The 49,662-nt window shown below is 36.8% G+C and carries 44 protein-coding genes; 13 read left to right on the top strand and 31 right to left on the bottom strand.

Annotated elements, in window-relative coordinates:
• Nucleotides 1-45 precede the first annotated feature (45 nt).
• The 3 genes from JIV24_RS14340 to JIV24_RS14330 form a co-directional block, all read right to left on the bottom strand.
• The gene (locus JIV24_RS14340; protein ID WP_200465746.1) at nucleotides 46-600 is read right to left on the bottom strand and encodes an AbiU2 domain-containing protein; all 555 of its coding nucleotides are present in this window, start codon (nucleotides 598-600) and stop codon (nucleotides 46-48) included.
• A gap of 729 nt (nucleotides 601-1,329) precedes the next feature.
• Nucleotides 1,330-2,073: a hypothetical protein gene (locus tag JIV24_RS14335; RefSeq protein WP_200465745.1), complete on the bottom strand. Its 744-nt coding sequence runs from the start codon at nucleotides 2,071-2,073 to the stop codon at nucleotides 1,330-1,332.
• A gap of 585 nt (nucleotides 2,074-2,658) precedes the next feature.
• Nucleotides 2,659-3,159 (bottom strand): metallophosphoesterase family protein, encoded by a 501-nt coding sequence (locus JIV24_RS14330; protein ID WP_200465744.1) that lies wholly within the window; start codon nucleotides 3,157-3,159, stop codon nucleotides 2,659-2,661.
• A gap of 77 nt (nucleotides 3,160-3,236) precedes the next feature.
• Here JIV24_RS14330 and ppk1 point away from each other — a divergent pair, with 77 nt between their 5' ends.
• Both ppk1 and JIV24_RS14320 read left to right on the top strand, forming a co-directional pair.
• Nucleotides 3,237-5,336, top strand: a complete 2,100-nt coding sequence (gene ppk1 / locus JIV24_RS14325; RefSeq protein ID WP_200465743.1) for a polyphosphate kinase 1 — start codon at nucleotides 3,237-3,239, stop codon at nucleotides 5,334-5,336.
• Between the two features lie 15 nt (nucleotides 5,337-5,351).
• Nucleotides 5,352-5,855 (top strand): SixA phosphatase family protein, encoded by a 504-nt coding sequence (locus JIV24_RS14320; RefSeq protein ID WP_200465742.1) that lies wholly within the window; start codon nucleotides 5,352-5,354, stop codon nucleotides 5,853-5,855.
• A 67-nt stretch (nucleotides 5,856-5,922) separates the two neighbouring features.
• Here the strand turns inward: JIV24_RS14320 and JIV24_RS14315 are convergent, their stop codons facing one another.
• The 7 genes from JIV24_RS14315 to surE all read right to left on the bottom strand — a co-directional run bounded on the left by JIV24_RS14315 (nucleotide 5,923) and on the right by surE (nucleotide 13,963).
• Entirely contained in the window at nucleotides 5,923-6,366 is a 444-nt protein-coding gene (locus tag JIV24_RS14315; RefSeq protein ID WP_234445839.1) for an alanyl-tRNA editing protein, read from the bottom strand.
• A gap of 12 nt (nucleotides 6,367-6,378) precedes the next feature.
• Nucleotides 6,379-7,581, bottom strand: coding sequence for a tRNA 2-thiouridine(34) synthase MnmA (gene mnmA / locus JIV24_RS14310; protein ID WP_200465741.1), 1,203 nt, complete (start codon nucleotides 7,579-7,581; stop codon nucleotides 6,379-6,381).
• A gap of 372 nt (nucleotides 7,582-7,953) precedes the next feature.
• On the bottom strand, nucleotides 7,954-9,081 hold the full coding sequence (dnaN, locus tag JIV24_RS14305) for a DNA polymerase III subunit beta (protein ID WP_200465740.1): 1,128 nt from the start codon (nucleotides 9,079-9,081) through the stop codon (nucleotides 7,954-7,956).
• Nucleotides 9,082-9,287: 206 nt separating this feature from the next.
• Entirely contained in the window at nucleotides 9,288-10,982 is a 1,695-nt protein-coding gene (gldG, locus tag JIV24_RS14300) for a gliding motility-associated ABC transporter substrate-binding protein GldG (RefSeq protein WP_200465739.1), read from the bottom strand.
• Between the two features lie 17 nt (nucleotides 10,983-10,999).
• Nucleotides 11,000-11,731 (bottom strand): gliding motility-associated ABC transporter permease subunit GldF, encoded by a 732-nt coding sequence (gene gldF, locus JIV24_RS14295; RefSeq protein ID WP_200465738.1) that lies wholly within the window; start codon nucleotides 11,729-11,731, stop codon nucleotides 11,000-11,002.
• A gap of 11 nt (nucleotides 11,732-11,742) precedes the next feature.
• Complete coding sequence (gene lpxB, locus JIV24_RS14290; protein WP_200465737.1) at nucleotides 11,743-12,882, bottom strand: lipid-A-disaccharide synthase; 1,140 nt, start codon at nucleotides 12,880-12,882, stop codon at nucleotides 11,743-11,745.
• 298 nt (nucleotides 12,883-13,180) lie between these two features.
• On the bottom strand, nucleotides 13,181-13,963 hold the full coding sequence (gene surE / locus JIV24_RS14285; RefSeq protein ID WP_200465736.1) for a 5'/3'-nucleotidase SurE: 783 nt from the start codon (nucleotides 13,961-13,963) through the stop codon (nucleotides 13,181-13,183).
• Nucleotides 13,964-14,199: 236 nt separating this feature from the next.
• On the opposite strand from surE, the gene pheT reads away from it, so the two are divergent.
• Complete coding sequence (gene pheT / locus JIV24_RS14280; protein ID WP_200465735.1) at nucleotides 14,200-16,653, top strand: phenylalanine--tRNA ligase subunit beta; 2,454 nt, start codon at nucleotides 14,200-14,202, stop codon at nucleotides 16,651-16,653.
• Nucleotides 16,654-16,729: 76 nt separating this feature from the next.
• Here pheT and JIV24_RS14275 read toward each other — a convergent pair whose 3' ends face one another.
• The 8 genes from JIV24_RS14275 to JIV24_RS14240 form a co-directional block, all read right to left on the bottom strand.
• Nucleotides 16,730-17,458, bottom strand: coding sequence for a hypothetical protein (locus JIV24_RS14275; protein WP_200465734.1), 729 nt, complete (start codon nucleotides 17,456-17,458; stop codon nucleotides 16,730-16,732).
• Nucleotides 17,459-18,007: 549 nt separating this feature from the next.
• Nucleotides 18,008-18,592, bottom strand: a complete 585-nt coding sequence (locus JIV24_RS14270) for a cysteine hydrolase family protein (protein WP_200465733.1) — start codon at nucleotides 18,590-18,592, stop codon at nucleotides 18,008-18,010.
• A 72-nt stretch (nucleotides 18,593-18,664) separates the two neighbouring features.
• Nucleotides 18,665-19,849: a C1 family peptidase gene (locus JIV24_RS14265; protein ID WP_200465732.1), complete on the bottom strand. Its 1,185-nt coding sequence runs from the start codon at nucleotides 19,847-19,849 to the stop codon at nucleotides 18,665-18,667.
• Nucleotides 19,850-20,062: 213 nt separating this feature from the next.
• Nucleotides 20,063-21,823, bottom strand: a complete 1,761-nt coding sequence (locus tag JIV24_RS14260; RefSeq protein ID WP_200465731.1) for a DUF4091 domain-containing protein — start codon at nucleotides 21,821-21,823, stop codon at nucleotides 20,063-20,065.
• Between the two features lie 57 nt (nucleotides 21,824-21,880).
• Nucleotides 21,881-22,954 (bottom strand): AMP-binding protein, encoded by a 1,074-nt coding sequence (locus tag JIV24_RS14255; protein WP_200465730.1) that lies wholly within the window; start codon nucleotides 22,952-22,954, stop codon nucleotides 21,881-21,883.
• Between the two features lie 2 nt (nucleotides 22,955-22,956).
• Complete coding sequence (locus JIV24_RS14250) at nucleotides 22,957-24,003, bottom strand: o-succinylbenzoate synthase (RefSeq protein ID WP_200465729.1); 1,047 nt, start codon at nucleotides 24,001-24,003, stop codon at nucleotides 22,957-22,959.
• Entirely contained in the window at nucleotides 23,996-24,910 is a 915-nt protein-coding gene (locus JIV24_RS14245; protein WP_200465728.1) for a 1,4-dihydroxy-2-naphthoate polyprenyltransferase, read from the bottom strand. Before JIV24_RS14245 ends, JIV24_RS14250 begins: the two co-directional genes overlap by 8 nt.
• 107 nt (nucleotides 24,911-25,017) lie before the next feature.
• Nucleotides 25,018-25,524: a hypothetical protein gene (locus tag JIV24_RS14240; RefSeq protein WP_200465727.1), complete on the bottom strand. Its 507-nt coding sequence runs from the start codon at nucleotides 25,522-25,524 to the stop codon at nucleotides 25,018-25,020.
• A 250-nt stretch (nucleotides 25,525-25,774) separates the two neighbouring features.
• Here JIV24_RS14240 and murB point away from each other — a divergent pair, with 250 nt between their 5' ends.
• From murB to JIV24_RS14210, 6 genes are all read left to right on the top strand, one after another.
• Nucleotides 25,775-26,788, top strand: a complete 1,014-nt coding sequence (murB, locus tag JIV24_RS14235) for a UDP-N-acetylmuramate dehydrogenase (RefSeq protein WP_200465726.1) — start codon at nucleotides 25,775-25,777, stop codon at nucleotides 26,786-26,788.
• Between the two features lie 37 nt (nucleotides 26,789-26,825).
• Nucleotides 26,826-27,893: an endolytic transglycosylase MltG gene (gene mltG / locus JIV24_RS14230; protein ID WP_200465725.1), complete on the top strand. Its 1,068-nt coding sequence runs from the start codon at nucleotides 26,826-26,828 to the stop codon at nucleotides 27,891-27,893.
• Nucleotides 27,894-27,999: 106 nt separating this feature from the next.
• Nucleotides 28,000-28,632 carry a hypothetical protein gene (locus JIV24_RS14225; protein ID WP_200465724.1) on the top strand — a complete coding sequence of 211 codons (633 nt, stop codon included), beginning with the start codon at nucleotides 28,000-28,002 and terminating at the stop codon, nucleotides 28,630-28,632.
• 20 nt (nucleotides 28,633-28,652) lie between these two features.
• Nucleotides 28,653-29,099, top strand: a complete 447-nt coding sequence (locus tag JIV24_RS14220) for an SPOR domain-containing protein (RefSeq protein ID WP_200465723.1) — start codon at nucleotides 28,653-28,655, stop codon at nucleotides 29,097-29,099.
• A 173-nt stretch (nucleotides 29,100-29,272) separates the two neighbouring features.
• Nucleotides 29,273-30,469 carry an FprA family A-type flavoprotein gene (locus JIV24_RS14215; RefSeq protein WP_200465722.1) on the top strand — a complete coding sequence of 399 codons (1,197 nt, stop codon included), beginning with the start codon at nucleotides 29,273-29,275 and terminating at the stop codon, nucleotides 30,467-30,469.
• 116 nt (nucleotides 30,470-30,585) lie between these two features.
• Complete coding sequence (locus tag JIV24_RS14210; protein WP_200465721.1) at nucleotides 30,586-30,741, top strand: hypothetical protein; 156 nt, start codon at nucleotides 30,586-30,588, stop codon at nucleotides 30,739-30,741.
• Between the two features lie 231 nt (nucleotides 30,742-30,972).
• Here JIV24_RS14210 and JIV24_RS14205 read toward each other — a convergent pair whose 3' ends face one another.
• Both JIV24_RS14205 and JIV24_RS22805 read right to left on the bottom strand, forming a co-directional pair.
• Nucleotides 30,973-32,955: a glucosamine-6-phosphate deaminase gene (locus JIV24_RS14205; protein WP_200465720.1), complete on the bottom strand. Its 1,983-nt coding sequence runs from the start codon at nucleotides 32,953-32,955 to the stop codon at nucleotides 30,973-30,975.
• Between the two features lie 150 nt (nucleotides 32,956-33,105).
• Nucleotides 33,106-35,598: a serine hydrolase domain-containing protein gene (locus tag JIV24_RS22805; RefSeq protein WP_200465719.1), complete on the bottom strand. Its 2,493-nt coding sequence runs from the start codon at nucleotides 35,596-35,598 to the stop codon at nucleotides 33,106-33,108.
• 270 nt (nucleotides 35,599-35,868) lie between these two features.
• Here JIV24_RS22805 and JIV24_RS14195 point away from each other — a divergent pair, with 270 nt between their 5' ends.
• Entirely contained in the window at nucleotides 35,869-36,270 is a 402-nt protein-coding gene (locus JIV24_RS14195; RefSeq protein ID WP_200465718.1) for a response regulator, read from the top strand.
• 26 nt (nucleotides 36,271-36,296) lie between these two features.
• Here the strand turns inward: JIV24_RS14195 and JIV24_RS14190 are convergent, their stop codons facing one another.
• Nucleotides 36,297-38,252, bottom strand: coding sequence for an OmpA family protein (locus tag JIV24_RS14190; protein WP_200465717.1), 1,956 nt, complete (start codon nucleotides 38,250-38,252; stop codon nucleotides 36,297-36,299).
• Nucleotides 38,253-38,294: 42 nt separating this feature from the next.
• Nucleotides 38,295-39,014: a lysophospholipid acyltransferase family protein gene (locus tag JIV24_RS14185; RefSeq protein ID WP_200465716.1), complete on the bottom strand. Its 720-nt coding sequence runs from the start codon at nucleotides 39,012-39,014 to the stop codon at nucleotides 38,295-38,297.
• A 226-nt stretch (nucleotides 39,015-39,240) separates the two neighbouring features.
• Here JIV24_RS14185 and JIV24_RS14180 point away from each other — a divergent pair, with 226 nt between their 5' ends.
• Complete coding sequence (locus JIV24_RS14180) at nucleotides 39,241-40,074, top strand: nitroreductase family protein (RefSeq protein WP_200465747.1); 834 nt, start codon at nucleotides 39,241-39,243, stop codon at nucleotides 40,072-40,074.
• Nucleotides 40,075-41,706: 1,632 nt separating this feature from the next.
• Entirely contained in the window at nucleotides 41,707-42,051 is a 345-nt protein-coding gene (locus JIV24_RS14175) for a hypothetical protein (protein WP_200465715.1), read from the top strand.
• Nucleotides 42,052-42,322: 271 nt separating this feature from the next.
• Here JIV24_RS14175 and JIV24_RS14170 read toward each other — a convergent pair whose 3' ends face one another.
• Nucleotides 42,323-42,973: a response regulator transcription factor gene (locus JIV24_RS14170; RefSeq protein WP_200465714.1), complete on the bottom strand. Its 651-nt coding sequence runs from the start codon at nucleotides 42,971-42,973 to the stop codon at nucleotides 42,323-42,325.
• A 700-nt stretch (nucleotides 42,974-43,673) separates the two neighbouring features.
• Between JIV24_RS14170 and JIV24_RS14165 the strand changes: the two genes are divergently transcribed.
• A complete protein-coding gene (locus tag JIV24_RS14165; protein ID WP_200465713.1) occupies nucleotides 43,674-44,156 on the top strand; it encodes a DNA N-6-adenine-methyltransferase in 483 nt (160 codons plus the stop codon).
• A 301-nt stretch (nucleotides 44,157-44,457) separates the two neighbouring features.
• Here JIV24_RS14165 and JIV24_RS14160 read toward each other — a convergent pair whose 3' ends face one another.
• From JIV24_RS14160 to JIV24_RS14125, 8 genes are all read right to left on the bottom strand, one after another.
• The gene (locus tag JIV24_RS14160) at nucleotides 44,458-44,856 is read right to left on the bottom strand and encodes a hypothetical protein (protein WP_200465712.1); all 399 of its coding nucleotides are present in this window, start codon (nucleotides 44,854-44,856) and stop codon (nucleotides 44,458-44,460) included.
• Between the two features lie 381 nt (nucleotides 44,857-45,237).
• A complete protein-coding gene (locus tag JIV24_RS14155; protein WP_200465711.1) occupies nucleotides 45,238-45,951 on the bottom strand; it encodes a hypothetical protein in 714 nt (237 codons plus the stop codon).
• A gap of 9 nt (nucleotides 45,952-45,960) precedes the next feature.
• The gene (locus JIV24_RS14150) at nucleotides 45,961-46,653 is read right to left on the bottom strand and encodes a hypothetical protein (RefSeq protein ID WP_200465710.1); all 693 of its coding nucleotides are present in this window, start codon (nucleotides 46,651-46,653) and stop codon (nucleotides 45,961-45,963) included.
• A gap of 52 nt (nucleotides 46,654-46,705) precedes the next feature.
• A complete protein-coding gene (locus JIV24_RS14145; RefSeq protein WP_200465709.1) occupies nucleotides 46,706-47,050 on the bottom strand; it encodes a hypothetical protein in 345 nt (114 codons plus the stop codon).
• Between the two features lie 111 nt (nucleotides 47,051-47,161).
• A complete protein-coding gene (locus JIV24_RS14140; RefSeq protein ID WP_200465708.1) occupies nucleotides 47,162-47,707 on the bottom strand; it encodes a hypothetical protein in 546 nt (181 codons plus the stop codon).
• A gap of 14 nt (nucleotides 47,708-47,721) precedes the next feature.
• Nucleotides 47,722-48,480 (bottom strand): hypothetical protein, encoded by a 759-nt coding sequence (locus JIV24_RS14135; RefSeq protein WP_200465707.1) that lies wholly within the window; start codon nucleotides 48,478-48,480, stop codon nucleotides 47,722-47,724.
• Between the two features lie 37 nt (nucleotides 48,481-48,517).
• Nucleotides 48,518-48,988: a DUF7713 domain-containing protein gene (locus tag JIV24_RS14130; protein ID WP_200465706.1), complete on the bottom strand. Its 471-nt coding sequence runs from the start codon at nucleotides 48,986-48,988 to the stop codon at nucleotides 48,518-48,520.
• A 15-nt stretch (nucleotides 48,989-49,003) separates the two neighbouring features.
• A partial coding sequence (locus JIV24_RS14125) for a GIY-YIG nuclease family protein (RefSeq protein ID WP_200465705.1) occupies nucleotides 49,004-49,662 on the bottom strand: 659 nt, incomplete at its 5' end.

Genomic DNA, 49,662 nt, shown 5'->3' with positions numbered 1-49,662 from the left:
TCTACACCTTAATGCAGCTAATAATAATGAAGCTGTTTGCTTAATCTAGAAGAATACAATAGTACGTGAGTAGTTACCATTTTCTAAATTTCTAGATTGTTTTTCTTTTTCCAAAATTCTTAATAACTCCTTTGCTCCACGATATCTGCCAGGGTACATTACTAAATTAGTTTTGGGATTCTCTCCTAATGCAATTAGTGTCCTATTAATTATATCGAGCATTGAATCCAAAAAAGCATGAACTTCATCAATGTGTGTTGATGAACCAAAATCTTTTGTCCCAGTTGTATAGTCTAAATCATAATGAGCTAGGCATTTTCGCCTATACGTAATTATGTCTTTATACTTTTCTTTAATATTATCCAACTGATTTTTGACGTCTTTAAATGTCTCTTTGTCTTTTTCCTTAAGAACCTCAACTAATGTAAATAAAGTTAAATTCAAATTTTGCCCTTGCTTATGATTGTCAAGAAGTCGAGCAATAGTTATTAGAAAATCTTCCCAGTAAAAGTCGTATAAGTCCAAGAAAAAGTCCGGAAGTAACTCATCTCTTAAATCCCGAATACTTTCATTATCATTGAAAAACACTTCAAACTCCATCACTTTTGTCTTAAAGTGAACCCAGTTATCGAATATTTTCCTAATCCTTATGTCCATAATTAGCGATCTGTATTAATTGTGCACAACCCTTCTGTATCTCTATGCACATTACCGATATATTTTCAATACCCACTATCAACATGCCAATACTTTTGTGCTTAGGGTTAAAGTTCTATCTAAAAATAACTCTCCTTACTACACCCTCCTGAGGATATTGTCATTTCCGCTTAAGCAATGCTAAAATTAAAATTATTTTCGAAATAGGCATCCTTATGTTGATAAATGATTGGCATCAAACAGGTATTAACCTCACTCAATACCACTCCTATATCACACGATATTTAGCCAACATCACAAGCCTACACCCCCATATCATTTCCAACTACCCTCACATCACAGGTGCTTAGGTCAACATCATTCCCTCTATCTTTAATATCACGCCAAAACAACCCGACATCACGCCAGATGACTTCCACATCACATCAAACCATATACACATCACGCACAAGTACCCTCATATCACGCGGAATCCCCTTCACATCACGCACTAATATGTCAATATCACGCCCTCAAAGTTCAATATCACACCCATGTAACACGATATCACGCCAAATGACTTCCATATCACATCAAACCAAAGGCCTATCACGCACAGCCCGGTAGTCATTCAATAAACCGGGTATACAAAAAAGGGTGCCGAAGCACCCTATTGATTCTGAGACGTCTCAATTACACTTGTTGTTCATTTTTTGAGCTACGATAAGCCTGGGCTCTGTCACGAACATACTTGCTCGAATAACCTTTTACATGCTCCGGATCGTTGCGGAAAACGAAGCGACCATAGTCACGTATTTCGTCCACCACTTCCTTAAGCAAGGTATAGGATTTGTCTCTTATCAATTTACCTTCATCGTCGCGGTAAAGGTAACCGTTAGCTGCCGACAGCACACCACTCATCTCACTTACCATGGCATCAGCCGTGTCAAACCTGGCTGCATCGTAGTTAATAGCCTGCACCAGCTCAGGGTTTTGTGCCCCCAATACCGCTAATCGTGCCAGATCTTCAATAGCATCGGCATGTGAGCTGCCTTCTTCAATATCGGCAATCTGCTCCATCAGGCGCTCATCTTTGCGAAAAGCAAAGGCGAGGTGCTCCAATATCTCCTTTCGTAATGCGTATAAGTGTGGCGATTTTTCTTTCCACAATGCCAATGCTTTTTCTCGTTCACTCTGTTGCTCCTGCCAGTTGACTTCGGCGGCAAACAAAGCATCGCGAAGTAAACCAAGACGCTGTTGCAACTCTGGTGGCATGCCCACTTCCAGTAGTTGGGCCATATCAAGGCTCACACGCTCGTTCAGGTTTCCTGCTTCCTGTACAAATACACTTATCGGGATATTACAGCTCTTAATATCCTCTTTGTTCACTGCCTTAATTTCAGGAAGCATCTCCTGAAGTACCTTGTCTTCATTCATAATAAATAGATTAGTTTGATTAATAATGAGTCGCTTAATGCGTTCTCATTAGTTAATTGCAGAAACAGGAAGACGTAACATGTTTTTGAGGGATAATTTTAGCTCATTGTGATAAACGGCATTATTTCTTACATAAGCAATTCAATATCATTGACGAATGGCTTGTAAATAATTCGAAATAACTAAACGTAATATATTTTAAGGAGTGTACTATTGGGCTATTTACCTTCTTAATGGGTTAATACCTTAATAAGAAGCGGATGATTGATAACTGATGGCAATTGAAGTAAAACATTCAGGCACGATGGGGACTTATGCACTATGCCAGGGCTATCGCCTTTAAAAATTTCATCGTACTTAACGTATTTCCTCAAGCCGGAATGGCTTCTACTTTTTGCCTCCAGCCCAAAAAGTAGACAAAAATGCCGTCGACTAAAGCATTCGCTTACCCATTACGTCATTGTTACGGGAAAAATTTAAAGATTCACAAATCATGCACCAAATTTTTCTTCCCTCCACATACGACAATGGGTCCCAAGCTACATTGCTTAGGTCAATATTTCTTAAAAGCGATTGCCCAGTGCACTACGCCTTTTTTGGCCCCAACTCAATCACATCCATATCCTTGATAAGCTCACCATCGATAGAAAAACGCAAGGCTGTACGCACAGCATGAAAACCGGATATACCACAAGCTCCCGGGTTCAAATGAAGCAGCTCTAATTTTTTATCATACATCACTTTTAAAATGTGCGAATGTCCTGTGATAAATAATTTTGGCGGATTGGTATAAATAGAATTCTTTACAAGATTATCGTACCTTCCGGGATAACCACCAATGTGCGTCATCCATACATCAACCTCTTCGCACATAAAACGCTCATGCGCCTTTAGCTCTTGTCTGATTTCCAATCCATCAATATTGCCAAACACTGCCCTAACCGGCTTAAAAGCACGTAATTTATCTAAAACACGAATATCACCTAAATCACCGGCATGCCATATTTCATCTACATCTTTAAATAATTCTGTAAACCGCTCATCCAGATAAGAATGGGTATCGGAAAGCAATCCTATTTTCGTCATACTCGTTTCGAAATGTTATAAATCATTGCCAAATCTACCCTATTTTTAATATTTTTAAGCAAGTAAGAGACTGAACTATGCCAATCGAACAACAATTTTTCAATCGTGATATCAGCTGGCTATCTTTCAACCACCGCGTATTGGAGGAAGCAAAAGATACAAGCCTTCCCCTATTCGAAAGGTTAAAGTTCTTAGCTATCTATTCGAGTAACCTTGATGAATTTTATAAGGTAAGGGTTGCTGAGTATCGCAATGCGACCCTTCATCCCGAAAGCTATCCGGATATTCCACGTGCGGAAAAAGTGCTTGAGCAAATAAATTCCATTGTCGGAAAGCACTGGATTGAATATAGTAAAATATTTAAAGGCGAAATCCTTCCACTAATGGAACAAAGTGGCATTAAGCTTCACCTGGAAGGCTACCCTAAAAAAAAGGAGCATAAGCAGTTTATTCACAACTTCTTTCATACTGAACTCATCCCCTATTGCCAACCGGTATTACTCAACAAAGGTACACGTAGTTTTATGCGTGACAATCGCTTATACCTGGCTGTTAAACTATATCGAAAAAGGAAAAAAGAAGATAAAAAGAATAAGAGCAGGCGAGCCAAATACGCCTTGATAAAAATGCCAACTAACGACCACAAGCGATTCATTAAGCTACCTCGCATTGACAATCAGTATCATTACATGTTTCTGGATGATGCGCTTCGCTACGGATTACCTGAATTGTTTCCGGGCTATGATGTCGTTGGAAGCTGGGGTGTAAAAATTGCCCGAAATGCCGATTTGGGAATTGATGATGAGTTTTGGGGCGATCTGGTTGAGAAGATCCGAAAAAATTTGGCTCTTAGAAAGACGGGAACCCCTGCCGGACTTTATCACGACCGGTCCATACCCGCTGATGTTTTGAAGTTTTTAATGCGATCATTCGACATTAAACCCATTGAACTGGTTGAAACAGGTAGTTATCAAAACCTGCATGACTTCTTTGCATTTCCAAACCCATTCGCACCCAAATTAGAATGGCAAACGCCAACACCCATCAAACCATTTGAGTTAGAAGAGGCTGGTTCAATGTTTGAAGCCATAAAACGAAAAGAACGTGTGCTTCATTACCCATACCACTCTTTTGACTATGTCATTCAGTTTTTACGCGAGGCAGCTACTGATAATAAGGTTGATGAAATAAAAGTAACCCAATATCGTGTGGCCAGTAACTCAGAAGTAGTTGGCGCATTAATATTTGCAGCTCACAACAAAAAGAAAGTAACCGTTTTTGTTGAAGTAAAAGCGCGTTTTGATGAAGCCAACAACCTGTATTTTGCTCGTCAGATGGAGAAAGCAGGTATTAAAATAATATACAGCATCCCTGGCTTGAAAGTACATGCAAAAATGGCTTTGGCAATTCGAAGGGCTAATGGTGTCAGAAAACGTTCATTTGCCTATTTAAGCACTGGCAATTTCAACGAGAAAACAGCTCGCTCATATGCCGACCATGGTTTCTTCACCTGTAACGATGCTTACCTCGATGACATGGAGTGCCTGTTCAAATACCTTGAGGATCAAAGCCGAAAGCCAAAACTTAACAAACTATTGATAACGCAAATCAATTTGCGAAAAGGCATTATGAACCGAATCAATAGAGAAATTGATTTGGCTAAGAGCGGTAAGGATGGATACATTTTACTCAAAATGAATGGCATCCAAAATAAAAACCTTATCTCTAAGCTATATGAGGCCAGCCAGGCTGGCGTAAAAGTTGATTTGATTGTCAGAGGCATCTGCTGCCTGGTTCCAAATCAAGAGTATAGTAAGAATATCAGAGTTCTGCGATTGGTAGATAGTTACCTGGAACATGCACGAATTTGGGTCTTTGGAAATGACAACAACACTGAAATGTTCCTGTCGTCAGCCGATTGGCTCAATCGAAATATAAATCGACGTATAGAAACAGCCTTTCCCATTGAACAGCCGGAGTTAAAAGCCGAAATACTGACCATGCTCGAAATGCAGCTGGAGGACAATACTAAAGTTCGATTAATTGATGAAAACCTCAATAATGTACCTATTAAGGGAAAGGGGAAAGCTTTAAGAGCACAACAAGCATCGTACAAGTACCTCTTGCAATTAGATAACATGGTTCGTGAAGAGAATATGCGAAATAAACTTTCATAAAATGCTTTTAAGAAGATGAAAACAATTGTACTAGTTCGTCACGCAAAAACAGAACAATTGGGTTATATGAGTTCAAAATCAGACTTCGAACGCGAACTAAAACCCAGAGGCTATGGTGATACAAAATTGGTGGCCAGCGATATGATTAAGCGAAATTTCAAGCCCGATTTACTAATCAGCAGCAAGGCTGTGCGAGCTAAGCAAACAGCTCTTTTATTGGCTGACAAATTGAGCATTGATGAAAGTAAAATTGTATTTGAACAATTTATTTACGATGGCTATACAACTTCTGAACTCCTAAATTACATTGCCCAAATTGGCGGCATGCACGACAGCATCATGATTGTAGGTCACAATCCAGAAATAGCAATGACAGCAATTAACCTGACAGACAGCGACTATTTACACTTCCCAACAACAGGAAGCATTGCTATTACATTTGATACCAACAATTGGGAAAATGTCAATGCACGCGAAGGAAAGATTGATTGGTTTATAAGTCCCAAAATGTTTAAATAAGCATTTTACTGAACCGACAAAACCACATATTCGGTCTCAATAAACGCTACACACCATGGATGGCGCTTTACTTCTGCGGTCTTTTTAACTTAAATCGTATCCTTAAAACGCCATTATCAAAACTTGTTGAACCCAATACAAATTCACCCACTTCCTTAGTGTTATTCACATGCGCTCCAATACAAGGGTAAGCATCATAATGCCCAACCCGCACGATACGTATTTCATCACCTGAAGCATCTGGCAATTTATCTAAGTCAAATTCTTTGGCTGCCTCATCTCTTAAAAGCGTTCTTTCTGTAACTTCTATATTTTGAGACAGCACTTGATTCACTCTTGTATTTATTTCTTCCGCTTCTGAATCCGTTAAAGCGCGATCAAAATGATAGTCACATTTCGATTTCTTACGCTCCAAATGGTTGGAAAATGAACGCTCACAAGCAAACATCTTAACCATTGTCTGATTCAAGACATGTTCTGCGGTGTGCATTTCAGGATTATAAGCTTTCATCTATAGGCAATTTTATGAGATAACACCTGAGCCAATCAATTCATCATTATCATACCACGAAGCAAACTGACCGGCAGTTATACCCCTTTGTGGCTCATCAAACACTATGAACATACCATTTTGGCGGCAATGAAGAATACCTTTCTGAAGTGGTTGTCGATACCTGATTCGAAGATTCAATCGACGGGATTCACCAATATTCATCGCTAAATCATGACGAACCCAATGAATTTCATCAGGCATTATTCGCAATACCTTTCGAAACAATCCGGGATGTTGTTTTCCCATACCAGCATATACCTGATTGTATTCAACATTAGTCCCTACAATAAATAAGGGCTCTGGAAAACCACCAATATTTAGTCCTTTTCGTTGCCCAATAGTATAAAAATGAGCCCCATTATGATCGCCTATCTTTTTACCATGTTTAGGATGAAAAGCATAAGGTTTTGATAAAACTTCTAATTCATCATCGCTTGGATGTTCCGCATCCGCCTGACTCCAATCTCGCACAAACAGCTCACTATCTTTATCAACAATAAAAACACGACCTTTTTTAGGTTCTAACTTCTGTTGCAGAAATACAGGCAAATCCACTTTTCCAACAAAGCAAATACCCTGAGAATCTTTTTTGTGAGCCGTAATTAAATTCAACTCATTGGCTATACGTCTTACTTCTGGCTTTACGATATCTCCAATCGGAAAAAGCGCTTTGGCTAATTGCTTCTGACTAAGCTGACACAAAAAGTAGCTTTGATCTTTATTATCATCACTTCCTGCCAGTAAGCGATGCACTTCTTTTCCTTCAACCTGAACTGTTTCCTTGCGGCAATAGTGCCCTGTGGCCACATAATCGGCACCTAACTCAAGTGCCTTATCCATAAAAACATCGAACTTAATTTCACGGTTGCACAACACATCCGGATTTGGCGTTCGACCTTTTTCATATTCGGCAAACATATAATCAACCACACGCTGACGATAGAAATCACTTAAGTCAACCGTATGAAAAGGAATATCTAACTTCATAGCAACAGCCTGCGCATCAAATTGATCATCCAACCATGGACAATCGGCTTTTAAAACACCAGTGGTATCATGCCAGTTTTTCATAAACAGGCCAATAACCTCATACCCTTGCTCTTTTAAAACATAGGCTGCTACACTTGAATCAACTCCACCAGACAGGCCAATTACAACTTTCTTTTTTTGCATGTTAAAATCTCCTTATTTGCCAAATAGCGCACAAAAATACGTTTTTTTATTGAGTTTAATCACTCCTCATAACAATAGGCAAATCGCTCTTATCCATTATAACCACCTCCCCACTTTATGGTACTCCTCCTTCAAAAGAAGGAGAGTGATGCAATCCCGTCCCCTTCCCGACAAAGTCGGGACAGGCTCTGAATTTTAGGAGGGTGACGACAGGCGGGGTGGTATATTTGCTTTTACAAGCGAATTTCCTGCTCCTAACAAGTCTGAATATAGCTTTTTCACTCGTTAACAATTATCGGACCACTCATACTTAAAATAAAAAAGGCCACTACTCAATAAAAGCAGTGGCCCAATATAAAAGTACAAACAATTTTATACGTTAATCATCATCGGCATCAGAAGCATTAGTTCTTCTTCATTTTCACCATTTTCAAATGGCAATAAAATACCTGCACGTGATGGATCTGATAATTCTAAAATTACATCAGTAGAATTTAAATTATCCAGAATATCAGCCAGGAAACCTGATTTGAATCCAATTTCCATTTCATCGCCTTCATACTGACAACTCAAGCGCTCGTGAGCAGAAATACTAAAATCGATATCCTGTGCAGAAACAACCATTTCACCCGATGTCATTTTTAGCTTCACCAGATTACTTGCCTGGTTTGAGAAGATTGACACACGACCCAAAGTATTGTGAAATTCACTTCTGTCAATGATTACTTTATAAGGATTATCCTGTGGGATAACTGCATTATAACTAGGATAATTTCCTTCAACCAAACGACAAACCAACTTGTAATTTGGTAATGTAAAAAAGGCATTCTTATCATCAAATTCGATGGCGACCTCACCACTTTCTTTTGGCAATACATTTTTAAGAAGTCCTGCAGGTTTCTTTGGTAAAATAAACGAAGCCGAGAATTCAGTTTTAGCATCTAATCGACGATAGCGCACCAACTTGTGAGAATCAGAAGCTACAAAGGTCATATTATCGGGTGATAATTCAACTAAGATCCCATTCATTACCGGTCGTAATTCATCGTCAGCAGTAGCAAAAAGAGTTTTATTAATACCAACCTCGAGTAAATCAATACCAATTTGTAAAGTTGAGCTCTTATCGGCATCCAACTGAGGTAGTTCAGGGAAATCAGCACCATTTTGTCCTACAATACTGAACTTACCTTTCTCAGTAACAATATTAACACCAAATGACTCCATGTTAATATCGAAATTTAAAGGCTGCTCAGGAAATTTTTTCAAAGTTTCCAATAGAATACGAGATGGTAAAGCAATAATCCCCTCTCCATCCGAATTATCTATTTCCAAAGAGGTAACCATCGTTACTTCAAGGTCAGAAGCCGTCAATACAAGTTTATTGTCTTTTAAATCGAATAAAAAGTTATCGAGAATTGGCAATGTACTTTTATTACTAATCACGCGACTGATGGCTTGTAGATGCGATAGTAATTCTGTACTGGAAACTACAAATTTCATAAATTCTTACAGTTATTAGTTTTTATCAAATATATCAAAAAAACAGCTAATTACGCGCTTTTACATTTTCTTTAATTAAGAACAAAAGCACATGTTGCAAGATACGAAAAAACGCGCCTTGACAAAATCGATAATACCCCTATTTATTACGAGTTACTAACATCTTATGCGACTCACTTAAAAACGAATAAATGAACGACCTTAAGCTATTTCCCAAATCTTCGGTATCGAATATAAATGAATAAGACACTCCCTAAACACACGAGTAGTATTGGCAAAACAACATTTAGCCATTTTAACCAGGATGTACCTTCAGAAAGTTTTTGTTTATCGAGCAGGCGCAGTGTTAAATGACGCCCTCGTAGTTGCATCCAACCATCTTCATCACATAAATAATTAACGGCATTAACAATAAAATCCTTGTTACCAAACATTTGCCCCGAACCCTCATCGTAGCCTAAGCGTTCAATTTTAGGATTACTTTGTTTAAAGCGTACATCATTACGAATAATGTCACCATCAGCTACCACCATCATTCGCGTCACACGACTTTCAGTTCTAATATCACCTACACCTGACAGTCCTTCAGGAATATTCCTGTTCTTAAAAACAGAAGGAAACTTACCTTCCTGAACAACTGCGACTGTTTGATAAGGCGCATTAAACTCTTGTTGTTTTGGCTGCTTATTAACGTCGGCCATACTTATAAACACAGGCGTTTTGTTAAGCTTTGTGTATTGTGACGAGCGCAATAATATATGACGTGAAATATTTAAATTATTGCCAACCGTATCGATGGTTCCGGCAAAGCCACCTCGCACCAAATTAATATTTCGTGTAATCGGATGATTCTGAGAAGCTCCCAAAAGTGGACTATACAACCAAGGAACTGGCACCAACTGTGTTTGCCCCTGCGGATTGGCATTCATTAAAATACGTCCGGCCTGAATATCTTCAATTAATACCGGATTAACACGCACACCATACCTGAAAAGTTGATCATCCAGGTTGACGTCATTGTACAAACCCAATGTTTGCGGCGATTGACGTAAACTATCTAAGGTCACATTAACAGCATCAATCAGGTACAATAAGCGACCGCCATTCATTAAATATTGATCCAAAACAAATTTATCCTTTTCAGAAAATGGCTTTGAAGGTTTAGCTATAATAATGGCTTTATAAGCATTCAAAACAGATGCATCATTCCCAATCTGCCCCCTATCAACCTGGTAATAGGCTGACAAAGCATCTGTTGCTTCAATCACATCCAATTCATCTAGCTCACCATGTCCTTCCAAAAACGCGATTTTGCTTTTTTCTTCTGAGATTAGCTTACGAAAAGCACTTGTAAATTTATACTCCAAACTTTCGATGGATGTATTCAGGTTTTCGGCACCACTTCGCGAAGGTAAATTATCCAGTAAATTCACCCCAACTATCCGTTCTTTGTAGTACACTAGAGCGTATGGAAAAACATATGATTGAATCTGTAGCCCATCTTCAGCATTCTCAAAAACACTTTGTGGTTCAAAACCAAACTCAGCTAACTCTTCAATTAAGCTTTTTTTGTCTTCTGATGATTGCTCCTCAAAATTTACAAACTCAAAATGCATCGATCGCCCGGCTTCGCTCTTGAATTCCTCAAGCATCTCTCGCGAAGCATTTGACAATCGCCTAAAACCGCTATTCAGCTCTCCTTCTAAATAAACTTTCACATACAGCTCTGACGACAAGTCATTCATAAATTCACGTGAGGTAGTGGTTAGTGTATATCTCTTCTCGCTCGTTAAATCAACGCGAAAAAAGACTCTTTGACTCAACCAGGCAAGAGCTATTAATCCGAGAATTACAACTGCCAGTTTTATAATTTTATTGGAATGTTTTAAACCTATACTCATGATATTCTGACTGATAATTATCGTTTATTGCGTTGCAAGACAAGCTTTGTAAGAAACAAAAAGAAAAACACCAATGAAGACAAATGAATAATATCTCGTGAATCTATTACACCACGACTTAATGAGCGGTAATGACTATCAATACCAATATAGGTGATACTCTCACGAAATGCTCCCAAACCAGGAATTTCAGCAATTGAATCAAATCCGGCAAAGAACATAAACGATACCAAAACAGCCAATACAAAAGCTACAATTTGATTATCAGTAAGCGATGAAGTAAAAACACCAATAGCAACATAGACGGCCGATAAGAATAACAACCCTAAATAAGACCCCCATGTTCCGCCCATATCGAGATTACCAACTGGATTGCCAAGCTGATAAACACTGTACACATAAATAAGCGTTGGCAACAAACTAATTAGTACGACCGCCAAACCAGCTAGGAATTTACCGGTAATGATTTGTAGTTCTGAAACGGGGCGTGTTAATAGAACATCAAGCGTTCCTAATCGCTTTTCATCGGCAAATAAACGCATAGTAACAGCAGGCACAAGAAATAAATACACCCAAGGGGCAATGTAAAAAAGCGATTCCAAGGTGGCATAACCTCCATATAAAATATTCAAATCATTGGGCACCACCCACAAAAACAAGCCGGTAAGCAATAGAAAAACCGAAACAACCAATGCCCCGGTTATCGAACTAAAAAATGAAGCTAATTCACGCTTAAAGATAGCGACCATAATTACTTAATTTATTTCATATCATTTTTTAAAGAATCCAACATTAGCTTTGCCGTGCGAGCACTTGACCCAGCACCTCCCATTCGCTTATGTAGTTCTTCATAATCTGAAAGCATTTCACTTCTTCGCTCTCCATCCTCAATTATCTGGCTCAACTCAGCGTCTAGTTTATCAATTGTAAAATCCTTTTGAAATAACTCCAAAACAGCTTCTTTATCAAGTACCAGGTTAACCAATGAAATATACGGCACCTTAATAATGATTTTCTTAGCAATAAAATCAGTAAAAGCACCTCCCCACATTTTATAACACACTACCTGTGGACAGTTTAACAAGGCAGTTTCTAAAGTGGCGGTACCAGACGTTACTAAAGCAGCACGTGATTGCTGGAGCAGCTCATAGGTTTGGCCCGAAACAACAGCTACATTTTTCTCTTTTATATATGGCTTATATTCATCTATCGTAAATGAAGGTGCCCCTGCAATCACAAATTGATAATCAGGATACCTATCAACCATTTCAAGCATATCAGGAAGGTTATGCGATATTTCCCCCTTTCGACTTCCTGCTAACAAAGCCACTTTGGGTCTCCCATCAAGTTGATTTCGTTCGACAAAATCTTTAAAGGACTCATCTTTATGATTGCGATTATCAATGGCATCTAAAACAGGATTACCGCTGTATTGAACTTCAACGCCATGCTCTTCGAAAAACTTCGTTTCGAAAGGCAAGATGGTAAACATCCGATCAACTGTGGCTTTAATTTTCTTTACACGCTTCTGATTCCAGGCCCATATCTTTGGTGAGATATAATAGTAAACCAAGATATTATGCTCGTGAGCAAACTTGGCCATCCGCAGATTAAACCCTGCATAATCTACCAAAACCAAAACATCGGGCTTGTAAGCTAATAGGTCATCTTCACAAAGCTTAAAGTTTTTTTTAATTGAATTTAAATTCATTAAAACATCCCAAAGCCCCATTACAGCAGTATCTTTATAATGACGGACCAAGGTTCCTCCCTGCTCCTTCATTAAATCACCGCCCCAATAACGAAATTCAGCTTCAGTATCCTGTTCTTTAAAAGCCTTCATCAGGTTGGAAGCGTGTAGATCGCCCGAAGCCTCACCAGCAATTATATAATAACGCATAATTGTTCTTTATCAAATTAGAAAACGAAATGCAATCACTACCAATGCATATAATATCGTCGAAGTCACCAGCCCTCGGGCTGCCAACAGGCGCTCCTTATTAATGGCAATTAAAAAAACTATTAAATTAGGCAGCACACTAATACTTAATAACTTGCCAATACTACCCATATTAATCATCTGCATAACAAATGGCCAGTATTCCAAATCACCTTTATATAAAAAATAAAAAAGGACAAAAGACATAATGATTGGTAAAACCAACCCAATTAACAGCCCTATATAGAGCTTATTGCATTTACAATTCATAATTTTGTTCTTTCATATAAGGCAAAAGATTAAAATTTGTAGCATCCAATTGGCAAGGCACAATGGCTGCATAACCTTTATTGAGGTAATACTCATCGGTATCTTTTGCTTCTGTTTCCATATTTTCGAAATGACCTGTTAACCAGTAATATTTTCGGCCGCGAGGATCCTCTCTCTCAACAAATTCTTCTACCCATTTACCCTTGCTTTGGCGGGCTACACGTGCTCCTTTTACAGGATCACAATCCGGAATATTTACATTTAAAAATGTACCAGACGGCAATTTATCGTTGATAACCACCTTAACAACATGTTCCGCGATTCGGCTTGCCTCTGTAAAATCGGCATCATGTCGATAGTTTAACAAGGAAAATCCAATGGAAGGTATTTGGTTAAGCGCACCTTCGCGTGCCGCACCAACAGTACCTGAATAATGCAAGCTAATACTGGAGTTGGTTCCGTGATTGATTCCTGAAACCAATAGGTCTGGCTTACGATCTAACAATACATTAATAGCCAATTTCACGCAGTCAACCGGAGTGCCAGTTACCTTATAAAGCTTCACCCCCCCCTTTTCTTTTACCAATTTAGCATACAATGGTGTTTTTACAGTAATGGCATGCGACATACCAGAGTATGATTCGTTAGGCGCCACTATCACCACATCTCCAAACTGCTTTAAAACCTTCACCAAAAACTCTAATCCTCCTGCTTTAATACCATCATCATTCGTCACCAGAATTAAAGGCCTTGAATTGTTTTCTTTTTTCATTTTCGAATCCATATTAAGTTCAAAGATATGTATTCACATCCTAAGCGACAAAACCACAATTTTAATATTACCACAAATAGTTACTTTGTACTTAAAGCTAAGATATTACTGAAATCAAAGTTCATTTTTTTCGTTATTCGAAATCTAATTAACTACTTTTGTTTGCTCTTTTTGAAAGATGGTATGCGATTGATATCGCATCAAATTGATGTTCAACTTATAATGATTTTAGACGAATGAATATTTCATACAACTGGCTTAAAAACTATCTTAACATTGATTTAGAACCAGCAAAAGTATCAGAAATACTGACCGACATCGGACTAGAAGTTGGTGGCATGGAAGAAATACAATCAATTAAAGGTGGACTAGAAGGCCTGGTGATTGGTGAGGTTTTAACTTGTGAAAAGCATGCTAATGCTGATAAATTAAGTGTGACAACTGTCAATATAGGTGGTGAAGAACCGTTACCAATTGTTTGTGGTGCACCTAATGTTGCAGCTGGTCAAAAAGTTGTTGTTGCTACCGTAGGCACAATATTGTATAGTGGCGATGAAAGCTTTACCATAAAGAAATCTAAAATCAGAGGTGAGCAATCAATGGGAATGATTTGCGCCGAAGATGAAATTGGACTTGGCAATAGTCATGATGGCATTATGGTGCTTCCAACAGATGTTACCGTCGGAACATTAGCCAAAGATTATTTTAAGATCGAAAATGACATTGCCATTGAGATTGATCTTACTCCTAACCGAGTAGATGGTTCGTCACATTATGGCGTTGCTCGCGATCTTGCTGCATATTTGAAGCAACATCAGGACAATGTGGAATTAACGTTACCTTCAGTTGATGATTTTAAAGTTGAAAACACGATGTATCCGGTTAAAGTTTCTGTCGAAAATACTGAAGCTTGCCCACGTTATTGTGGTGTTACGATAAGTGATGTAACAATTAAAGAATCGCCGGAGTGGTTACAAAACCGTTTAAAAGCAATTGGCTTAAACCCTATTAATAATGTTGTCGACGTTACTAATTTCGTATTACACGAACTCGGACAACCTCTACATGCTTTTGATGGTAATGAAATTACAGGTGATGAAGTCATTGTTAAAACACTTGATGACGGAACCGAGTTTGAAACACTTGATGAAGTGAAACGTGAATTATCAGATAATGACTTGATGATTTGCAATTCACAAACAGGAATGTGTATTGCGGGTGTTTTCGGTGGAATAAGAAGTGGTGTAAGTGAAACAACTACTAAAGTATTCCTTGAAAGTGCTTATTTTAATCCGGTATGGGTTCGTAAAACAGCCAAACGCCATACATTAAGCACCGATGCAAGTTTCCGTTTTGAACGTGGTGTTGATCCTAACATGACCGTTTATGCATTAAAGCGTGCGGCTCTTTTAATTAAAGAAGTAGCTGGTGGAACCATTTCAAGTGAGATTACAGACATTTACCCTGAAAAGGTTCAAAACTTTGAAATTGATGTTACTTACCACAACATTATTCGTCTAATTGGTAAAGAGCTTTCGAAAGAAACAATTAAAAGTATTTTAAAGGCTTTAGATATTGTAATAAGTGCCGAAACAGAAGAAGAACTAAAGTTATCTGTTCCTCCTTACAGAGTTGATGTTCAACGTGAGGCAGATATCATTGAAGAAATCCTGCGCATTTATGGTTACAATAACATTGAAATGCCAGCTACAGTAAACAGCACCATTGTTTACTCTCAAAAACCGGACGATCATAAATCAAAAAACATAATTGCCAACCAGTTGACTTCACAGGGTTTCAGTGAAATCATGTGTAACTCGTTGACAAAGGCGACTTACTACGAAACATCTCAAACGTATCCTCGCCACGATGTAGTTGAATTAGCAAATCCACTGAGCAACGATTTAAACGGCATGCGTCAAACATTGTTATTTGGTGGCTTAGAATCGATTAATCACAATGTCAATCGCCGAAACAGCGACTTGAAATTTTTTGAATTCGGTAATAGCTATCATTTTAATGCTGGCGGCGACAAAAGCGACCTCAACAATTATAACGAGGAACAGAAGCTGTCTCTTTTCATGGTCGGCAATAAAGCCACTTTAAGCTGGAATACTCCTGAGCAAAAAATTAGCTTTTATGACTTGAAGAATCAATTGGAAAACATACTACTTCGTTTAGGTTTGTCTTTCAATGATTTTAAAGAAGAAGAAACCAAATCGGACCTTTTTGCTGAAGGATTAAGTTTAGTGCAAGGTGATAAATCCGTTATCGACTTTGGTTTGGTTGATGGGAAGCTGCTCAAAGCATTTGATATTGACACCCCGGTGTACTTTGCTGAAATTAAATGGGACATCATTCTTAAAAAGAGTGGCAAAAAAGAAGTGACTTTTACTGAAATCTCTAAGTTCCCTGAAGTAAAACGAGATCTGGCTTTAGTTATCAATCAAGATGTGAAGTTTGAACAGGTAAAACAAATTGCCCATAAAACTGAGAAGAAATTGCTTAAGCGCGTTTCATTATTTGATGTGTTTGAAGGAGAAAAACTAGGAGCAGGAAAAAAATCATACGCCGTTAGTTTTATTCTTCAGGATGAAACAAAAACGCTTAATGACAAGCAAATTGATAAGATTATGAATAAAATGATGAGCAACTACGAAAGAGAACTTAACGCCATCATTAGAAAATAATTTCGATACAACTTCCAATAAAAAATGGGCTATCTGATTAAGGTAGCCCATTTATATATAAAAAAATTTGTTACAATTACAACGAAGCAATTTCCCAGGAATAACTACCTGTTGAAAATGCGCTAGACCACTTTATAAAATACCTTTCCCCCTTTATCACATTAAGAGTTGCTTGCGATTGCAAAGTCCCATTGTAATAATTACTTGATGCAATTACAACCTCACCCGTGCCATCATATACAAACAAACAAGTATTTTCGTTGGTATGACCAAAACTACCAATTTGTATCTCACCTGACTCTTCAGCTTCATAAACAAACCATTGATCCATACTTCCAACATGGCTTGTTTGCATTTTAGCTGCACTAACCTCTATTGCATTTATGTAACTAATCCCAGGTTGTTCGATTTCATTTATACTCCATTTAACTTCCTGAACCTCACCCTTCAATTGCCAAACAATATTATAAGTCTTACCTTTTTGAGACAAAAAAGAAATATTATTATTTAACTCATGCAAATTTTGAGTCACAATCTCCTTATAATCATTCGTAAACACAGTCACTAAGCCTATATTGTCAGATAGATAATCACCAACAATTGTAATAACCCCACTATACTGTGCTTTGATTTCAAATACGGTTTTACATTGACTAGCTTTTAGATTCTGGCAATTAATTTCTGATATAACAGTTACATCCTCAGAATCAATACCAATCGCATCCAATCCAGTAAATGGATATAGTGTAACTAAACAAAAGAATGCCAGAGCAGCCCTCTTTTTCAATAACTTTCCCCAATTCATTAGTATAATATTATAGTTCCCGGCTACAAATATATCAATTCACATGAAAAAAAAAGTCAACTTACAAAAAACTATAACTTTTATATACTAAGAATGTTAGTTTTTAACATTTAACAGGTATTATCATCAAACAATAAATAATTCGACGATTTCACTTTTAATATCTATAATAGAGCATGTTGATAATCAAAAAGGAGCTGCACAGCAACTCCTCTCTTTCTAACCTTAACTCTAAATCCAAATCTATGAAAAAAAATCTTAACTATAATTATAACACGCTTAGTCACAAATAGTTTAAATCAGGGCAAAAAAAAGAGGAATGCTTGACTTTTCAAACATTCCTTCTTCAACCTAACCTTAACCCTAACTTATGAAGAAAGCTTCATAAATCTTTATACTCAATTCGCATATATAAAGTTCTGACATAATTACTCTAAAAGCAATCTTTTAAACTTTTTTAACGCGATTTTGTAATTCTATATCATAGTGTGCTTTCCCTTTATTGAATATTCACACATTTTAACATTCACAAATATGAAGCTTTTTTAATTAATTCAAAAATTTTTCTCTGAAAACTTCAAAAGATATTATCTCGGCATAACTCTTAAGCGTTGATAAAGTTGAAGCATGCACTTGTAAAGCAGGTATTACGACACCATCGTACTCTAAATCCCTTGTAGCACAAGCACTATCAACAACTGTCACTTTATATCCTAAATCAGCAGCAGCACGAACGGCTGCCTCCAGGCACATGTGTGTTTGCATACCAATAATTACAAGTTCCTCAATGCCAGCTTTATCTATACACTCTTTTAAATCGGTACCATTAAAAGCATTAACATCTGTTTTTGTAATTACCTTTTCCGAATCTAGCGGTTTTAGTAAATGGTGTATTTCACCACCTGATTTAACCTTGTGAACGACATGAATGACCAATAAATCGTTTTCACGGAAGTAATCCAATATTGAGGCCGCCTTTGCGGATGCTTGCTCTGCTCCAACAAGTTCAACAGCCCCACCAGGAAAGTAAAACTCCTGAATGTCGATCAATAATAATCCTTTAGAATTTTGAGCCTTTTGTGGGACAGTAAAAGCAATCAGGCACATTACAATTAATAAAATCTGCTTCATCATGACAATTAGTTTCACTCAAAGAAATAAAAAAAGGGTGACAACTGCCACCCTTTCAATTTTATATCTAAAATGCTATTTGATACCCAGTTTCTTTTTCAAGTCTTTAGTCAAAGCATTTTTGTTAATCATGATTGACATTGTTTTATACTTAACAAATGCCTCTGAAGCATAGAAATATCCATCATATTTGTTATTCGTATTCCACGAATTTTTAACCTTGAAATATTTTTTTCCATTTTGGTCCTTTACCATGCCGGTGATTTGCATACCATGGTCGTCAGTTGTTTGGTAATTATCATAGGCTTCCTGACGCATTTCAGCAGTTATCTCCTTTTCCTTAACAGGTTTATCGAAGCTGTAAAGCATTTTATTACGATCAGCGCGAGTCATGCTCTCCCAACGCGAACGCTCAGAACCAGACATTTCAGCCACATCACTTTCTGGTACAATAGCTACACCGTTGGTATGCGAGAATCCTTTTTCACTAACATCAGCAGCCCAGCCAATAGTGTAACCGTTTTCCAATGAATGTTCAAAAACAGTCATTAAATCATCAAGCGTTACATTGTAAACCTCGCCCCATAACCAATTATCAGGCACCTCAATAATAAATGTACCATATATTGGATGATGTGTATATGATGACACTTGAATGTAATCATCCATATCCAAACCTACCTTTTCTTTCATGTATGTCTGCGGTGTATAGGTCTTTCCATCCACCTCAAATGATGCCGGCTCCTCACCTAAATAGGCATCTAAAACACCATCAAATCCTTTTTTCCAAGATGGAGATAATTTTTTGTTTTTGTTTTTGATAACAGCGTCAACATAGTTTTTTAAAACTGCATCCATTTCACCATGAACATGTGCATCTTCGCCATACTCAAGTCCTGCATATACTTCTTCTGGTACCATACCGTACTTCTTCATAACGTATACAGCATCATGAAAAGCACCACCCGGACCAAAGTTTAATGAACCATGTAAACGAACATACTTCTCTGCTTTATCTGCATAACAATGACGCACTACATACATTTCTGATAGATTCTTTGGTTCTTTTCCAATACGAATCATTTCTGACTCAAAGAATCCTAATGCTGAAAAACTCCAACATGTACCTGAACGATGTTGATCTTTTACACTGGTAGCTTCAAGATCATAAATGGTCTCAAACTGATAACCTTCTTTCTCTTCCTGGGCAATCATGCTGATGCAAAAAACGCTCAATAGAAGTGTTGATAATAATTTCATATGTCTCTTATTTGATTTGATATTTTGTAATCTTCGACTCACTAAAGTCATTTTACTTCGAACCTGACTCATTGATTTGTTAGCAAATAACTTAAGTACTTTCTATATTTTACAAATAAATAAAAGTTGCCCGACTTGTTAAATGATATTATTCATAAACTGCCCTTAAAGGAAGTTCTAGCTATACACAATACTATAAAACAGGTACATTTCTTATTTAAGAACTATCTCATTTATCAGTTTCTGACCATTATTCACCATCTGAGCAGCACTTTCACGAGGAATTCGGTCAATAACGAAATCACTTAATACTTCATCAATTAACGCTATATCCATACGGCTCAACTCATCCCCTTTTGTTTGTAATGATTCTTTAAGCACTAATAATTTCTCAAAATCCTGAATTCCTTCAATTAAACGCTCATACCTTATTGAACTACGAGCCTGAGGGTATATCAAGAAATTACTTCCTGAACTCTTATTTTTAAGACGAGCTTCGGTTAAAGGCTTATCGCCCCAATTGTTATAATTCTCAATATGGATACCATCAATTCCTTGAGACAAGGCATACCAACCTAACCAGCTAGCTTCAGCCGATGGTGATGACAGACATAGGTTAGGGTAAAGATCTTTAGCTTCAACCTGAAAGGAAGTTTCCAAACCTTGCTGATGGCGCATTTTAAACCATTCTTTAAGATTACTAAATTGTGATGGCACATTCGCAGCAAACACATTTTCCATCAAGCCTGAACTCCACTCCTGAGCTAGAAGCTCCAACTTTTGCTCAGCATCAACCTGATAAATAACTTGTTTTAAATGCTTAACTACCTCTGACTCTCCACCACCTATTACAAATACAGATTTTTCAAAAAGCTCTGCACTTCTTAAATGTTGAACTACCTGTGTATAACACCGTATCAACAACTCCTTGTCGTCATATGCATTTAGTAGTTTAACTTGTAGCTCCCTACTCTTTTCATCATAGTAGCTTAATTCATTCTTACCTTGCGGATCAAAAGCAAAACAATCTATCTGCCCATTAATACCCTCATCATCAAACGCTTTAATCCATTCGTCAAAACGAGAGAAATCAGCCTTCATTTGGCCATTCTTAGTTTTTGTCCAACGAATCATGGCATCCTGATTTGAGTTATTATATTGGTTAAAGATAGAAACGTTAACTACTGTTTGCCCCGAAAGCTTCATCAGCTCAATGTAGTGTCGCGCTATTTCATGATGCTTTTCAGACCATAAAGGCACATTATGCCACATGGCGATCGATACAGGATTTATGCTCATATTTGTTTGAAAACGCCAATATTCAGGCCGTGGCAGCGTGCGGTCTACGACTTTTAATCTGACTCTTAATTCCTGTGGAGGATTGTCTTTTGAAAAAACTTTTAGTGAAGCACGATACGTGCCCTCCTTTGCATCTTCAGGTACCAAAACGGTCACCCATAGTGGTCTAACAGTCTGGGCTTCCATATCAATACATGGCAAGTTGTCTAACATATCTGGCATTAAACACGAATCGCGCCAGGCCATATTATCCGACTCATCATTAACATAGCCATCATCACTCATGATGTATCGCACAAAATTCGTTTCAATCAAATGTTTCTTTATTGTATCGCCATTCTGAGAAACTAAATGACTCCACTCGCACTCCACCTGTTTAACATCAAATGAGCTCCATAAGACAGCTTGAAACGATAACCGCTCTCCTTTCCAGGCAATGAATTCCTGGTCTTTATTGACAGAGACCATTGGAACTTCAGCTTTGCGATATTTAACATCCTTAGAACCAAACGACAAATGCAAACCTCGCCCAGTGGCTTCCCAGGCCCCACTATTAGCCTGCTCCGGATTTTGAGGCTCCGAGAAGGTAGTATAATTAATATTTTCGCGCTGATTGTAGCATGATGTTAATATCACTATTACTAACATCAGATAAGCTATGCTGTAAAATTTCATTTTAGTATAATATCAAAAACGTGAAGCAAATATAGCATATTGCTCCCTGGTTTAGTACTACTTCGTTATTAGTTCTCTTAATTTCTTTCGTTGAATTTTACCATTCGCCGTTTTAGGAAGTTCTTTAATACACACCACTTCTTTTGGCCGTTCAAATTTAGACAAATATGAACAATCAATTTCATCAATAGAAATGGATGAACTCGATTGCAACACTAATACAATCCTTTGACCTAAAGCCAGATCTTCGCGATATGAGATAGCAAAAGGCATATCCAGCTTAGAAAGCTTTGCTTCAATTTCTTCAGCAATAACTTTAATTCCTCCTGTGTTTATAATATTATCAAATCGGCCTTTAATCAGAAAGCTGCTAGGCGAACACATTTCAACAACATCATTAGTAACAACCTGGCTTTCATTAACCTCAGAAGGTTCAACAACTAAGCATGAACGTTCATCGCTTACAACATTAATCCCAGGTAACAGTTGAAAACACTTTTGTCTGCTGTTGATTTGGCGCATTGCAATATGCGAAACGGTTTCAGTCATTCCATAGGTTTCCCATGTTTTACACTCAAGCACTGATAACTGATCACTCAATTGAGGATTAACACGTCCTCCACCTATTATCAGTGTTTTTATTTTATTTAAAACATCAGGATTATCGTGCAAACAAGTTGTCACCTGCAGAGGTACCATGGCAGCAAAATCTATATGCCCAGCTATTTCGCTCAAAGGATTTGAAGACACATTGGATATTAGCAGATTTAGTTTACCAACCAAAGCTCTTACAATCATCATCTTGCCAGCAATATAATTGGCAGATAAACATAGGAGTGCCGAACTTCCTTCTTTCAGCTTTAAAAAAGAGACTGTTCGTCTTGCAGAAGCGACCATAGCTTCTTTTTTCACCGTGATGTCTTTAGGTTTCCCAGTACTTCCCGATGTTTTTAAAGTGATATATTCTACTTCGCTAAACCACTGTTTCAAAAAGTTGGCAATGGCCCTTTTTTCTTCGTCCCCGGTAGAAATCAATTCATCGCAATATGACTGAATAGCTTCATTTCCATCATATACAATACCATCAATCTTAATTGATGTGTACAATTTATATAATGATTGCTTTACCATGTTTAATTACTAAATGGATTCTCCCAACAATTTTCTTCTCCATAATAGAGTTGATCTCCATCGAGATAAAGGGGTGATTTTATATTATTTGTAAATACCTGTCCTGTTCCTAAACCTTGTCTCAATGAATTGTTTTTAGTGTAAACCCATTGCGCAATAGCATTTAGTCCAATATTTGATTCTAAGGCAGATGTGGCCCACCAACCAACATTCAATTGCTCTGCTAATTCGATCCACTCATTGCTTGATTTAAACCCTCCAATTAAACTTGGCTTTAAAATAATGTATTGAGGTTGAATGGTCTCCAACAATCTTCTTTTTTCATCACAATGCTTAATTCCTATTAATTCTTCATCTAATGCCACGGCTATTGGAGATTGCTGACAAAGATGATACATCGCCTCATATTGACCAGCTGCGATGGGTTGTTCAATTGAATGGATATCGTACTTGGCCAGTGCACTTAGCTTATCCATAGCGCTAGAAAATGAAAATGCACCATTAGCATCAACCCGTAATTCAAGCTCTTTGGCTGAGTAATTCTTTCGAATGGTAGATAATAATTCTAATTCTTTATTAAAATCTATTGCACCCACCTTTAACTTAAGGCACTTAAACCCTTTCGATAACTTTTCTTCAATTCGTTTTAACATCTCAGCTTGTTCTCCCATCCAGATTAAGCCATTAATGGTAATTGGTTTTGAAAGGTTAACGAAATCACTATCGAACAAAGTATAAGTCGAGCCGTTCGCAAGACCGGTAAATGCAGTTTCCAAAGCAAACCGTAATGCTGGATAATCCACAAGTGATGTTTGATAATCATTTGCATACTGTTCTATATCAGTACATACTTCTTCAATTTTCTTCTCTAAAAGTGGCGAATCTTCAATGCTTAAACCAGGAATAATAGAACATTCACCTATACCAACATCGCCATTTTCGCTACTTATTTTTATCAACCAACTAGGCTTAGTACGCAGAACTCCACGTGAGGTTCCGCCAGCTTCTTTGAAGATAAAATCTCTCCTAACATATTGGGCTTTAAACATACATTGGAAGTATTAATGCAACACCAAACAAAACGACGAACAATAAAGTTGATAATGCGAGTTTTTTAAGCTCGGGATCAAAGTCGTTTGCCACTCTTGCCTTATCCACAACTATTAAATGACGAACAAACAGTGGTAAGCTAAGAGCTAGTATAAATGAAGGCACTCCAATTTCAGTCATTAGTAGATAAACAATTGCGAGTAATAGAGCTCCAAGAACTAGTACAAAATGATATTTCTTTGCCCATTTTAGTCCCATTTTAACAACTAAGGTATTCTTGTTTGCTACTTTGTCGCTTTTCTCATCACGCATATTGTTTAAGTTAAGGACTCCTGAACTTAAAAAGCCAACTGATAAAGCTGGCAATAGAACTTCCAATGAGATATTACTCGTAAACAGGTAATAAGTACCAGCAACTCCTACCAAACCAAAAAAGATTAATACGAATATATCACCAAGACCATTGTAACCATATGGATTTTTACCCATAGTGTATTTCATGGCAGCAGCAATAGCCCCTAATCCAATAAGTAAAAAGAGAAAACTAACATACGCTTTAGCTGTTCCAAAGGCTATAAATATTAAACTAATACCGCTAACAAAAGACAAAAGGGAGCAAATAACAATGGCAATTCGCATATTCTGGGCAGTTATATCGCCCGTTTGAACCATCCGTTTCGGTCCTTCACGTTTTTCATGATCTGCACCATTGGCCGTATCGCCATAATCATTGGCCAGGTTGGATAATATTTGCAAAAATATGGTAGTAGTAACTGCTAATGCAAAAACTTTGGTATCGAATGCCCCAGCCTTAGCTGCCATAAAACTACCCATAAACACAGATGAAAGTGCCAATGGCAAAGTGCGCAGTCGAAATGCATTAACCCATGCTTTTACTCTTGTCATAAAGTCATTTTATCACAAAAGTATATAATTGAATTAATAAATAGGCACCTAATGATGGTATAACCCGCTTTTCAAAGCCAAAAAGTGAAGTTTCTCAAACAACTTTTTTAGCAAGCTTTTTTACCATATACAAATCGATAAAGAATCGATCTAAGTTCTTTAAATGATTCATAATTAATGGCACTCGGATAACTCAATATTTTCTGTGGAAAAGAAGCACATCCTTTATGGTACGATGGTTGAATATATACATATGGGTTTTCAACAAAACCTAACTTGTTAAACAATAACTTATCGCTATTGGTGGATATATCATGCACAATATCTATTTCAGAAATAATTATTGAACCATCGGACTTAGCGCTAAGCAACATATTAAGCAATGCAGGTATAATAACCGACTTATTCTCTCCAGATTGCACCGCCAAGTGCTCAATGGCTATCCACTTGCTAAAATCCCAATAGCCGATAAAACCTTGAAGCTGTTGATTATTACGCAACTCAATCAACTGATAAGACGAACGTTCGCATATTTCATCAAACTCTTTTTTACATCGCCTTCGTTCATACTCAAAGGTATTAATCATTAATTCCCACACATCATTCGCCATCATAACCTATTCTTTTATAAGTCTATAATCAATTGGCATACCACAATCTATAAACGAATTAAAAAAGATGTGAAAGAAAGTAATTATTTAAAATGCACCTAATTAAGGCATTTCACCCTTATAAGTACTTTAAATGTCTTGTGTCATTTACCTTTTTATTAGCAAAATGGACAAAGCTCATTATAATGTACAATGAGTCTAAGAAGCCATGTATATAAGATTCTTTTATCTTTGCATATTCAATGATAAAGGAATGATTCAAACTACAGATAAAGTCAATTTACGCACATACAATACCTTTGGCATAGAAGCTAAAGCAGATGAGTTCATTACCTGTAACTCTATTGACGACATAAAAAGTACACTAAAATATTTAAAAAATAACCCTCAGCCATATCTGATTCTTGGTGGTGGTAGCAACATATTGTTTTGTAAAGATTTTGAAGGAATAATTATTCATCCTCAAATTACAGATATCACATTGCTCAAACAGGATGATTCAAACGTCTGGCTCGAAGTTGGCGCAGGTGTTGTTTGGGATGATTTGGTCGAACATTGCGTAAACAATAACTGGTATGGCTTAGAAAACCTTTCATACATACCCGGAAACGTAGGTGCTTCACCGGTGCAAAACATCGGAGCTTATGGTGTTGAAGCTAAAGACTGCATTGAATCTGTCAATGGGTTTTACATAGATAGTACTGAAGCTTTTGAACTAAGTAATAATGAGTGCCGTTTTGCCTATCGTCAGAGCATCTTTAAATCAGAGTTGAAAAATAAAACAATCATTAGTTCGGTAGTTTTTAAACTCAACAAACAAGAAAGCTACAAACTAAATTATGGCGATGTAAAAGAACAAGTTGAGAGCTTTGGTAAAGTTACATTGAGAAGTGTACGGCAAACTATTACCAACATCCGTAAAAGCAAATTACCAGAACCCGAAGAAATGGGCAACGCTGGATCATTTTTCAAGAATCCAGTCATTGGTATAGAATTATTCCAGGAAATTAAAGGACAATACCCAACTATACCAAGCTACCCCATTAGCGAACAGTTGGTGAAGGTGCCAGCTGGTTGGTTAATTGAACAAAGCGGCTGGAAAGGTAAAGCGATAGGAGATGCAGCAGTTCATAGCAAACAAGCGCTCGTACTGATTAATAAAGGAAACGCCACAGGCAATGATATACTTAAGCTGGCACATCAAATAATTAAAGATGTGAATAATCAATTTAACATCACGATTGAACCCGAAGTAAACATCATCTAATTATATCTGTTTCAATTGAAAACCTTAATCTGAAATCATGTCAATTAAACAACGAAGCAAAAGCAAGAAACCCAATAAACTATTCACACGTCTCATATACTTAGCATTACTAGTAATAGCAGTGACAATATTTGTAGGCAAGTCTTTCTATGATCGTATTTATGCCCCTAATGTGGTTACCACAGAAGGTAAAGAGTTTTTATACATTCATTCCGGAGCCGATTTTGAAGATGTTTGTGTTGCACTGGAAGATGGTGGATACCTAAAAGACACTGATGGCTTTAAGTGGGTGGCAGAGAAAAAGAATTACAGCAAAGTAAAGCCCGGACGTTATAAACTAAAGGATGGCTGGACCAATAATGATCTTGTTAATACTTTACGTTCGGGAAACCAAACGGCGATTAAAGTCACATTTAATAATATTCGTACCATGCCCGAATTGGCTGGTGAAGTAAGTGATTACCTCGAATGCGATAGTATTGAACTTTTAAAAGCGCTCAATAATATTGATATCTTCAAAAAACTTGGTTTTACGAAAGCAACATCACCTGCTCTTTTCATCCCCAACACCTATGAGTTGTGGTGGAATACAAGTCCCGAAAGCTTTATCCAACGCATGCACAAGGAATATAATAAATTCTGGACTTCAGCGCGAAAAGAGAAAGCAAAAAAAGCAGGACTCACTCCGGTTGAAGTGAGCACATTGGCTGCGATTGTTGATGAAGAAACCATCAAGTCCGATGAAAAACCAAAGGTGGCCGGCTTATATATTAATCGCTTGAATAAAAACATTCGCCTACAGGCCGACCCAACGGTAAAATATGCCATTGGTGATTTTAGCATTCAACGTGTATTAACTAAAGATTTAAAAACAGATTCACCTTACAACACCTACATGCATGCCGGATTACCTCCGGGACCAATTCGTGTTCCTTCTGTATCGGGTATTGATGCGGTATTAAATTATAGCAAACACAGTTATTTATACATGTGTGCAAAAGAAGATTTTTCAGGCTATCATAACTTTGCAAAAACGCTAAAACAACACAATGTTAATGCTGCTAAATTTCAAAGAGCATTAAATTCAAACCGGATATATCGCTAAACATTAGATTGTACTTAGAAAGAGAATAGGGTTGAATACCTGTTTTTCTATCAAAAATGATTATTTTGAAACCGTAGTTGCTTTTTCTTATTTAAATACGAAGGCTATGAATCAAGAAAAAAAGAGATTACTGTTACAAATAAGGGATTATCTGCAAAGCAAGAAGGTTAAAAAAATCAACTTACTTGAAATTTGTGAGGCATTGGACTGTCAGCTAAATGACATCACGAAGTGGGCATCAACCCCCGATGAATTATTACAGTGTATTCTTGATTTAAAAAGCACAGAATTAAAAAACGTGCTAAACTTCGAAAAATACGAAGGTGAGAATGCCATTGATAGCATGGTGATAAGCGGACAAGAAATATATGAGCGCTTTGAGCAATTATCACCTGCTAAATATGTTTTTATTCGTGATTTAAATCCAGAGTTATATCAAAGTTGTCAGGACATAAAATTTGAGCTGATAGAAAATCATCTTTCGAATAATTTAGATAAAGGCATTGAAACCAAAGAATACAAAGCCAATATCGATAAGGAGAAAATCATTAACAAGTACATTAAACGTATTAAAGACATTCATTCACGCGAATATCTGAATTCAGAACATTTTACCTTTTCAAATATTTTCAGCAATATTTTCGAAGATTATCTCGAAGAAGTAGCAACAGATGAAAATTGGAATTATTTTCGCAAGCGAAAACAATTTTACGAAGCCATCAGTTTTGGCAATCGATAATACTATTTAAAAGTAAGCATATGCAATTATTTAAAACCTTAACATTAGCCGTACTAGCCTTTTCCATTGTTTCATGCGCCTCACTTAATGGCGGTTCGTCGAGCTTTGACGATAGCGAAAGCCCCTATGTTGAAGACGACACAACACCTGTGGTTAAAAAGGAAGTAAAAGAAGAGAAGATTGTAGTTAAAGAAGAAAAGGTAACAGTTGTTGATAACAAAACTGCCGAAGTTTTCAAATATTACGTTATTATAGGTTCGTTTCGCGTGTTAGATAATGCTCAGAACTATAAAAAGCAATTGGTTGAAGAAGGATTTTTACCGGTCTTGCTCGAAAATGAAGATGGACTTTACCGCGTATCCGTTTCTGCCTATCACGAAGAAATATCTGCTCGTGATAATATCAATTCAATACGACAAAAGTTTGAGAAGTACCACGATGTATGGTTACTTATCAGAAAAGCATGATAATCACCTCATCTATATGAAAGCCGGTTCAATTTGTTCCGGCTTTTTTATCGCCTTAATGTGTATTAATGGTCACATATCATGATATTTATTCTTTCAACTCACTAACTTTTTCCTATTTTTGCGCATTCAAATACCGAAATAAATTACATTAAAATATAAACCAGACAGAAATGTACAGACCGGTAAATCTTGCTGAAGATATTTTTTACGTAGGTGTGAATGATCGTCGCACTAGTTTATTTGAGAATATGTGGCCACTCGACCGTGGTGTTTCGTATAACTCATATGTTATTGCCGACGAAAAAGTTGCAATAGTTGACACTGTGGAGGCAGGTCATTTTGAAAAATGGCTGGCAAAAGTTAGAGCCATATTAAACGGCCGTAATGTTGATTACCTGGTGGTGAATCACATGGAGCCCGATCATTCTGGTGCCATTCGTATTTTAACTGAACTGTATCCTGATATGAAGATTGTTGGAAACAAAAAAACCATTCCAATGATTGAAGGATACTATGGTATTTCAGGCAATTTTGAGCTTGTTAAAGAAGGTGACTCTATAGATTTGGGTAAAAACAAACTAAGCTTCTACACGGTGCCTATGGTACACTGGCCAGAGTCAATGGTATGTATGGAAGAGACCAATAAAATTCTTTTCTCATCAGATGCCTTCGGAAGTTTTGGCACTTTAGATGGCGGTATTTTTGATGATGAATTAGATTTCGATCATTATCTTGACGAAATGCGTCGTTACTATTCTAATATCGTTGGTAAGTATGGTAATCCTGTACAAAAAGCGCTTCAGAAGCTAGGCGGATTAGACATTAAAATGGTAGCACCTTCGCATGGTCCAATTTACCGCGAAAACATTGCCCGAATGATTGAAATGTACGATCAGTGGAGCAAATATGAAGGTGAAGAAGGCGTGGTTGTGGCCTATGCATCAATGTATGGTAATACCGAGGAAATGGCCGAAGTTACTGCTCGTGCAATCACTGAGAGCGGCATTAAAAATGTACGTGTTTATGATGTTAGTAAAACACATCCGTCATACATTATCTCTGATGTATTCAAATACAAAGGCATTATCTTAGGAAGCCCAACCTACAGTAACGAATTACATCCTAACATGGAGGCTTTAGCGTCGAAGCTACAGCACATGGGCGTTGTTAACCACTATTTTGGTGTACTTGGTTCATTTACCTGGGCTGGCGCATCGGTTAAGAAACTGCGCGAAATTGGTGAAAGCCTAAAATGGGAAGAAGTGGCCGATGCCGTTGAGGAGAAACATGCACTTAAAGAAGACAAGTACGAAGCTTGCTGGCAATTGGGTGTAGCTATGGCCGAGAAGCTTAAAGCAGACAGATAATCAACAACAGCAATATATTTTAAAGAGCAATCAGCAATGGTTGCTCTTTTTTTATCTGTTTTTTTTCACACTTATACACTTCTGGCTGAGCAGATATCATATTCACTTTCCATTTAATGAAATTAAGGCAAGGCCGTGTTTGGTCATCACTAAGCGGATGTTTTCCATTACATAGCGGAATATTTCCAGAGATAAGCGGACATTCTCCGGCACTAAGCGGATGTTTTCCAGCACTAAGCGGACGTTTTCCGGATTGGGAAATCTCCCGCTGACTGAAGGAAATCTTCCGCTGACTAGTAACAATTGTCCGCTGACTGCTGCAAAAGCTCCGCTGACAGAAAGAAACTCTCCGCTGAATGGTGGAAATCCTCCGCTGACTGATAGAAGTTATCATCTAGTACATAAATAATATGTACTGACTAAGTGTTGACAAATTTCAAAGGTACTAAATGCAGAAAGCCCGCAGCAAATCAGCTCCGGGCTTGTATCTATTGAAAGAATTCTTATAAAAACTCGTAACGAACAAACGCTTCAAAGGCCTCATACTCAGCCATACCCAGCTCGTTGTATAAATTTGCAGTTCCCCGATTACGATCTTCGGCACGTTGCCAGAATTCACGATTATCACCCCCTAAGAACATCGCTCCATCTTTCTGCGATTGATGCTTAAAGATAGCGTTACGCTTGCGCATCAGCTCATCAGGACTAATAGGTACTGCCATTTCAATGTTATGGATTTCCCACTCATGCCAAGCACCGCGATATAACCACACCCAGCAGTCCTTCATCCATTCTTCTTTTTTCAAGAGATCAACCGCCTGGAAGATCGCATCCAGACAAACACGGTGTGTACCATGTGGATCAGATAAATCACCTGCAGCAAAAATCTGATGTGGCTGAACTTCTTTAATAAGATCGGCAACAATTTTCACATCAGCCTTGCCCATAGGGTGCTTTTCAACACTCCCCGACTCATAAAATGGTAAGTTTAAGAAATGAACGTTCTCATCTTTCACATTGGCATAACGGCATCCTGCCTTGGCCTCTCCTACCCTAATCAAACCTTTGATTCGACGTACCTCAGGCAAGTCAATCTGATCGGCTTTTTTATTGGCCAAAAACTTACGAATCTTATTGTGTTCGTCCTGAATCTTTTTAGCATCCTCGGTTAATCCATCGGTATAGTCGCCAATAAAATCAAGGTATCGCAACACATCATCGTCAGATACAGCAATACTTCCTGATACCTGATAAGCAACATGCACTTCATGTCCCTGATCAACCAAACGTAACATTGTACCTCCCATTGAAATCACATCATCATCGGGATGCGGACTGAAAATAATGACACGTTTTTTTGCTGGCGCTTTACGCTCCGGTCGATTGGTATCATCGGCATTTGGCTTACCTCCCGGCCAACCGGTAATGGTGTGCTGTAATTCATTAAATATGCGGATATTGGTTTGATATGCCGAACCTCTTTCGGCCAAAATATCACCCATACCATTATCGTTGTAATCTCTATCAGTCAGTTTTAAAATTGGCTTTTTAACCTTTTGACATAACCACAAAACAGCCTTTTTAATCAAACGGTCATCCCACTCAACACTATCTATTAACCAAGGCGTTTGTACACGAATTAAATCGGCTGCTGCCGCCTCGTCAACTATCAATTTACAATTCTCATGCTTTTGTAAAAATGATGCTGGTATTTCTTCGGTAATGTTTCCTTCGATTGTTTTTTTCAGAATGGCGGCTTTTCCCTCACCCCAAGCCAATACACGCACTCGCTTAGCATTCAAAATGGTTTTAACACCCATGGTGATAGCTTTGCGTGGGGCATTGTCCATTCCAAAAAAGTCAGATGCCGCTTCGGTACGTGTAATGTTATCTAAAGACACAATACGCGTAAGTGAGTTACCTGATGAACCAGGTTCATTTAACCCGATGTGACCAGTGCGGCCAATGCCTAATATTTGCATATCAATACCACCTACACGCTGAATTTTTTCTTCAAATGAATGGCAGAATTCATAAATTTTTTCCTGTGGAATAGAACTATCCAGATAATTAATATTCTCTTCGGGAATATCAATATGGTTGAAAAACTTCTCACGAATATTTCGGTTAAAGCTTTGTAATGCTTCTGGTGTGATTGGATAATACTCCATTACATTAAAAACAATGACATTTTTAAAACTTAAGTCATCCTCTCTATGCAATCGAACCAATTCAGAGTATACTTCGCTAGGTGCAGAGCCAACTGCCAATCCTAATACACATTTCCCTCCTTCTAGTTCCTTTATTTTAATAATTGAAGCAATCTCAGAAGCTACGGCTTTGGAGCCTTCGGTTGAAGAACCATAAATTTTTGTGGAGATTTTTTCGTGCTTTGTTATTAAAGCTCTTAAATAAGGATCATCGTGATAACCTTCATTCTTGAATTTCCCTGCTGGAGAAATTTTCTGATTGAATTTTTCTATCATAATTACTCTAAATTGAAGTTTTGTGGTTTTAGATAGATGCAAATTTACAATTTATAATCATTAAAAATAGAAATAATAGAAAGTTTTAATAACCTTTTTAGATTAATTTAAAAGTTACCGAAAGTTTCGCATGATTATTTAATACTATTTCTAGTTGTCGAGAGAATTGTAAATTACATCCTGAATCTTCGTTCGCACATCGAGTTCCAACAGCTTTTTATTATAAGAACGAGGATGAATTCTATTGGAGAGAAAAATATAGATTAAATCGTATTCGGGATCAATCCAAAGTATGGTACCAGTAAAACCGGTGTGCCCATAGGATGCCGGAGAAGCCTTGGCAGACACGTGACTATCCTTATCCGGATCGAGTTGAGGCTTATCAACTCCAAGCCCCCGTCTGTTTCCATTATTGTTGGTCTGTGTAAATTTGCCGATGGTTCGAGGTCTGAAAAACTGAACACCACCGTAACTACCTTCATTCAATAGCATTTGAGCCAATTTGGCTAAATCGCCCGCATTAGCAAATAAACCCGCATGTGCAGCTACTCCGCCCAACATGGCTGCACCCTGATCATGCACATAACCATCGAGCAAAACCTTACGAAAGCCCAAATCATTTTCGGTGGGCACAATACGCTTTCCATTGAATTGATTGAGCGGCTTGTACAATAGTTTATTGGCTCCCAACAGTAAACTTATGTTTTTATAATACAATGAGTCAAGCCTTTCATCCTCTTCACTTTCTATTATTTTTTGAAGAAGGTAATAACCTAAATCACTGTATCGATAGGTTTTTGAAATATTAAGCTTTGATTCATATATGTGTGAATACATCGAATCAACATAAGCATCATTCATAAACATGTTAGCTGTCAGCTGTCTTGAATATTCCTCAGAGGCTTGTTTGGCAAACACATCTTGTCGATATCGGGCCTGTTTATTTTGATATAATCGTGTATCTACCCGCACATTGTATAACCATGAATAATGACGACTATATAATGAACGCTTTTTTAAGGACTCTCTGTCGAGCGCTTTATAGTGAAAAGGAATATAACTTGTTAAACCGCTTTGGTGCAGTAGCAATTCCCTTACGGTAATGTCTGCCTTATCTGTGGTATCAACACCTGCCAGGTACTCACCCAATGTCGCATCTAAATCCAGCGAACCATTCTCATACATTTGCATGACCACAGGAAAAGTTACCGCCAATTTAGTTATGGATGCAACGTCGTACAAATCATCATTTAAAACGCGTTGGCGCTTACTGTAAGTATGATGACCATAGGCCTTTTGAAGAAGTATTTCACCTCCTTTTACAACAAGAAGTTGAGCCCCGGGTGTTGCTTTCTTTTTAATAGCATCTGAAATGATGCTGTCAATTTTTGAAATCGAATCGGGCTTAATCTCGCTATTTAACAAACTGAAGGCCAATCGATCTTTTCCCGTGTTAACTCGTTCAAAACCTACTCTCGCTAATTCATCATGAAACACAGAATAGCCACTAACAGGAATACCATTGTAAATAGCCTCGGCCAATAAACTCCAGGAGTACTCTATTAGCTCGGGCATTACAACAATGGCATCCACTACTTTTAAAGCATTTTGAAGCGAAGCATTCGATAGATCACCAACAAATAACAGAACATTAATTTGATTTTTAGCAGAATCATTAACTACCTGTTTTATTTGATTACCTAAAAGCTTGTCATCATCGCAAAGCAATAACTGAATATTGGCCTTTTCCTTAACAGCAACAACTGTGTGATAAAAATCAACGGCCTTTTTAAATTCATCAGGTACCGAACAGAAGCTATCATCTATATAAACACTTAATGTATCGATTCTATTAAGTGGGAAAACAGGCTTGGATTGATAAATGGAAATCGATTTTTTATAGGCCTCCAGCCGATGTTTTAATTCTTTCTGTGGCGAAGTAGTTATGATAGTATCATTAAGCGATTCTATTTGATGATTCAATAATTTATAAACCCTGGCATCCAAATCACTTTCTGATATTCTACTTTGATAAACGGCCTGAACCATCTTATTAACACAATCATCTTCTTTATTCTCCCAAAACAGCAGGTCCTGACATAATATTTCATCGAAGCTTACAGAAATACCTGTTGGACTCCTCCAGATATTCAAAGCTGGATAGTCGTCTAAACTGAAAGATAATTTATTCTCGTTTTGTTTAATGCGTTCGGTCTCTGAAGTCAGTAGCAATTCATCGAGCAATTCGCAGGGAAAGTCAATGATTCGAATGCTTTGCTGCTGTTCAATGGATTTTTCACCAATATATAAACGCGACACATTTGGCAACCTATCGTGCGTTATTAATCCATGATACCCTGCGTTGTTATATTTACGAATGGCATCTGACAACAGTGTTTTAACTATGGGATTATCTCCCACTGCACGTAATGTCGATTCATTAGGGAAAGGAATACTTTGTTCGTCATGCATCCCTGTTCTGATATCACGAGCACTGTAGGAATCAAAACGTGTATTACCAACAACGGCGCTATCACTATAGTTATCATCCGGAATATTCACGAACAACATGGCGACTTTTTCTTCGACCGTAAGTTGCTGCAACAAGGTATCTGCCCGGCTTATTGCTCGCGCAGATATCACATTCAATATTATTATACTAATTATTAAAAATGCCCTCATTGTATCTAAAGTCCCCTACCTTCTGGTGTAACGAAAATAATTAAATTTGGTTAGGGTAAAAGCTAATTTCGTGCCAAAAACCACATTAAATAAAATGTGTGAACAGGGCAATATGCAGTCTGTTCTTGTTATTTACATTGGGGCTTTTTAAGAACCTTTTTTGGATAATAAAGAAACAACAACTATTTTAGGATTCTGAATAAGATATTAACCCATCTAAAAACAATGAGTGTGAGTGATTCAATTAATAATTCGCTAGTTCAAGATTGGGCTGACAAGGTGATTTTAGTGGTTGAGGATGTGGATACTAACAAAATATTTTTTGATGCCGCATTACGCAAAACAAATGCTAAAATCCTTTGGGCAAAAGACGGTAAAGAAGCTATAGAGCTATTTAAAGCTAATGTTATTGACTTAGTTTTAATGGATTTACAGTTGCCAATAATGGATGGTTACACAGCTACTCGTGAAATTAAAGCTATAAACAAAGACATTCCTATCATTGCTCAAACAGCGCACGTAATGTCGGGCGAGCGTGAAAAGTGTATGGAAGCTGGTTGTGACGATTATCTGGCGAAACCCATTCGATTACAAATCTTAATGGATACGCTATCAAAATATTTGAACAATTAAAAAAACTGCCTTCGGGCAGTTTTTTTTTACTCCTCTACTATCTTTAGTTCAGTTCTTCGATTTTTAGCTTTTCCTTCTTCAGTGTCATTACTCTCAACAGGCTGGTCATAACCATATCCTTTATAATTTACTTGTGCAACCGGAATACCCTTTTCAATAATATAATCGTGCACTGATTGGGCTCGTTTTTCCGAAAGCTCCTGATTATACTGTTTGCCTCCAATATTGTCAGTATGTCCACCTATTTCAACCTTAACCGATGGATTAAGTTTAAGTAAGCGTACTACATAATCTAATTCGGTATGTGATGTTGGTTTCAACAGGTATGAGTCACTTTCATAAAATACATTACGAAGCACGAAACTGGCACCAGCTTTTATTTTACTCAAATACACATTAAGCTTCTGTGGTTTATTGATGGTTCCATTCTCTTTAACATCAAAGTTATCGGAATAAAACAAATACCCTTCCTTTTGAATATTGAGGGCATAAGTATCGCCGGCAGGCAAACAAAACAAAAACTCACCTGAATGGGGCGCTGTTACAGCATTAACCGATAACTCTCCATCTGACAACTTATTAACCGCTATATCGGCCGATAAAACATCAGATGTTTCATGATCAAACACCTTGCCTTTTATATAGGTTACTTCCTTAGGCCTAATTTGCTGCGGAATGGCAAATTGGTAAATATCCTTATTATTGATGCTATCAAGTCCATCTGAAGCAAAATACCCCAAATCACCTTTAGCCGTAATCACCAAACCAATTTCATCATTTTCGGTATTTAAAGGATAACCCAAATTAGTTGGTCGTTGCCATCCCATATCCTTATCAAAGCGAGAATAAAACAGATCCATAGCACCCATTCCCGGCCAGCCATCAGATGAGAAATACAAAGTTTGGTTATCATGGTGAATAAAGGGTGAATTTTCATTACCCACCGAATTAATATTTTCACCTAGATTCTCAACTTTTCCAAAGAATGGCGAACCATCCTTTTTGTATCCTGTAATTCGGGCTTTCCAAATATCTTTTTTCCCCTTACCTCCTGGTCGGCTACTCACAAAATAAAGCGTTCGTCCGTCGGCCGAGAAACTTGGTTGCGACTCCCAAAAAGGTGTATTAACCGGGGCGCCTAGGTTGACTGGCTCACTCCAACCATGAGCGGTACGCTGCGAAAACCAGATATCGCAACTTCCTTGCCCTCCTTTTCGACCACAGGCAGTAAAAAACATCCAGTTTCCATCGGCACTTAATGTTTGTGCTCCCTCATTGCTGCTTGTATTAATCGACACAACCGGTTCACGTAGTTGCCACTCATCACTATTTCTTGACGAGACATAAAAATCCTCTCTAAAATTGATGGCATTTTTTGTCAGTCCGCTAACATCTTTCACAAATGGATCCTGAGGTACCAAGACTGTGAATATCATGGTTTCGCCATCGGCACTTAAACTTGGCCAATACTCATCAAGATTACTATTGATATTTTTACCCAAATTAAGAGGTTCAATAAAAACCGGATTAACGATGGCATCCTTAGCAAATTGTGCTTTTTCAATCCAGAAATCAGGATTTAGCTTTGAACGTTTACTTTTATTATAGTTACGGTAGGTTTTCATCCAGTATTCGACCTCATCATATTTTCCGGTATTATACTTGGCCACTCCCATATTAAAAATTGCGGGCACAAAATAAGTACTGTCAATTGCTAATGCTTTCTCTAAAGCAACTATCTCCTGCTCATAATTCTTTTGCGAAAAATGGATATCTGCTTTAAGGAGAAAGGCCTCAATAAAACTTTTTTCCTTATTAATAGCCGCATCTAGGTATTTAATGGCATCATCAAGGCGATTACTCGCATAACTTGACTGAGCTTCCTCAAAACTAGCTATCGCCTTTTTTGATTTTACTGAATACTTTTGCGCAACAGCATTAAAACTTACAAGGCTTACAGCCAATATTAACAGGTATTTCATACGTGTGTCCTACGGCATATCTGCCAATTAGTTTGATTATTTTTATACTAGTGCCGATTGTATGGTTGAATGCGTAAGCTTTAGCAACTCATTCTCTTGCTCAAGATAAGCACTTGTATCAATTGGTTGATGAATGACCATCTGAACCGAACCAGGCAATAAATTAAGCCCTTTTTTATATACTTTATAAGTATCAATTAGCGTAATAGGTAATATTGGCAAGCCGAGTTCAAAGGCAACTTTAAAAGCTCCTTTTTTGAATTGTTTCATTTGATTGGAACCACTTCGGGTTCCCTCAGGAAATATAACAACAGATGTGCCATTTTTAAGTTTCTTTTTAGCTTCTTCAATTGATTCCATAGCGGCACGAGGCGACGAACGATCGAGAAAAATATGCCCCACTTTGTGGCTTGCATATCCAATTCCTGGCGCTTGTCGAAGTTCCTTTTTCATTATCCACTTAAAGTCAATACCTAACCAGCCATATAAAACGAATATATCATAGCCACTCTGATGGTTGGCAACAATTACATACGATTGTTTTTTATCGATATGATGGCGTCCTGATACATTTACAAATATAGGTGTCATATAACCCGTCACTCTTGCCCAGGTAGCTCCCCAAAAACTTCCAGCTTTTGGATTAACGATCATTGAAAAACCGGCTGCTAAAAATGAGAATAACAAACTCGAAACAGCAAATACTGGTAGAAAGAACAATAACTTATACGGTTGATATAGCCAGTAAGCAATCTTTTTCATTTGACTTAAAAATTCTATTTAACCAATGGAATACTAGCACTGAAATAGTTATTTATAACCATTCAAAACTGCCATTTTATTTGTAAACCAACTCACTCCGTTTGTTAGTAATTAACAGCTGAACACATGCAAAAATAATTAATCATGAGTTTGTGCCAAAACAAATTCGGCTTCATTAAAGCATGAACAATACTTATATTTGCCAACTCTCAAAATAGAAATACAAATGGTTGAATTAAATACCGAGAATTGCATAAAGTGTAAGAAGTGCGAACAAATATGTCCTGTTTCAGGCATTAATATTAACGAGAATACCATCAATACTGATTGCATTGAATGCCATCATTGTGGTGCTATTTGTCAATATCACTCTATCAACCAACAGAATACCATCGGCAATAATACTCAAAACAATATCCAGCCTTTTGACTTTGAACTCTTAATGCAGCAAAGGCGCACACATAGAATCTTTAGTGCACAAGCGGTAGCCCCGGAGGTACTAAAAGAATTTATAGAACATATGCGCTTTAGCCCAACCGCCAGTAATCTTCAGAGCTTGAAATTCACTGTAATTACAAACAAGAGCGTTTTAAATGAGATCAATATTCTAACGATACGAACTCTTACGAAGGCATTTAATACGGTTAATTCAATAACCAGACCGCTCATTCGGCTTTTTTCAGGAACAAGAGCTCTTAACAAAATGGAGCAATCAAAGCGTAAGTTTTTAAACAAAGCTGAACTTAAACATGATATGATCTGCTATAATGCTCCGGCTCTTATTGTTATTCACAGCGAAAAAAGTCCGGTTGGAATGCCGTGCCATGATGCAAACATATGGACAGGCATGGCAACACTTTATGCCGAACTGTTGAATTTATGCACTTGTATTAATGGATATATCGTCAACGCAGCCAAGCGCAATAAAAAAATCAAGCAGTTAATGCACATCCCTGCCGAAGAAGAGATTTACGGAACAATTCTTATTGGCTACCCCAAAACTAAGTTCGAGAAACGTGTACAGCGCAAAATGCCTTCAATAAGTTTTATTAGCGAATAATCAGAAGCGATGTTTACAAGTGCTTCCACTCTGCTAATCCCTGAAGCTGGGCCAATATTGCAATCGCTTCAGAGCGACAGGAACCGCAAAAATCAGGTTCAGGTGTAAAACCACCACATACCTGAGGCCTTTGTGGTGAGTCAAATATATCGCAACGGTAGCCATCTGTTAGATGTGGGCAGGCAACACCACCTGGTTTGCCAGATGGCTGGTTGTAACAGGTAAAATCTACAGCAAGACTTTCCAGTCCCTAATCCCCTCAAGATCAGCCAGTGTCCTAAACGCATCTTCCCTTTTCTCTCCACAAACAATCCTTTCTGCTTTAAAGCCACCGCATACCTGCGGTCTCAAAGGCGAATCAAAAATATCACACAGTAAATCATCCGTAAGGTACTTACACTTTTCTCCTGCTTTTTTGCCACTTGGGTGCTTCGGGGAGGCTGAAGAAATTGATGGTATTATACAACAGGCTGCACAACCTAGTCTACATTCCATATTCATAAAATCATATTCGAATAACGCTACAAATATCTTCTTTTAAATTAAAATTCCGATATTTTATTGATAACAGTGTAATGGGAATTATAAATTCTTAAGTGGAGAACAACGATTCCCTTAAATAGAGATCCTTTAAAAAAAGGCGTGAACTTATTAAATTCACGCCTTTCATATTTAGGAGTCGGAATGGTTTTTTAAAACTATTCAAGTACCAATATACTTATTTGAAGATTAATTGTCAAAAAAAGGTGATACAAATTAATGTACCACCTGCTTTTAATCGGGAAATTAGTTAATACTAATTTTTAAGATTCTAAAATACTTAATTAATTGATATTACAAAAAAAGGTGATACCGTCCACCAGTACCACCCTTTTAACAACCTAATCCAAATCACCTATTAAAAAACAATATTTTCACTTAAAAAAAGGTGATCCTGCCCTACCAGCATCACCTTTATGGAATCCCGATTAGTAATAGTAGTTAGCAAACTAATCTGAATACAAAATACCTATTTAATCGTATTTCCCAAAACCAGAACCTTACTTTTTGTTACTATAATACCTCATTAACCTTGCATTACATTGTCATAAGTTTCTTTTTATTTTCAATTGGAGCATGATTGATTAATTTAAACCATTAAGAAACAACCATTCAACTACCAAATACAAAAAAGGGGACACGACCTGCCCCCCTTAACTGAATTTCAAAAACAAACTGTAAAAGTTTATTATCTCAAACTATGGTAACGTACACTTTTGGAGTATGTTACATTTTATTAGATAAACATTAACTATCTGAATTATAAAACATTATAATTTCTTATAAAAACAGATTTCAGCAAAACTTAGAATTTTTGTCTAAAATTTTTAACGACTTAAAATATAGGGCATCGATATAATATTTGAGTATTTTTAATCCTAGAAACACTTTGCTCATGTAGCACCCCAAAGCATATATACCACCCCCTCCCCCCCGGGGGTATTATCGGATACGGCACAAAATAATACCATTGTACACCTTTTCACACCCCTAATTACAGTCTAACAACCTTCACCTCATCAAAAAAAAACATTCAAATTTCCGGCATATTTCAATGTGTGACAGTATTTATCTGAAAGAAGATTATTAGTCATGGAGATCATAGCCAAGCCACCAGAAAATATAGTAAAGTTAATCGATGAAGATACTGCACAAGTGAACCATCCCATCGTTAAGACTCGTGATAAGCTACTTGAGATTAATAGCAATAAATACCTATTGGCAACAGACCTAGATGTAATTCCCATTGTTATCACCAATATAGTATTCAATGATCATGTAATGTACGTACACTACAAGGGCACTGGTAGCTACCTTGACTTTGAAGGTATGACAAGTGTCGATCTTTACGACACTACTGGAGGAATTGGCGCATTATTCTTCATTAGCATCGAGTGGCATTGGGATCAGATACTACAGTTGAGATTTTATGATTAAGATTTTAGTTTCGTTAATGATATGGGGCAAGACTCAACGGAGTTTCGCCCCTTCATTTTCAATTAATAATGTCAGTAAATTTAGCTTTGATTTTTGTGTATGGGCAATGGCTGTGATGTAGCTGTTGCCCTATTTATTTTTGAGTGGCTGAGTATTTATATTCAAATACTCACATAATGAATGTACAGTTTGAAGGAAAAACAGAAACAGGCAAAGACGAATGGCTGACTCCCAAATAAAAACGACTGATGCTATTTAATTAATATATTTTTCATGAGTTTACAATGCCTCTTTTTATACAAAAAAAAACAAGTTCAACAATATTAGATGTTCCGGTTTTATCAAGGATATTTTCCCTGTGTTTATCGAATGTTTTAGGACTTATATCAAGTATCTTTACTATCTCTTGACGTAATTTTCCTTCCAATAATAAATGTAAGACTTCAAACTCCCTCTTAGTCAACTGTTCAATCATACAATAACCATTTTCTAAATTGCGAAAATAGGCGTTGTCAATTTTCGTGCCAACTAAATTAGATGTACTGTTTCCTCTATTAATTATTAACTTAATTGCTTTCTTTATATCGTTTATGGATTGTGATTTACATATGAAATTATCTGCACCAGCCTTAATCATCTTAGAAACAAGTGCTTTGTTAGCACTGCCAGAAACACCTATTACTTTTATGTGTGGATTTCTATTTTTGAGGTATAAAGTAATCTTAACTCCATCCATTGCTTGTTTTGGAAATACTATATCAAGAAAAACAACATCTATTTCATGTATTTGAATTATTGAAAGAAGTTCTGTAAAACCTTCAGCAGAGTAGCACTCATCAATTTCATCAATATGATTCGCTAGATGTTTAAAACTTTCTCTAATCAGAGCATGATCATCGACAATTACTACATTTAAGCCCATATACTATACTACTCCCCATTTACTAGAACAGTAACTTTAATTTTCATAAATTACAACAGTATTCTATTTCAGAAAATGTAATTGGCTTATATAGAACCTTTGAGATATTAAATTCCTTCAATGCCATCTCCAGATAAAAGAAACAGCGCTCAGTGATTAAAATAATCTTCAAAGTAGGCAAGTTAATTGATAAAAAATTAAGAATTGAGACATAATCATACTCATAGGTAGAAATATCAAAAATAAATACGTTCACCTTATTGAATGTTTCTAATACTTTTACTTGTTCGATTAACTTTAAACTTATTACATCCTTAAATCCTAATTTAGACGTTAGATATTTATTTAGCACTTCATCCTGTGTGTAAACAATACTCTTTCCTATATTCAATGGTCAATATTTCTTTGATTAACCGACAAAATTACTTTGCATTACATCATTATACATCAGAAAAGTCCCCATATCCATAATAATTAATATTGCAATAGTATCAAAGCAGGACTATTGAGTCATTTACGTGTTGTATTGGGATCAGATTGAACAGTTTCTAGGTTATGAACACAACGGTGTTCAGCCTCTTCTTTTTCATGTTTACAGATTTTTAGCTTTGATTTTTGTTGTAGGGTGGTGACTTTTCATATAGTTATCGCCCTATTTTTTTTTGAGTGGCTGAGTATTTATTGGAAATACTTAACCAATATGAATGTACAATTTGAAGGACACACATCGATAGGCAAAGACGAATGGCTGACACCCCCATATATAACTGATGCTCTTGGGGAATTTGACCTAGACCCATGCAGTCCAATCAATCGCCCTTGGGAGACTGCACGTAAACATTATACAATAGAAGACGATGGATTAACTCAACCATGGATAGGACGCTGTTGGTGCAACCCTCCGTATGGGAATGAAACAAAAAAATGGTTAGCTAAATGCGTAGAACACGGCAATTGTATTGCCTTAATATTTGCACGTACCGAGACCAAAATGTTTTTCAACCACATATGGAATTCGGCTGATGCATTGTTATTCATAAAAGGTAGACTAAAATTCTGTCATGTCAACGGTGAACAAGGTGGTTCTGCTGGTGCTCCAAGTGTGCTGGTAGCATATGGTAAGGCGAATGCTGATGTTCTTGAAAAATGTGATATTGAGGGGAAGTTTATCCGGTTGAAATAAAAATGGTGATACCGAACCACCAGTATCACCAATTATAACTAAACCCATTTGATGTGAAACACCAAACTTTAACCCACTGTGAAAATAACAATTATATTCAACAAAAAGGTGCGAATATTGAGTTATTCACACCTTTCAATGAAAATCCTATTTGCACTTAAACCTTGCTCCGTTAATATACACTATGATTGAATCGGTGTCAATAAGAAAGGTGATACAATTAAATGCACCACCTTTTACAATTCCAAACAAGCAAACTAAAACTATTGCAATTTATTATCAAACTTCAATATAGCCATTTTTATTGCTTTATTAATCCCATTACCACCCTAATATCATCTGGATCAACCTCTTCCCCATATTTAGGGTATGGAATAACATTCTGAATTTCAAATGTATATCCACCAAAAACTGACGGGTAATTCCGGTGGTAATTTAGGTTCATGGTGGTATCAATGGTATTACCACCTTCAATAATAATAAAGTCCATGTGAACATCTCCTTCCCAAACACACACCACACCTTCAGGGCATCTTGAATCGCCTATGTTTTCGACTGTAAATGATAAATCAGGGGTGATTGAATACTCTACACCAATTCGATATTGATTTAGGGGTTCGATGTCCTCTTTCTCACAGCTCATTGCTGTGGAAATGAAGAATATTAATAAGGGGAGTGATTTGAATAGTGGGTTTCGCATATGGCTGTTTTAGGTAAGACGTAATTATGTGGTTATGGTTGCTTGCCTTACGGGTGCACTATCTCAATTAACAAAGCTAACCACTACCAAACATATCTCTTTAAATACAAGAAGACAAAAAATACCAATAAAACAGCGAATGCCACAATTTTATTACTATCATCGTCAATCTCCACCTTCTGTTTATCTGCTACAATATAATGATAGAGCTTCCGTACGGCATATCCAATCCCACCTAATAGTATGCGACCGATTGCAATGGAAACGAGTTTAAATATTTCATCCATAAGTAAGTTTATCTATAACCAATTAAAAAACATGGCTGATTTAATGATATAAATAGCAGGTCTGAAAGCAGCTACCATTACTCTTTAGGTCAGCCTACTTTGTCAATCTTATTCCCAAAATTATCTCATCAACCGTCATTAGTTCAATATCCCCAATCTTTTCAGAATAATCATATTCACTCTTTGGAGTACCTTCGAAGAATATCAGTGGGAAACATGATTGTGCTGGATAATGAATTTCACTATCCCTTATGATTTCATGTTGTACAGATGACAACAACCTAACACCTCCTTCTACTTGCTGAACCAGAATCGATTTCAGACCCCATGGATGCCCCCAAAAGTATCTATAGTCATAATCGTTAGCTTTCCTAATGATAGGATTGAAATAAAACAAAACTTCTTCTTCTCCAGTTAATATATTCTGCTTTGTGAAATAATAATCAATTCCCTCTGGATAACCTTGTGCTCTAATAATTTCAGGGATTGAGTCTCCATCGATATTAACAAAGAACTTAAAATCATAATCCATAACTATTAAGTCAACAGTTCGATACAGCTTAAAGCCTGATGTATACCAATACTCCCGTGTAAGGGGTTCATTATCAAGTCCTGTTTCAATAATCGAAATGTAATCTTGTATTTTATCCCCATCAAAATCAACACTATAAGTTCCAATAATATTATTTTGATGCAGGGACTTTATTTGCTCTGGAGTCTCAACTTCTAATGGCACACTTAAACTAACCTGCGCTTGCATGCCAATGAATGACACTACTGTTAAGAATAGTAATGTGTAGAATCGCATATATTCATTTTAATAATATCCCACATGATACTCCACCAATCCTGACCCAATTAATAATACTAAATCAATCATTCCCCAAATACCTACTGATAATCTCTTCCGTATTATTTTAAGTCCAATATAAACACCAATGAGACCAATTATCATATTCAAAAAAAGAACCCAATCAGGCTTTGCGAACGTATAGAAGATGCCAATGTTATAATTGTAAGCCAAGAAAAAATGGACACTTCGAATTATCCAGAAAATGTTGAAAATAAACATTGTCCAGCCAATGTTTTTATACAAACTATCACCTGTTAATTTTACTACCAACCTTTTAATAGTGCTAAAAAGCTTAGTTTTGAAAAATCCTTCAAAAACGAGTAGTATAAACGTCACATATCCAATAGTTCCTAACCCAAGCATTGGAGCAGGAATACCTCTTGGATAATAGTATAGGCTAAATACCCTAATACCTAGAATTTCGAATATTCCCCAATTGCTCAAGTATATTAATACAACAGTAACAGTTGCTTTTAATAACCTTAATCGCAGCTTTGAGTTTTCAATGAATATTTTTTCCAATACATTCACACACGCTAAAACGATCATAACTCCATATGACATTATTGCCCCCTGAATTGAAATTTTATTGCCTTGCATCAGATCATGTGCATATTGATCGTAACCAAGGTACAAGTCAAGGTTCTCAAACGTCATTGTGATAATGAAAAGAACGTTGAATAAAAGAATGGTCGCTATGTAAATGTAATTAAACCTCATTTGAATCAACAACGCTCCCCTTCTTGTACTTATTTGCATTATTGAAGCTGAAAATTGCTCCAATAACGAAGATAACTCCCATTATCGTCAAGAATCCAAAGAAACCATCCAAAAGGTAACCCCATACTAGAAATACAAGTCCAATACTCACATATATGTAGGCATTTCTTTGATGGGCGCTCGATGCTGTTTTATACGAATCTTTATTTCTGTTGATAAGTGAATTAACAAGCTTAACCTCATCGATACATGTCGCTGTACATGCAATACCATTTTCAATTTCAGTTAAACACTCATGACATAATCCTTTATTGCAGTTCTTGCATATACTCACTGCATCAACGTCTGGGTGATTAAAACATTTCATAGTCTTGGAGTAATTAATTGTTTGTGTTGAGTTATAGATAATCTAAAATTAGTATGTTTTCGGTGTTTCACAAATCATTTAGCTCATCTCGATATAATCTAACTTTGCCTTTACTAAATCAAGGACTCTATGGTAATCCTCAATGTTTGATTCATCTTTTTCGAAAATAAACGAATTGGCTAACGAAGCATTATGGAGTTTTACGATTAAAAGGTTCTTATAAAACGAATAACCTGAGAATGTATTCCACTTGAAGTCAACCGTTTTTTCACTATCCTGATATTTAAAATAATCCGGTGAAATTTCATATGAAGCATCCATTTTTAACTTCTCATATCGTTCTGCCAACTTATTAACTTTACTTTTATATTGTTTTTTTGAGAAGAACATTATTGAGAAAACGAATATTGGAATTATCATCAATCCAATACCAATGAGAATAAATGGATTAAAAGGTTCATCGTCTGACGCTGCTATTATACCTAATATCAAGATTATAAGACCAGCTATAGAAGAATTTTTTATTCTTTTTATAGTCTTATGCCACTCAATTCGCCATCTCATCCAACTTATACGAAGGAAATCTTCTTTCTTGAAGGGTATATCTAATATTATAATGTCCATTGCGAATAGTCTTTTTAATTTTGCTCAATTTCAAACTCCTCTATTACGAGCTTAGTTTTATCCGATAGAAACTTAAAAATCTTATCATCATCAATATGTGGTGTCCTTAATCCATCTGTCGTTCTCCAGATGAAATTATCACCAAAATGTATTGCGTAATATGGCTTATCGATAATACTTCCATTGGGTGCAACCTTCTTATCGTAATGTACTAGCTTATCTATTTGGTCGTACTGATATTCTGTATCTGCAAAATCAAGGGATTGATTAATCACAACTGCCTCGTCATTGAACTTTATGAAGGTATTAAGTTGAAGACAAATAAGTAATGAACTGCCACTTATTAGAATAACCGATAAATATTTAAGTATCGCAGTGGCATTAGTACGGTATTTCCGGTTATAGTATATCCAATATTGGCTTGCCTTTTCCTTGAAAACAGTATTAGCAACACTAAACACAACAATAACTGATATTCCAAATGACATCATCAATGCTAATAATAACCATGTTTCAAATTCAGGCTTGATGATAAAAACGGAATCACTAACAGATATAACCATCTCAGATAGTGATTCTAATGCATTAGTATTTAAGGTCGCAAATAAGGGGATTGAGATGAAAAACAATAGCAGTATTAAGAAGTCCTTCCTTTGAAATTCGTTCCGCAAATCATCCGTTGTTCTAGAATAGTCATCCTTCTCGAATTTGAATGATAATAGTGTTCTGATTAAAATCACTGTGATAATGACTATTCCTGAAATTGCTATCATTTTGGGTTCTATTTTTTTGTTCAATTTATAATCTCTTTCACTCCCCTAATGTCCGGTCTCTCACCTCAAATCTAAAATTCAGCATCATATTAGGTTGCAACATCTCCACAAACTGCTCAATGGTTACCTTTTTACCATCAACTGATAGGTACGTGTCGAATGCTGAATCGAGATTATCGTCATGGTCAATCCTGCCCCTAATAATATCATTATCATTTATCTCCAGATGACCATCAACCTCATCAATGTGGCGTTGATTGATGCCTTTCTGAATCTTTGCTTTTAGCTCCAGTTCCATCTGCTCAATGTCCGCATCAAAACCAGACAAGTGGCTATATATTCTTGCGGAATTATTTGGGTTTTCTTCAATTACCTCAACAGCTTCGGAATACGTGCCGGATGGTACAGGGAATGTTAGGATACGAAAATGGTATTTTTCACCGTACTTATCGGTGATATGAAAGTCGTATCCATCTTCGAGGGGGGAGTTTGATATTGATTTGTTCATAGGGGTATGATTTGATTAATTTTTATTCAATCCAAATGTTCGTGTACCAAGTTTTTCCTTCCACAAGCTTTCAGCATCAACACATTCTTTTTGTGAAGCATTTTTTGATAGCACCTCAAGAATTGAGTATTGTAAATTGGAATGAAAATTAACGTCTTTCTCCTTTAATTGAATCAGTTCCTTATTTCCACCTGTAAAATTACCCTTTGCATAGCTTTCCCATCGCTGCCATAATCCATTTTGTCCGTATGTCGTTCCAATATACTGATTCCCCGATTTTTTATCTAAGATCATGTATACCGCCTGAAGTCTGGTCAGAGATTCATACCATTTCGAGTGTGCTTGAGGATTGTTTATGATTGTTTTCAATTCTTGAGCACTGATCTTAATCTTCATTAAACCGGGGAACTCATCAACAAAATTGTATGGTAAAATCTTTACGACCTCCTTACTCATCACTTTCCCATATGTATTATACCAACCCCTTGGCACAATCCAATCAATAATGATACGGTTATCAAACTTTGAATACTCATCCATCTTCTCAAGCACCAGAAAAATATCATTTTCAGGACTTTGAGGTTTGCAGTATCCTTTTGTTTTTAACCGCTTTAAAAACTGGACCACTTTGTAGCACATGAAAAGTGAAACAAAATGGTAGAAGAAATCATTAA

Source organism: Carboxylicivirga marina, assembly GCF_016612505.1.
GTDB lineage: Bacteria > Bacteroidota > Bacteroidia > Bacteroidales > Marinilabiliaceae > Carboxylicivirga > Carboxylicivirga marina.
The sequence above is the reverse complement of the archived record's forward strand: the minus strand, read 5'-3'. Positions and strand labels throughout refer to the sequence as shown.

Coding starts and splice junctions, on each gene's coding strand:
- JIV24_RS14340 (WP_200465746.1), bottom strand. CDS start 600: ATGGAGTTTGAAGTGTTTTTCAATGATAATGAAAGTATTCGGGATTTA.
- JIV24_RS14335 (WP_200465745.1), bottom strand. CDS start 2,073: ATGAATGAAGACAAGGTACTTCAGGAGATGCTTCCTGAAATTAAGGCA.
- JIV24_RS14330 (WP_200465744.1), bottom strand. CDS start 3,159: ATGACGAAAATAGGATTGCTTTCCGATACCCATTCTTATCTGGATGAG.
- ppk1 (WP_200465743.1), top strand. CDS start 3,237: ATGCCAATCGAACAACAATTTTTCAATCGTGATATCAGCTGGCTATCT.
- JIV24_RS14320 (WP_200465742.1), top strand. CDS start 5,352: ATGAAAACAATTGTACTAGTTCGTCACGCAAAAACAGAACAATTGGGT.
- JIV24_RS14315 (WP_234445839.1), bottom strand. CDS start 6,366: ATGAAAGCTTATAATCCTGAAATGCACACCGCAGAACATGTCTTGAAT.
- mnmA (WP_200465741.1), bottom strand. CDS start 7,581: ATGCAAAAAAAGAAAGTTGTAATTGGCCTGTCTGGTGGAGTTGATTCA.
- dnaN (WP_200465740.1), bottom strand. CDS start 9,081: ATGAAATTTGTAGTTTCCAGTACAGAATTACTATCGCATCTACAAGCC.
- gldG (WP_200465739.1), bottom strand. CDS start 10,982: ATGAGTATAGGTTTAAAACATTCCAATAAAATTATAAAACTGGCAGTT.
- gldF (WP_200465738.1), bottom strand. CDS start 11,731: ATGGTCGCTATCTTTAAGCGTGAATTAGCTTCATTTTTTAGTTCGATA.
- lpxB (WP_200465737.1), bottom strand. CDS start 12,882: ATGCGTTATTATATAATTGCTGGTGAGGCTTCGGGCGATCTACACGCT.
- surE (WP_200465736.1), bottom strand. CDS start 13,963: ATGAAAAAAGAAAACAATTCAAGGCCTTTAATTCTGGTGACGAATGAT.
- pheT (WP_200465735.1), top strand. CDS start 14,200: ATGAATATTTCATACAACTGGCTTAAAAACTATCTTAACATTGATTTA.
- JIV24_RS14275 (WP_200465734.1), bottom strand. CDS start 17,458: ATGAATTGGGGAAAGTTATTGAAAAAGAGGGCTGCTCTGGCATTCTTT.
- JIV24_RS14270 (WP_200465733.1), bottom strand. CDS start 18,592: ATGATGAAGCAGATTTTATTAATTGTAATGTGCCTGATTGCTTTTACT.
- JIV24_RS14265 (WP_200465732.1), bottom strand. CDS start 19,849: ATGAAATTATTATCAACACTTCTATTGAGCGTTTTTTGCATCAGCATG.
- JIV24_RS14260 (WP_200465731.1), bottom strand. CDS start 21,823: ATGAAATTTTACAGCATAGCTTATCTGATGTTAGTAATAGTGATATTA.
- JIV24_RS14255 (WP_200465730.1), bottom strand. CDS start 22,954: ATGGTAAAGCAATCATTATATAAATTGTACACATCAATTAAGATTGAT.
- JIV24_RS14250 (WP_200465729.1), bottom strand. CDS start 24,003: ATGTTTAAAGCCCAATATGTTAGGAGAGATTTTATCTTCAAAGAAGCT.
- JIV24_RS14245 (WP_200465728.1), bottom strand. CDS start 24,910: ATGACAAGAGTAAAAGCATGGGTTAATGCATTTCGACTGCGCACTTTG.
- JIV24_RS14240 (WP_200465727.1), bottom strand. CDS start 25,524: ATGATGGCGAATGATGTGTGGGAATTAATGATTAATACCTTTGAGTAT.
- murB (WP_200465726.1), top strand. CDS start 25,775: ATGATTCAAACTACAGATAAAGTCAATTTACGCACATACAATACCTTT.
- mltG (WP_200465725.1), top strand. CDS start 26,826: ATGTCAATTAAACAACGAAGCAAAAGCAAGAAACCCAATAAACTATTC.
- JIV24_RS14225 (WP_200465724.1), top strand. CDS start 28,000: ATGAATCAAGAAAAAAAGAGATTACTGTTACAAATAAGGGATTATCTG.
- JIV24_RS14220 (WP_200465723.1), top strand. CDS start 28,653: ATGCAATTATTTAAAACCTTAACATTAGCCGTACTAGCCTTTTCCATT.
- JIV24_RS14215 (WP_200465722.1), top strand. CDS start 29,273: ATGTACAGACCGGTAAATCTTGCTGAAGATATTTTTTACGTAGGTGTG.
- JIV24_RS14210 (WP_200465721.1), top strand. CDS start 30,586: ATGAAATTAAGGCAAGGCCGTGTTTGGTCATCACTAAGCGGATGTTTT.
- JIV24_RS14205 (WP_200465720.1), bottom strand. CDS start 32,955: ATGATAGAAAAATTCAATCAGAAAATTTCTCCAGCAGGGAAATTCAAG.
- JIV24_RS14190 (WP_200465717.1), bottom strand. CDS start 38,252: ATGAAATACCTGTTAATATTGGCTGTAAGCCTTGTAAGTTTTAATGCT.
- JIV24_RS14185 (WP_200465716.1), bottom strand. CDS start 39,014: ATGAAAAAGATTGCTTACTGGCTATATCAACCGTATAAGTTATTGTTC.
- JIV24_RS14180 (WP_200465747.1), top strand. CDS start 39,241: ATGGTTGAATTAAATACCGAGAATTGCATAAAGTGTAAGAAGTGCGAA.
- JIV24_RS14175 (WP_200465715.1), top strand. CDS start 41,707: ATGGAGATCATAGCCAAGCCACCAGAAAATATAGTAAAGTTAATCGAT.
- JIV24_RS14170 (WP_200465714.1), bottom strand. CDS start 42,973: ATGGGCTTAAATGTAGTAATTGTCGATGATCATGCTCTGATTAGAGAA.
- JIV24_RS14165 (WP_200465713.1), top strand. CDS start 43,674: ATGAATGTACAATTTGAAGGACACACATCGATAGGCAAAGACGAATGG.
- JIV24_RS14160 (WP_200465712.1), bottom strand. CDS start 44,856: ATGCGAAACCCACTATTCAAATCACTCCCCTTATTAATATTCTTCATT.
- JIV24_RS14155 (WP_200465711.1), bottom strand. CDS start 45,951: ATGCGATTCTACACATTACTATTCTTAACAGTAGTGTCATTCATTGGC.
- JIV24_RS14150 (WP_200465710.1), bottom strand. CDS start 46,653: ATGACGTTTGAGAACCTTGACTTGTACCTTGGTTACGATCAATATGCA.
- JIV24_RS14140 (WP_200465708.1), bottom strand. CDS start 47,707: ATGGACATTATAATATTAGATATACCCTTCAAGAAAGAAGATTTCCTT.
- JIV24_RS14135 (WP_200465707.1), bottom strand. CDS start 48,480: ATGATAGCAATTTCAGGAATAGTCATTATCACAGTGATTTTAATCAGA.
- JIV24_RS14130 (WP_200465706.1), bottom strand. CDS start 48,988: ATGAACAAATCAATATCAAACTCCCCCCTCGAAGATGGATACGACTTT.